We start from the raw sequence: 57,552 nt of genomic DNA, 5'->3' as shown, positions 1-57,552 counted from the left end.
GCCGAAGCGCAGGGGCTCGCGTCTGGCGGTTTGATGACCTATCTCAGCGCCGCCGGCGGCCAAGCCGCAGCGATGGCGTTCCGCGCCGAGACGGAGGTTGCCGTCGAGCATCAGGGATTGGCGGTGCAAGTTGTGTCGTCAGTTGGAACGCCGACCTCTGGCAGACCCGCGCCGACAGCGCCGCCGCCGCGCCCCGGCGGCACCCATACTCGCAACAGGTCGATCCCGATTAACGGGTGGTATCGAGCCCACCCTCATACAGCGCACATGACCGCTGCGATCTCTTCACGGCCTGCTTGGCAGTTCAGAGCCGTCTGTTACCGTAGATGTAGCCCAAGCCGACAGAACGAACGGATAGCGTCCGGAACACCAGAAGAAGGTACCCTTCGACCGTGGAGCTGAACACGCCTCGCCCTTCGGAGATGCTGGCGAGGAGGATCGCGAAAGCAAACATCGCGCATATGGCAGATTCCGTTGTGCGATGCCGGAACGGAGCGACGAATGCCATGTATGCGAGGGCTGACACGTAAGCGGTCAATCCGAGAATACCCCCCTCGCCGAATGCCAGGATATAGGCGTTGTGAGGCTGCCGGATCGTACCCAACTCTTCCAGCATGTAGAAAAGGGTCATGACGGTGCGAGACTCGCCTGAAAAGGACCCGGGCCCCAGCCCTATGAACCAGTTCTTGTAGGCTTCCTTGAGATAGGCCGACCAGATCACGGTTCGCCCAGTCAAGGTTGGATCCCGTCCCAAGGACTGTGTGATGTCGGTCCAGTAGATCAGGACGAACGCGACAAGAGCCGCCACGCTGACGATAATGAGCGTCGACGCGATCGGCGTCGTGACGCGCGCGCGCAGGATTGCCATGATCAAAGCCATGTAGGAGATCGCGCCAATCGCGATGGAGAGCGCCCCCATCGATCCGGACATGACGAGGCAGAGAGCCGAACCAATTCCCAAAAGCGCTGTGCGCATCCTTCCGATCGTCGGATGGAACGCATAGGCGCAAAGGAAGCCGCACATGGCCAGATAGCCGAACGTGTTCTTCTGCGTGAAAACGCCAACCCAAACCATCTCGCCACCATAGGCAGAGACGCCAACGGCTGGATTGAGAATGGACATCGCGATGGACGCGAGCACCAGCAGCAGCAGCGTGTAGGTGAGAACGAATGCGATTGTTCTGGGTTTCAGCATGGCAGCCGAAACGAAGGCGCTGAAGAACATCAACAACCAGAAGGTGATCGATCTGACCGAGATCAGGAGATTTTCACCCAAGAGCCCGGATACGGTCCCCACCGCCAGAAACGGAATAAAGGGTAGAAGCGCCCGCAGCGGAATCCGGTACGAATCACGCAGCAAGAAGACGAAAGAAGCCAGGGATATACTTCCCCAGAGCAGATATCGGAACGGCGTTCCGAACATCTGCTGACCTTCCAGCGAAGCCGAGGCAGCATTGAATCCGCCCCAGTACCAAGCGCCGCTGAACTGGATGATCGACAGGACGATCAGCAGCTTGAAGATGCCCTGCTCCAAGAAGGCGTTGGCAGCGCCATCAAGGCCAGTGCCGGCTGTGGGCTGGCGAACGCTCACCATGACGGACCGACCATCAGCACAGAGCACGGGGCGCCCAATTCAAACCTCAAACCGGATGCCAAGGGGTCTTTGATGGTCATAACGCGCCTGCGGTCTCGGTCGCTGCCTGAAATCATCTAATCCATATATACCAAAGGACGGTATTGCCGAATTTCGCTGTCGGGGTCCGCCGCGCGCTATTGACGATCGCACTTTGTCCCATGCGGTTTCGCTTGATACGAGGTCGCTATTCCCAACACCCGGTTCCCGACATTCGGTTCCCAAGCTACCTCGGACGCCTTTGAATGAGACCCTGGCCGGCTCTCGACCCCCGGCGATTCCGGTCTGGCTGGCGCTGACGACAAATCGGGGCGGACGATCCATTCGGAGGATTTGCGACCTCTCCATACGGTCGCAAAACGATCCTCCCTACCAGAATCTTCGATATCTGCTATCGACGGGCGCAAGGAATGGCCCTGGCGCGGCTCACGCCTGACAATGGATCGGTGCTGGAATGAACAAGACCATCTACGAGCTTCAGATCCTTCGATTCATAGCGTCGATGATGGTGTTGATCAGCCACGTCCAGCACGAAGCTTCGGAGCAGCGCTTTCTCAATCTATCGGGCTTCGCTCCGATCACCCCCGTTTACTGGGGGGCGGGCGTCGACGTGTTTTTCGTGATCAGTGGGTTCATCATGTACCACCTGTGTCGCGATCGGTTCGGCGTGAATGGGGCTCCGGGGAATTTCATCGTACGCCGCCTCATTCGCATTGTGCCTCCCTATTGGGGGGCCACTGTCTGTATGCTTCTGGCCATCTGGTTGTTTGCGGGACATATCAGCCATGCGGCCATCGACCCCTGGCATGTCTTGGGATCCTTCCTCTTCTTCCCGGTCGAAAACCCCTATGGGCAATTCTACCCCGTGATGATTCTGGGCTGGACGCTGCAGTTCGAGGTCCTGTTTTACGTTGTGTTCTGCATCGGGCTGTTTTTCAGCAGGAAGGTCGGGCTGTCGATCATCCTAGGCGCGGTGACGCTTCTGGGACTTTCTCCTCTGATCGTTCATTTCCAATCTGGGCCAATGGCATTCTGGTCGAACTCGATCGTCCTCGAATTCGTCTATGGCATTGGCTTGGCGGAACTGCGTGCGCGTGGGGTCCGCTTGTCGGCTGCAAAAGGATGGGCGGTTTTCGCCGGTGGCTGCGCGCTTCTAGCATTGATGCAATTTGCCGGTCTCGCCTTCCAATATGGATTGAGAGCCATCTGGATCGGCCTTCCCGCGCTTGTGATGTGCGCTGGCCCTGCGCTGATAGCCCAGAAGAACCAAGCTGCCCCAAGCCTTCTCAAACGCGTCCTGGTGTTCGGCGGAGACGCCTCCTTCGCTTTGTATCTCTCGCATCCCTTCTCCATCAATCTGGTGGCGCTCGCGGCCGCTCGACTGGGGATCCAGAACCCTTGGACATACATGGCACTGGCCACGGCAGCGTCTCTCGTCGGCGCGGCATTGGTGTACGTGATGTTGGAGCGCCCCCTGACAACACGATTGAGCGAGGCGCTGCATATGCGAAGGCCACGCATTCTCGCGAGTTGACAGGGTCCGACTGGCGGCTTCGCGGATAGCTCGACCGTGTCGATCCCAGCGTGGGTCTGACCGCGGTATCGTTCAAGTCTGTCGAACACTGCTTCGCCAGGGATGAACATTATCTCCACGTGTCCGGCAACGTATGTTGGAGTTCGAACCGGTCGGGTCGAGACGGGAACGGATGCCCATTCGGGGCGGAACCTCCTGAAGCGGCGCTTCCCATGCCCGATCCAACGAGATGAGGAATTTCCCATGAAGAAGCTCGGCTTCCTGTCCTTCGGCCACTGGTCGCCCTCCCCGCATTCGGGCACCCGCTCGGCCGCCGACACGCTGCTGCAGTCCATCGATCTCGCGGTCGCAGCCGAGGAACTGGGCGCGGACGGCGCGTATTTTCGAGTCCATCATTTCGCGCGTCAGCTCGCCTCACCCTTCCCGCTCCTGGCGGCCGTCGGCGCGAAGACGAGCCGCATCGAGATTGGTACCGGCGTCATCGATATGCGCTACGAGAACCCGTTCTACATGGCGGAGGATGCGGGCTCGGCCGATCTGATCGCGGGCGGGCGCCTGCAGCTTGGCCTCAGCCGGGGCTCGCCCGAGCAGGTCGTGGACGGCTGGCGTCATTTCGGCTTCCAGCCAGCGCCCGGCGAAAGCGACGCCGATATGGGCCGTCGCCATGCTGAAGTGTTGCTCGAGCTGTTGAAGGGCGAAGGCTTCGCCCAGCCGAACCCGCGCCCGATGTTTCCCAATCCGCCCGGTCTTCTGCGGCTCGAGCCCTATTCGGAGGGCTTGCGCGAGCGCATCTGGTGGGGCTCGGCCTCGGACGCGACGGCCATCTGGGCCGCTCAACAGGGCATGAACCTGCAAAGCTCGACCCTCAAGGCCGATGAGACCGGCGAGCCCTTCCATGTCCAGCAGGCGCGGCAGATCCGGGCCTATCGCGAGGCCTGGAAGGAAGCCGGCCATGCGAGGACGCCGCGCGTCTCGGTGTCGCGCTCGATCTTCGCCTTGGTGAACGATCAGGATCGGGCGTATTTCGGTCGCGGCGACGGGGCCGATCAGGTCGGCGTGATCGACAATATGCGCGCCGTGTTCGGGCGCTCCTATGCGGCGGAGCCGGATCGACTGGTCGAGCAGCTGCGAGCCGACGAGGCGATCGCCGAGGCCGACACGCTGCTTCTGACCGTGCCGAACCAGCTGGGCGTCGCCTATAATGCTCACGTCATCGAGAGCATCCTGAAACATGTCGCTCCCGCTCTGGGCTGGCGCGGTGGCCCGGCCGCCGGCCCCGAGGCGAAAGCCGCCTGATACATCCGTTCGAAAGACGCCGGGTCCGCTCGGCGTCTTTCGCTTTCACCCCGAGTCCCATGCTGGCGTGATAGCCGGGATCGCGGGCCAATCGCTCACCTCAGGCTGATCGTCATCAAGCCTTCGTGTTGCACGCCGCGAAGTCCCAGTGCATGGCGTTGGGACGACTTGCTTCCCCGTCGAATTCTGATTTACGTAACTCACGGCTGCATCGCAGCTTGTCGGGTGGTTATGGGAGTGGCCGCTCGCGCCGGGGAGGAACGGTGAATGTCAAGGCTTCGGGAGGGGAGCGGCGGCGCTGCGCGCGGTCGCGGAAGCACGCATGTGCTGCTTGGCGGAGCGCGGTTCTGTTGAGCGCGCTCGCTGCGTCCCGGTCAGGTTCGCCCACCCCAGCCATTGCGGTCGAAGGCCTGGCGAAATCCTTCGGCCCGGTGGAGGTGCTGAAGGACATCAGCTTCGATCTCCGCCCCGGCGAAGTTCAGGCCATTATCGGCGAGAACGGCGCGGGCAAATCCACGCTCATGAAAGTCCTCGCCGGCCATCTCCAGCCAAGCGCCGGGCGTGTTCTGATCGAAGGCGCGCCAGTGCGCCTTGGTAGCCCGGCGGAAGCCGAAGCGCGCGGCATCGTTCTCGTTCATCAGGAAATCCTGCTCGCGCCCGATCTCACCGTTGCGCAGAACATCCATCTCGGACGGGAAGTCCGAAAGGGACTGGTGCTGGACGACCGAGCGATGAACGCCTCCGCCGCCGAGGCACTGGCCGGGCTCGGCGCGGCGATCGACCCGCGTGTCAGTGTCCGTTCGCTCTCCATCGCGCAGCGGCAGCTGGTGCAGATTGCCCGCGCGCTCAATGTCCCCCATCGCGTTGTGATCTTCGACGAGCCGACCGCCTCGCTGACGCCGCATGAGACCGAAGCCCTGCTGGCGGTCATCGAACAGATTCGCAGGCGCGGTGTCGGCGTTCTCTATATTTCGCACCGACTGCCCGAGGTGAAGCGGATCGCCGATCGCGTGACGGTGCTGCGCGATGGGCGGCTCGTCGGCACGCAGGATGCCGCCATGCTGGAGCCGGCCGACATGGCCCGGCTGATGGTCGGGCGCGACGTATCGAAGCTATATCCCGACCGCATCGCGCCGGCCGCAGGCGCGCCGGTTCTCCAGGCCCAGAATATCCGTGTGCCGGGCTATGTCCGCTCGGCGAGCTTTACGCTGCAGAGGGGCGAAATCCTCGGATTTGCTGGGCTTGTGGGCGCTGGACGCACGGAGCTTCTGGAGGGATTGCTCGGTCTTCGTCCGTCTGAAGGGTCCGTCACATTGGACGGGCGTCCCGTTCGATTTCGCGATGCGCGCGCCAGCATGGATGCCGGCATCGTCTATCTCAGCGAGGATCGAAAGGGCAAAGGGCTCCTCCTTCAGCAGTCGCTGCGCACCAACCTGACGCTGGCGGCGCTGGATCGCTTCACGCGCGGCCCACTTCTCAGCGCGGCTCAGGAGGAAGACGCGCTGAGCGAGGCCTTCCGCGAGTTCGATATTCGCGCGCGAAGGCGTGATCTCCTGGCCGGGCAATTGTCCGGCGGCAATCAGCAGAAACTTCTTCTGGCGAAGATGATGCTGCTGGCCCCCCGCATCGTCGTCATCGACGAGCCGACACGTGGCATCGATATCGGCACCAAGGAACAGATCTATCGGTTCATCGCGCGGCTGGCCGAAGAAGGAAAATCGGTCATCGTCATCTCCTCCGAGATGCCCGAGTTGATCGGCCTGTGCGACCGTATCCTCGTGATGCGCGAGGGCGTGATCGCGGGTGAGGTTTCGGGCGCGTCCATGACCGAGCGTGACATCGTGATGCTGGCGACCGGCGCCGGCGAGGAAGAGGCTGCGCTCGCGGCCGAGGGAACGAGCCTATGAGCGACGCCGCCACCACGCCGGCACAGACCCAAGCGCCGCGCCGCGAGATCGATTTGCGCGCGGTTGCGCCCTTCGTCGCGCTGGCCGCGCTGCTCATCTTCGGCGCGTTGCTGAACCCGAACTTTCTCGGGATCGACAATCTCACCAATGTCATCACGCGCTCGGCCTTCATCGCGATCGTGGCAATCGGCGCGACCTTCGTCATCTCGGCGGGCGGGCTTGACCTGTCGGTCGGCTCCATGGCGGCCTTCGTTGCCGGCACGATGATCCTTTTCCTCAACGCCGCGCCCGTGGAGGGCGCGGCGGGGATGATCGCGCTCGCCATGGCCATGGCGCTCGGGGTCGGGGCGCTGTGCGGGCTGGCGAACGGGCTGATCGTCACGCTCGGGCGCATCGAGCCCTTCATCGTGACGCTCGGAACGATGGGCATTTTCCGCGCCTTGACGATCTGGCTGGCCGAGGGTGGCTCCATCGCCATGGCCTCGCGCGACCTGCGCGCCGCCTATCGCCCGATCTATTTCGGCAATCTCTTCGGCGTGCCGATCCCTGTCGTCGTCATCCTCGTTGTCGCCGCGCTGGGCGCCTTCGTGCTCTATCGCACGCGCTTTGGCCGCCATGTGATGGCGGTGGGCTCCAGCGAGGACGTGGCGCGCTATTCCGGCATCAAGGTCGATCGCGTCCGCACGATCACCTACATCATCCAGGGCCTGTGCGTCGCCATTGCGGTACTCGTCTACGTGCCGCGCCTGGGCGCGGCCACCGCCACGACGGGCCTTCTCTGGGAGCTTCAGGCCATCACGGCCGTCGTCATCGGAGGCACGGCGCTGCGCGGCGGCGTCGGCCGGATCTGGGGCACGGTCTGCGGCGCGCTCATTCTGGAGCTCGTGGGTAATATCATGGTCCTGTCGAGCCTCGTCAGCGAATACCTCATCGGCGCGGTCCAAGGCGCGATCATCATCGTAGCGATGCTGATCCAGCGCTCGCTCGCCCGTCGCTGAGGCGGGGATATCGGCGCGCGGCCAAACCGGGGCCGGCCACGCGCAACGGAAAAGAAGGCCCAGGAATCGGGAGGAGACCCACAATGAAACGTATCGTCGCGAGCCTTGCCGCGCTCGCTGCCCTGTCCGCCGCGACCATCGCGCTGGCGCAGGAGAAGAAGGTCATGGCCGTCTCGATCCCGGCCGCCGATCACGGCTGGACCGGCGGCGTGGTCTACCATGCCGAGCGTGAAGCCAAGATACTGAAGGAGCGCTATCCGGGCCTTGAGATCATTTTGAAGACCTCGCCGGACGGCGCGGCGCAGGCCAACGCGCTGGAAGACCTGACGGCCCAAGGCATCGACGCGCTGGTGACGCTGCCGCACAATTCCGATGAGCTGACCGATCCGATCCGTCAGGTCAAGGACGGCGGCGTGTTCGTCACCGTCGTGGACCGCGCCCTCTCCGACCCTGCGATTCAGGATCTCTATGTCGCCGGCAACAATCTGGAGCTGGGCAAGGTCGCAGGCGAATATATCAAGGACCGGATGAAGGATGGCGGCGACGTCGTGGTCATTCGCGGTCTGCCCATCGTGATCGACGAAGAGCGGCAGAAGGGCTTCGACGAGGGCATCGCGGGTTCAAAGATCAAGGTGCTCGACCGCCAGTTCGGCAACTGGTCGCGCGACGACGCCTTCAAGGTGATGCAGGACTATCTCGCCAAATACCCCAAGATCGACGCGGTCTGGGCGCAGGACGACGACATGGTGGTCGGCATTCTCGAGGCGATCGAGCAGTCCGGCCGCAAGGACATCCAGTTCGTGGTCGGCGGCGCGGGCATGAAGGACATGATCAAGCGTGTGGCGGACGGCGACAAGATGGTGCCGGTGGACGTGCTCTATCCCCCCGCCATGATCGCGACCGCCATGGACCTGACCGCCGCCGGCCTTTTCGACCAGAACCCGGTGCGCGGGAAATACATTCTCGACGCCACGCTCGTGACGAAGGACAACGCCCAGGAATTCTACTACCCGGATTCTCCTTTCTAAGCAGTCGAACAATCTGACAGGACAAGCGAAGGGGCTTCAATGCGGCTCCTTCGCCGCCTCTAGGCCATCCAACGCCCATGCGGTCCACGCCTCGTTGACGATCCGTCTCCTTCGGCCTAGCTGCGCGGCTCGTGGCCTCGTGCCATGAAGCCGTAGCGATCCCCATCGGAGACTGATCGGATGAAGCTCTATTACAAGCCAGGCGCCTGCTCGCTCGCGCCCCATATCGTCGCCTGCGAGGCGGGTCTGCCGGTCGATCTGATCTCGGTCGATCTGATCCAGAAGAAGCTGGACGATGGCGCGGACTATTTCGCCGTCAATCCGAACGGCTATGTCCCCGCGCTCGACATCGGAGAAGGCCCCGTCCTCACAGAGGCGTCGGTGATCGTTCAGTATCTGGCGGACCATAAGCCGGAAGCGCGCTTGATGCCGCAGGCGGGCACGGTCGAGCGCTACCGCGCGCAGCAATGGCTCGCCTTCATCGCGACCGAGCTTCACAAGCAGTTCAGCCCGCTTTTCAAGCCCAATACGCCCGATGCCACCAAGGAGATTCAGAAGGAGCTTCTGGCCAAGCGTTTCGGCTTCTTGGACGAAGCGCTCGCCGGCAAAACCTATCTGATGGGCGAAAGCTTCACCGCCCCCGACGCCTATGCCTTCACGGTGCTGAGCTGGGCCGACCGGCTGAAGCTCGACATGTCGGCTTTCGAAAACATCGCCCGCTTCAAGGCAGCCGTTTCGGCACGTGCCGGTGTGCAGCAGGCGCTGCGCGAAGAAGGGCTGGCCTGACACCGATCCCGGCGGTTCGCGCGATGCGGACCGCCGGGAATGCTTCGCGATGGCAAGACACTTGGCCGTTGCGCCCACCTTCGGAAGCGGGATAGTTGCGGCTCACGATCTCAACCCGACCGGATGCGCCATGCCCGCCAAGACGCTGTTCATCGTCCAGCAGTTCGAACGGCAGGGCAAACGCCTCGTGGCCGGCCGACAGATGGACTTCAAGACCGCTCAGGAAGCCATCAGCCGGGCAGAGCGCGACGCCGCCCGCGTGTCGGGTGTGGTGGCCATTCAGCAGACCATCGATACGGACACGGGCGAAGTGCTGGAAGAGCCGATCCTGCTGGGGCGCCATGGCGACCTGCCGGCTGAGTTCAACGACAACTGATCGCGCTCGGGCGGTATGCCTCGCCTTCTAAGAACAGTTGCGAAAGCCTCCGCGCCTCTCCATCTGACATCACCGTGAGCAGGCGCGGACGCTTCCCATCGGCAGAGCCGCATCCTGGGTTCGCAGGAGTGTCGTTTGCGTTTCCCCAAGCTTGCCAGCCGCCGTATCACCATCGCTCTGTCATTGGCGCTTCTGGGCGCGCTGCTTCTGATCGCCATTCCCGGCGCCGGCCTCGTCGTGTCGTCCAGTTTGCCGGATGTCCGACAGCTCGACGCCATGTTGGACGCCTGTCAGGTCACGACGGTTTTCGAAGCCGAGCCCCGGCCCGGCGAAACGGGCGGCAAAACGGATCGTCTTCTCTGCCCGGACGCGGTCGGGCCGACGGGATTTTCCGAGGCGCTTCTGTCGGCGGTCGTCGCCAGCGAGGACGAGCGCTTTCTCGGCCATCGCGGCGTCGATGATCTCGCCGTCCTGCGCTCGCTTCTGCCGGGTTTTCCGGGCGGCGGCAGCACGATCACCCAGCAGGTCGCGCGCACGCTGTTCCTGAACGACGAACGGCTGCTTGGTTACGCTGCGCCCGGCAAGCTCCTGCGCAAATTGCGCGAATGGCATGTCGCGCTGGCGATCGAAGCCCTGCGCGACAAGCGCCAAATTCTGACGATCTATCTGAACATCGCCCCGCTTGGGAACGGCATTATCGGCTTCGATCCGGCCGCGCGCTATTATTTCGGCAAGCCCGCGCGTGATCTCGACGCGATGGAAGCGGCGACGCTTGTCGGCATGTTGCCGCAACCGATGAACCGCCAGCCGTTCAAGGAAGACATGGCCGAGGCTGCGAGCGCAGCCAACGCCGCCGACCGCGTGCTCGCCAAGATGCTGGCGCTCGGGCTGGTGACGCCGGCCGAAGCAACGGCAGCGCAGGCCAAGGTGACGCGCGTCCTGCGCAAGGGCACCCTGTCGCGCCCGCCGCATGAGACGCTGCTTGCGACCCTGAGGCCGATCGAATACCGCCGCGTGCGCGATTTCGCGGCGGTTCAACTCGCCGAACGTGGGCTCACCGGCGAGGCCACGCGGATCTTCCTGACACTCGATCCCGAATTGCAGGCACTGGCCGATCAGGCCACAGCCAAGCCGCCCAAGGATGCCGAGATGGCGGGCGTCGTGCTGGGGCCGCAGGCGCAGGTTCTGGCGATCTCGGGCGGCACCTATTCCACGTCGAGCTGGAACCCCGCCTGGCGCGCCAACCGATCGATCGGCTCTATCGCCAAGCCCCTGCTTTATTCCTTGGCTCTCGAACACGCGGGCGACATGCCCAAGACTTGGTCCACCGCGCCTTTGAAAGGCTACAACCCAGCCGAGCCCAACGGCGCCTGCCGCAGCGGGCTGACGCTGGAGACCTACCTGAAATACTCTTGCAACCGGCCGTTCGTGTCCATCGCGGCGCGCGAGCCCGCTTTGGCAACGCAACGCGTCACGGCCTTCGGCTGGCACGCGCCCGATAATCCTCTCCTGATCGCGACCGGCGGCGTTCATTCCAATCCGATGGACGTCGCCCTCGGCTATACGGCCTTTCGCAATGGCGGCCGTCTCCTGCGACCGCAGGTGATCGTGGCCGCGACGGGCACGGGCGGGCGCTTGCTGACCTTCGAGGAGCCGGACGAAGGGCGTCGGGTGCTTGCGCCCGACACGGCCAATGCCGTGCGCGCCGCGCTGTTTCAGCCGACATCGGCAGGCGGCAGCGCGGCGGCAGCGCGCGGGCGCAAGCACGCGGCTGCCGTCTGGGGCAAGACCGGCACCAGCGACGATGATCGCGATGCCTGGTTCGTCGGCTCCACCGTCGGCTGGACGGCCGCGATCCTGGCATGGCGGGAAGCGCCGGGTGTCGGCCAGATGAGCGGCGGCGGATTGTCGGCGGTTCGGTTCGGCCGCATGGTGGACGCGTACTGGCCCGATCGCAACTGGACGGGAATGCGGGACGGCCGCCTGCGGGATGGTGGTGCGGCCGTTTATGGCTGGTGGGCGCACCCGCAGCGCCTATGGAACTGGCTGGCCGCCAAGGCGACGATGGTGCTCGCCATCGCGTTGCTGGCGATGGCGTTGGGCTTGCTGACGGGTCACAGGTCCAAGGCCCCGACCCCACCGGCAGAAGACCCTGACCCGGACAGCGTCCGCGAGGTCTAGGTCAGGAGGCGATCTCGCGCCTCGCGCCGGTGATCATGCGCCGAGCGATCTCCCTCACGGCCTCGTCATCCTTGGTGTCGTCGCGGGCGGGGTCGCCGAGATGGCTGAGGCTGCCTTCGATATGGTCGAGAAGCCCCGGCTGACGCATCTCGACATATTCGATCAGCTTAAAGAGCACATGCTCGGCGGCAATTTCGCGGCGGCGGGCTTGGATGGCGATGTCGTTCGTCATGGTTTCCTCCTATGGGTTTTGCGCAACGCGAAAATCCCGGAAAGCACCTTGCGACCTGACGTCGCTGCCACCGCGACGGCGATCAGGGTTTGCCGTCGCCCAGCGCCTTCCGGCGTGCCGCCGCCTTTCGATTGGCCCATTCGATCCGGGCGTCCTTGTTCTGCTCCGCCTGCAGACGAGCGGCCTTCAGGCGCTCGGACTTCTGCTTCACGGTCTCTTCCTGACCCCCGCGAGGTGGTTCGCTCTTGTTCGTCATCCCGGCATCCTTCCTAGTGGGAAGCTTTCCACTCTGTAAGCGTCCTACATGACAGCGCCCACAAGCCGAAGCGCGATGGGAACAGGGTGCCCGTTCGTTCTGGCACCGCACCATTCGCATCTGCTAATGCAGGCCGGGAATGATCCGGTGACCTGTCATCGACCGCCCGCCGCCTGATGGACCTCCCGATGCAGCCAGTTTCCAACTATCCGATCTCGATGTTGCCCGGCCTGACCGGACATTCGCTCGTGCGATGCCTCGAAATCGTCGGCGCGGGGCTCGTGCGCACGCTCGAGGTGCCCTTCGGCGACGGATCGAAGGACGACAGCGGCAAGCGCAAGGCGAGGCTGGTGCCGGCCGGGCGCGTCAAGGCGATGACGCAGATCCCCGAAGGCGCAATCGCACCGGACCCGGACGAGGACGATGCCGACCGCATCAGCCGGATCGCCTCGGCGCGCGCCGAGGAGGTTGTGCGGGTGCGCCGGATGCGCGACGGCTCCTTCGGCGGGTTCGAAGTCGAAGTGCCCGTGCTCGCCGCGATCTTTCCGACCGAGCGTCCAACACTGCTCATGGCCTTCGTGCGCCTGCGCGCGCCCAAGGGCGTTCACCAGCGCCTCGCGGACGATGAGCTCCTGCGCGATGGCGAGATCGAGCCGAGCGTCGCCTTCGTGGCCGAACGGGCCAGCGAAGCGGCGGCCAAGGCACGGGCTGGTCTCACCGCCCTCGCGGAGCGCTATTCGACCCAGTTCCAGAAGGCCACGGCCGACCTCGGCGACCCCTCCGCTTTCCTGCGCGCCGCCACGCAGGCCGATCTGGAGCGTTTCGTCTTCGCCGCGCAAGGTCCGGACGAGGACGAGTTGCAGCCGCCGTTGAACAAGTGGTTCGACAAGCTGCTTAGCTCCATGCGCGCGCTGCGCCTGCAAAGCCGACGCCGCGCGAGCTTTGCAGAGGCGTCCGGCTATGATCGATATCCCAACCTCTTCCCTCTGGCCCGTTCGATCGAGCGCAAACTCCTGTTTCTGGCGGGGCCGACCAATTCCGGCAAGACCTACGAGGCCATGCGCTTTGCCATCGAGGCGGCCACCGCCGAGGTTCTCTCGCCGCTTCGACTGCTCGCGCACGAACACCGCGAGGCGCTGACGCAGGGCGGCGCGCGCGCCGGTCTCATCACCGGCGAAGAGCGCGACGAAAGCGAGGACTTCACCCATTACGCCCGCACGATCGAAACGATCGATGTGGGGCGGCGCGTCGATGTCTGCGTGATCGACGAAATTCAGATGCTGGCCGACGAACAGCGCGGCTGGGCCTGGACGCAGGCGCTTTTCGGTGCGCCGGCCGATCTCGTCGTGATGACCGGCTCGCCCGACGCCATTCCCATGGTCGAGCGGCTGGCCAAGGTCTTGGGCGAGCCGCTGGAAGTGCGCCGGCTCGAACGCAAGAACGAGTTGGACGCGTGGCCCGAGCCGATCACCCTGCGCGATCTCCGGCGCGGCGATGCCGTGGTCGCCTTTTCGCGCGCGGCCGTTCATGATCTGCGCGAGGCCATCGTGCCGCTCGGCCTCTCGGTCGCCACCGTCTACGGCGCGCTCAGCCCCGAAGTGCGCCGGGCCGAGGCGGCCCGCTTTCGGCGCGGCGAGGCGGATGTGGTGGTGGCCACGGACGCGATCGGCATGGGGCTCAATCTGCCGGTGTCGCGTGTGTTTCTGGCAGCGATCGAGAAGTTCGACGGCACGCGGCGCCGCAATCTCTTTCATTCGGAAATCCGACAGATCGGCGGGCGTGCCGGCCGCTACGGCATGTTCGAGAAGGGCTGGGTCGGCGTCATCGGTGGCGGGGGATACGGTGTCGAGAAGATTCGCGCGGCGATCACGACACCGCCGAAAGAGCTTGTGGGGCGGGCCTTCGTGCGGCCGAACCGGGAAAGCGTCGCGCTGGCCGCCGAGTTTCTGGAAACCGACGATCTCGCGCAGATCCTAACCTTCCTGCGCTCGCGCATCGTCATGGACCATGCCGACCTGAAGATCGGCGACATGGACGAGGAAATCGAGAAGGCGCGCCGGCTGGCCCCGGTGAGGCTGCCGCTGCTCGATCGTCTCGCCTACGCGATCGTTCCCGTCTCGCTGCGCCATCCCTGGTTCATGGACACGGTGCTGACCTGGGCCCGCGCTCATGCGGCGGGCAAGCCCGCGCCCAAGCCGCCGCTGCGCTCGGGCGACCTGCAGCGACTGGAGGACGGCGTCAATCTCGCCACCGCTTGGCTCTGGCTCGCCCAGCGCTTTCCCACCGTCTATACGGATGCCGAAGAGGTACGCGACGGCGTCGCCGCTTTGAATGAGGCCATTGAGAAGAACCTCGTCAAGCTGTCCGCCATCAAACCGCTCGCCTCGCCGGCCAAGGCGCGTCCGCGCAATAGCAGGCGCGAGCGGGATCGGGTCAAGGGCTCGGACAGCGCCGGAAAGCATCCAACAGCCAACCACGATTGAATCTTCCGCCAATTGCTCGACTTTCCGGGGAAGCGCCCGAATTGGACCCCCATATTCCCTGTCGCCCGCATTCCGGCACATGGCAGGGCTTTTCATGTAGTTCCTTTCGGAGATGGTCCGATGACACAACAAAGCTCGATCGCCTTCCATGACGGTCGGTCGGTCCCTCAGGTCGGTCTCGGCGTCTGGCAGGTGCCGGACGACGTGGCGACCAACGCGGTTCAGGAAGCCTTGAAGGTCGGCTATCGCCATGTCGATACGGCCGCCATCTACGAAAACGAAAGAGGTACGGGCGCGGGCCTGCGCGGCGCCGATGTTCCACGCGACCAGCTGTTCGTGACGACCAAGCTCTGGAACGAGAACCAGGGCTTCGACCAGACCTTGCGAGCGTTCGACGAAAGCCTGTCTCGCCTCGGTCTCGATTTCGTCGATCTCTATCTTATCCATTGGCCTTCGCCGCGTCGCGGTCTGTTCGTGGACACGTGGAAGGCCTTCATCCGTCTTCGGGAAGAAGGGCGAGCGCGCTCCATCGGCGTGTCGAACTTCACGGTGGAGCATCTCGACCAGCTGATTTCCGAGACCGGCGTCGCTCCGGTCCTCAATCAGATCGAGCTTCATCCGCGCTTTCAGCAACGCGACCTGCGGCACGCTCACGCCGAACGAGGTATCGCGACCCAATCCTGGAGCCCGCTCGGGCAGGGCCAGCTTCTGAGCGACCCCGTGATCACGCGCATCGCGCAGAAGCACGGCAAGAGCCCGGCGCAGATCATCATCCGCTGGCATATCGACAGCGGCCTGATCGTCATTCCGAAATCCGTGACGCCGAGCCGCATCGCGGAGAATATCGACGTGTTCGGCTTTCAGCTGGGAGCAGACGACATGGAAGCGATCGCGCAGCTCGACGCGGCGGACGGGCGCATCGGCCCCGATCCGATGACCGCGACCTTCTGAGACACATCATAGCGTGGAGGATCGTCTGTAGCCGGACGATCCTCCATCGTACGTGCCTCTGTTTCGACTGCGCTGCGACGTCAGCGCAAAAGCCCCTCGGCTTGAAAGACCTCCCATCCTTCAAGTGTAGGCCGGCTTGCGGTCGCTTTCTTTGTCGCTTTCAAGGATGGGCTGCTCTTCTCCGTGCCTTTGGCGGAGCGTTTCAAAGCAGCCTTAGCCGCTGCGCGTCGTCTGGCTTCTGCGGCGGCTTCTCGATCCTCCTCGCGCCAAAGGCTCGGCAGGTCACGATCCAGAATATCCTCGATCCGCCGTGGGTCGAAGACGTGGAAGGTGACGGCTTTCGCACGTCCTCGCAATTTCACGGTCCATGTACCTGCGCTGGGGAGACGTCCATCCTTGGTCCAACGAAGACGCTCTCGGGGCAGAATGGTCAGGATGTCGTCCACCTCTCGCGGCAGCACCGGCAGCGTGTCGATCCCATCCAGTACCGTCTGCACCGCCTCACGGGCGCGCTCGAACGCCTCATCCTCGTCCGCATCGAAGGCCAGTCGGATCGCGCCGCTCTCGACGCTCAGACGATCGCGCAAAATCCAGGGCAGCTTGGCGGTCAGTTCGCGCTCGATCCCCTTGGCCCGCACGGCCGAGCCCATCGCCGCCGAGACCGGAAACGGCCATTCGGCGACCAATGCATTCCTTTCCACCGGGTTCTTCGTCTTGACCATGGTGTCTTAACGAATGCCGTGGGTAATCTTTCCAGGGCGACACGGCAGGCTGCGATCTTTCACAGGTTTGAGAAACGATGCCCGTCGGGATCGGCTTGGAGCGCTGACGCGAATGTCAGGCCGGACAGGATCAGTTCCGTCGCGAAGGGCGAGCCTTCGACTGCCGGAGCCGAAATTGCGGGTGGATCGACATAGGCGAGAAGCTCCAGATGCGGTGCTCCGCCCTGCCCCGTTTCGAGCGTCACGACGTCCACCGTCGCCGGACGCGAGAACCCGTCCAGTCGCCCTTGCTCCACGCCCGTGTTGCGCTGGCGCGCCTTCAGCCGATAACCAAGGCTCTCATAGAAGCGGATGGAGGCGTCCGCGTCGCTGACGGTGATGGCGCTATGATCGATCCCGAGAAAAGGCTCGCTCGTCTTGGCGATTGCCGGTCGCTGCTTCCAGCCACCGGGAAATTCCAAAAACTCCAGTGGATGGCCTTCGGGATCGCGGAACTTGAAAGCCGTGACACCGCCGGACGCTGCCGGCAGGCGCTCGGGCCCATCCGTCGAAATGGGTATCCACCCCTCCATGCGTTCGAGCCGGGCCATGGCCGCCTCCATGTCGGAAACGGGTATGGCAAAATGCTGGAACCCGGTTTCATTCGACAAGGGCGGATGCCCGGATGGAGCGGATGCCCGCCCGAGTTCGAAGCGCTGTGCTCCGAGGCGCAGCGCACAGACAAGCGAATCGCGCTCGATCTCCTCGCAACCGAACGTATCGACATAGAAGCGCGCGGTGGCCGCTGTGTCGCGGCAGAGCAGCCGAATGGCTTCGATACAGAGGCCGCTCATGGCCAGCGCGCTCCGCGCCGGTTGAGGAACACGGCGTAAAGCGTGTGGCTCGCGCCGATGAACAGGCGGTTCAAATGCGGCGATCCGCCGAAGCAGAGATTGGAGACCGTGGCGGGAAGGCGGATTCGCCCGAGAAGCTCGCCTTCGGGCGACAGGCAATGCACGCCGTCGCCCGCGCTGGACCAGATATTGCCATCTTCATCGATCGCCATCCCGTCCGTATAGCCGGGGGAAACCTTGGCGAAGTCGCGCAGCCCGCTCAGCGTATGGCCGTCCTCCACGACGTCGAAGACTCGCAGCACCTGCGTGGGCGATGCCTGCGTCTGATCTCCCGTCTCGGCCACATAGAGGCGTTGCTCATCGGGCGAAAAGGCGATGCCATTGGGCCCGGAGAAATCGAGGGACACGAGATCGAGGCGGCCGCTTTCGGGCTCCAGACGGTAGACGCCCGGCGCGGTTTCCGAGGGCTGCCGCGTGCCCTCGTAATCGTTGGAAATGCCGTAGACGGGATCGGTGAACCAGATCGAGCCATCGCTTTTGACCACGATGTCATTGGGCGAGTTGAGTCGCCGCCCTTCGAACCGATCGGCCAGAACATTGACCCGGCCGTCATGCTCCACGCGGGCGACGGCGCGCAAGCGGTTGGAGCAGAAGATGACGCGCCCTTCGCGATCCCTCGCCTGCCCGTTGGCTTGGTCGGACGGAAAGCGCCAGACGGAGAGGCCTGACGCCTCGCTCCACATCATGGTGCGATCTCGCGGCAGATCCTGGAATAGAAGACAGTTCCAGTCTCCCATCCAGACGAGCCCTTCGATCCAGCGGAAACCCTCCGCCAGCTTCTCCACCGGCGCGTTGACGAGGCGGTAGCGATCAAAGCGCGGATCGACCGTCTCGAATCCGATCTCGCTCATGCGCCCTCCTTCAGCCAAAGCGGCACGGCGTCGTTTCCTCGCGAGCCGTGTCGAACTGCACGACCATAAGCACGGCGGGCTCGTCTCCGACCGTGCCGGACATATGCCCCTTGCGGCCATCCCGTTCGCGAGTGCCCTGATCCTCGCCGAAGGAAATCTCGCCCGGCCCCATTTCCACGCGCGTTCCGTCCATGCTCTCGACATACCAGCGGCCGGACAGCGGGATGATCCATTGCGGCGCGGGGTTCTCGTGCCACGTTCCTTCCCAGCCAACCGGTTGAACCGTGACCATGACCGTCATCCCGTCATGGTGCTTCTCGCCCTGCCATTGCGGCGCGGCAGGCGGCTGCATGCTCTTCAGCTCGAACCGGGTGAGCGCGCAACGCTTCTGGCGGCTGATGCCCTCGTCGTCGGTATAGAGGTGCCAATAGTGAACGTTGGGCTTGTCGTCGCTCAAAACTCAGCTCCTTGCGAAGAGGAATGGGTGATCGAGTAAGGATGGGTGGAAGACAGGGGGTCCGCGAAAAAGCTCCGCGCCCCGCCCGCCTGAAGCCCGAAGGCGATCAGGAGGAAGCCGCCGGCAACCGCGAAATTCTTGAGGAAGTCCCACATGGTCTCGCGCCCCTTGGAGGGACCGCGCAGGCGGAAGTCGGGCGCCTTCCAGAACTGTTTGAACAGGATGGCCGTCACCGCGCAGTAGCCGGCGAGAATGAAGGCCGCGAGCCGATCCGCAATCCCGGTGAGTACGCCGAGCGACATGAGGAGCTCGACGCTGAAACCCACAAGGATCAACGCCTTCGCCAGGTTTCGGTTGGCGGTCGCCTGCCCCGCCTGATCGACGGCAGCGGAAAAGTTCAGGACCTTATCCAGCGCGCTGAAAGGCAAAAACAGGAGGATCAGCGAAAGCCGCGTTGCGAAGACGAAAAGCATGTCGATCGGCATGGCGCGGCGTCTTGTCTCAATCGTTGTGTCCACTGGCTCAAATGCGCCGCGCGACGCCGTCGTTCCCGCCGGCTTTCGTGAAAAAACCTTCATGGAAAAACGCGGGAACGCCGAACGCCTTTCGGTCTTTAGCCGGCACAGGACCCGCAGAAGGAGTGCCTCATGATCGAAGATCGCTATGATGTCATCATCATTGGCTCGGGCCCCGGCGGCGGGACGATGGCCTGGAAACTCGCCCAGACCGGCAAGCGTATCCTTCTCATCGAGCGCGGCGACTATCTGAAACGCGAGCGCGAGAACTGGAGCACGGAAGAGGTTTTTGCCAAAGGGCGCTACCAGGCGGACGAGACTTGGACATCCTCTAGCGGCGAGAGTTTCAAGCCGGGCCTGCATTATTTCGTCGGCGGCAATTCCAAGGTGTACGGCGCGGTGCTCCTGCGGCTGCGCGTCGAGGATTTCGATGCCGTTCGTCACCCCGATGGCATCGCGCCGGAATGGCCGGTGAAATACGATGTTTTCGAGCCCTATTATCAGGCGGCCGAGGAGTTGTTCGAGGTGCGCGGCGCGCGCGGCGAAGATCCGACCGAGCCACCCAGCCCTAAGCCCTACAAGCACGGGGCCATCCGCCACGAGCCCCGCATCCAGGCCTTGTCGGATGCTTGGGCGCAGGAAGGACTGCATCCCTTCCATCTGCCCATGGGCGCGCTTCTGGATCAGGACGAGACGGGCGCGGCGACGCCTCATTCCCCGCTTCTGCGCTGCGACCCGTTCGACGGCTATCCCAGCCTCACCAACGGAAAATCGGACGCGCAGGTCATCTGCGTCGATCCCGCTTTGAAGGCCCATCCCAACCTGACGCTTCTGAAGAACGCCTATGTCGAGCGACTGCTGACCAACCCGGCCGGCACGTCGATCACAGGTGTGGAGACTATCATCGAAGGCCAGCGGCATATCATCCGGAGTGATCTCGTGGTGGCCGCCTGCGGCGCGCTCTCCTCGGCGCTTCTGTTCCTGCGCTCGGCCAGCGACCGGCATCACGATGGCCTCGCCAACCGCTCGGGCCAGGTCGGTCGCAACTATATGCGCCACAACAACGCGACGGTGCTCGCGATCTCGCGCACGCCCAATCCGACCGAGTTCCAGAAAACGCTGGGGCTGAACGATTTCTACCATGCCCATGACAGGTCGCCGCTGAACCCATTCGAATATCCGCTCGGCCATATCCAGATGGTCGGGAAATCCGACGGGATGCAGATCGAAGCCGAGGGATTGCCGGGCTTCCTCCAATGGCTGCCCGAAAAGCCGTTCGACTGGATTGCGCACCATTCGATCGATTTCTGGCTCACCTCGGAAGACCTGCCGCGCCCGGAGAACCGCATCTTCTATCGCAACGGCCAAGTTCATCTCGACCTGACGCAGACCAACATGGAGGGCCATCGCGCGCTTCGTGAGATGCTGCGCACGATCTGCAACAAGGGCGACATTCATCCCCATCTGATGGATCGCAAGCTCTATCTCGGCAAGAACACGCCCATCGGCGGTACGGCCCATCAGGCCGGCACGCTGCGCTTCGGCGAAGACCCGGAGACGGCCGTTCTCGATCTCGACTGCCGAGCCCATGGGATCGACAATCTCTACGTCACCGATGCCAGCTTCTTTCCCTCGATCGGCGCGGTGAATCCAACGCTGACCATCATCGCCAACGCGCTTCGCGTCGCCGATCACATCGCCGCGCGCCTGCGCTAGAAGCGACACTCTGCCCCGGTGGAGTCCGTTTCAGCGGGAAAGCCGTTTCGATCCCCAGCCGACCGTGCTACCACAAGCACACGGTTTGGCGGGGATGCCGGTTTTGGCGCAGAAGACCAGAGGCTCGGGACGGTGGATGGGGCGCGTGATCGCGTTCCTTTTCCTTGTTCACGCAGCCCTGTTCGGCTTCTCGGCCCCCGCTGCCGCCGAATTGATGCCCCGCGATCAGTTCGGCAATGTGCTTTGCCTTTCCGGCGAGATCGCGGACGCCCATAAGGGCCCGGGGCGCGACCACGGTCATGTCCCGCTCAAGTCCTGCTGCTCCGCCAGCTGCGCCATGCACGGCGGCCCACTTCCGCCGTCTACCCTCCTTTCGCGCCTCGTTCGCCAGCCGCTCGTGCTCAGCGTGCCCTTCGTGCTTTACGAGGATGTCGGCTCCGGCGCGGTCGAGACGCCGCGCAAGACACGCGGGCCGCCCCGCCTCGCCTGAGTGATCGGATCGGCCAGCGCTTCGCCAGCCTGCCAGATAGCGTGTTCGCCTGATCACGGCGTCACGTCGGCTCTGGTCTGTCAGCGAGATCGCCGATCGTGCGTCAGGATGCGAGCAGGCTGAAACTTCGCCTATGGAGCGAAGGGGTTCGGCCAACCTCCAGCGGGCACCGTACGGGGTTCGAGCGTGTCGGATCGGGTTAGCGCATAACGGCTCCCGATCGACCGAGACCCGTAAGAGCCCGGCATTCCACGCAATCGTGTCGACTCAAGCGTTCTCAGCCCGGCGTCCGACCCGCAGCGCCACCGCATCCGATCGCCCCATAGTGGCCGCCGGTTTCGGCCGTTGCGCCACCCACCTCGTCCTGTTTTCTCCGTTTCGGAGCCGTCCGAATGTCCGATTTCACAGCCGAAAGTGCGAACGCTCTTCCGCGCACCGGCACCATCACCGATCTCTACCGCGCCGTCTGGCGATGGCATTTCTATGCCGGCCTGTTCGTCCTGCCATTTCTGATCACGCTCTCGATCACGGGCGGGCTTTATCTCTTCCGCAACGAGATCGACGGGATCGTCCATGCCGATCTGAAGCATGTCGAAATGCCGTTGGGAGCCTCTCCCACCGAGCCGAGCCGCATGGTCGATGCGGCGCTCGCCGCCTATCCCGGCACGGCCGTCAAATATACCGATCCCGTCACGCCGGACGCCTCCGCCGAAGTGACGATCAAGACGCCCGATGGCGGCAAGACCGCCGTTTATGTCGATCCCTATCGGGGAGAGGTTCTGGGCGCCCTGGCTGATCGCGGCACGGTCATGTGGACGGTGCGCTATCTCCACAGCCTGCGCTATTTCGGGCCTGTGGCGCGCGGGCTGATCGAGATCGCCGCCGGTTGGGCGATCGTGTTGGTGGCGACCGGCCTGTTTCTCTGGTGGCCTCGCGGCCAGAAGGGCGGCGTCGTCTCCATCCGCGCGACGCCGGCGAAACGCGTCTTCTGGCGCGACCTTCACGCGGTGACCGGGCTCGTCGTCGGCGGGTTCATCGTCTTCCTCGCCATCACCGGAATGCCGTGGTCGCAGGTCTGGGGCGGCAAGGTCAACCAATGGGCCAACGGCTCGAACTTCGGTTATCCTTCCGGCGTGCGGGTGGACGTGCCCATGTCCGGGCGGAAGCTCGCGCAGGAAGGCCCGACGAGCTGGTCGCTCGAACAGGCTGAAATCCCCACGTCGATGAATGCCGCCAACGACGCGCCGATTGGCCTCGACCGGGCCGTCTCCACCTTTGGGCAGCTGGGCCTGCATCGCGGCTTTGCGGTCAATATCCCGACGAGCGTGACGGGCGTCTACACCGGCTCGGTTTATCCCGCCGATCTCTCGCAGCAGCGCGTCGTCCATCTGGATCAATATAGCGGCCAGCCACTCGTCGACATGAGCTATGCCGATTACGGCCCGCTCGGCCGCTGGCTGGAATGGGGCATCAATGTCCATCTCGGGCAGGAATTCGGGCTCGCCAACCAGCTGTTCCTGCTGGCCGTGTGCGTCGGCAATGTGGTGCTCGCGGTTTCGGCGGGGATCATGTGGTGGAAGCGCCGGCCGAGCCGCTCGTTCGGCGTGCCGCCGCTGCCAAGGGACCGGCGCGTCTTTCGCGGGCTGATCGCGCTTTTGGTCGTGGGCGGTGTCCTGTTTCCCCTCGTCGGCGCCTCGCTGGTCGTGATGCTGGCGATGGACTGGATGTTCACACGCCATCGCCCAAGCCGAGCCGCCTAAGCTCTTTCCACGCTGCCGGGGCAGCCTTGCCGCCAGCCCCATCTATCTCCAGGAGCCTGTCGAAGCTCCGCATTCGAAAGACGGACCTCATGTCGATGACTTCATTCGGTCGCCGGATTGCCGGCGTGGTGCTGGGCCTCGCCCTTTTCAGCCTGTCACCGCTGGCGGCCTCGGTGCCGGCGGCGGCCCATGGCTTCAAGGTCGGCGCGATCGAGGTCGAGCACCCTTGGAGCCGCGCGACGCCTCCTGGCGCCAAGACGGGCGCTGGATATTTCGTGATGGTGAACTCCGGCGCAGAGCCCGACCGCCTCGTTTCGGCCAGTTCACCAGCGGCGGAAAAAACCGAGATTCATGAAATGTCGATCCAGAACGGCGTCATGAACATGCGCAAGGTCGAGGGCGGCGTCGCCATCCCGGCCAAGGGTTCGGCCGCGCTTTCGCCGGGCGGCTTCCACCTCATGCTCATGGGCCTGAAGGCGCCCTTCAAGGAGGGGCAGATGATCCCGTTGACGCTCACGTTCGAAAAGGCCGGCTCGGTCGAGGTCGAATTGCAGGTCGACAAGATGGGCGCGACGAGCCCGTCCCATGGTGCGAGCGCCGGTGAAGGCGAAGCGCATCAGCATTGATCCCCCGATGCGGCCGGTGCCCCCGGCCGCATCCTCCAGCAGGAACTCCTCATGCGAGATTTCAGACTTGGCGATGCGTTGCAGAGCCTGATCCTCGCCGTGTTTCTGGTGGGGAGCATGGTTCTCGCGGTCTCGTCCGCCGCCTTCGCTCATGCAGGGCTTATGTCGGCCGAGCCGGAAGACGGCGCGCTTCTTCAAAGCGCGCCGAGCGAATTGTCGCTGAGCTTCAGCGAGCCGGTCGCGGCTCTGCGACTGACGCTGGTTCGGCCCAACGGCACGAGCGTCGATCTCCCTTCCAGCATGAAAACAGGCTCACACATCAGGGCACCACTCGACGAGAGGCTCGGCCGGGGCACCCACGCGCTTGTCTGGCGCGTCGTTTCCGCAGACGGGCACCCTGTGACAGGCTCTCTGTCGTTTTCCGTAGAATCAGCCAGCCCGACGCCCGACCTGCCACCGGCGCGCGATATCCTCGTGCTGATGCTCGTCTGGGGCGCCCGCGTTCTTGTCTACATCGCTCTCATTTTCGGTGTCGGCGGCGCGGCGGGGTCCTATCTCGTGGGTACGACATGGGCTGGCAGCCACCGGTTCCTTCCCCTCAGCTTGCTGGTCGGGCTGCTGGCGCTCCCCCTCGCAGTCTTGGCGCAGGGGCTCGATGCGCTGGGCGCGACCCTTTCCGCCGCCTTGAACCTTGCCGTCTGGCAGGCCGGTCTAGGCACCGGCTTCGGGGTCGCAGCGCTGGCCTTCGCCCTGTCCTTCGCCCTGGCGCTCGCGTCCACCCTTCGCCTTCCGCATCGCGTCAGCACATTCCTGAGCGGGCTTGCGCTCATGGCGGGCGGCGTCGCGCTGGCGTCCACCGGCCATGCGGCCGCAGCAGCCCCCCAGGTTCTGACACGTCCAGCCGTCGCGCTTCATGCGTTATCGGCGGCGCTCTGGCTCGGCGCATTGTTTCCGCTCGCCTTGTCCCTGCGTCAGCCGGAAGCGGCGCGGCGGATTGCCTTGTCGCGATTCTCGCGGCGGATCGCTCCGCTTCTGGCCGTTCTGCTGACGTCCGGTGTGTTTCTGGCGGCCGTGCAGGTTGGAACGCTCTCCGCCCTTTGGCAGACCGATTACGGCCGCGTGCTTCTCATCAAGCTGGCCCTGGTCCTGATCCTCTTTTTGATTGCGGCTGATAATCGCTGGCGGCTGACGCAGCCGGCCCTCAAGGGCGACGCGCCAGCGCTCCGTACTCTCTCCCGCCGGCTCGGCTTCGAAATCGCCCTGGGCGTTCTCGTTCTTTGCACCGTTGCCGTCTGGCGCTTCACACCGCCGCCACGCGTCGAGCAGGCAATGGCGGCCGAGCCGATCCCGCTTCATGCCACGGGGGGCATGATCATGGCCGACATCGCCGTTGCGCCCGGTCGCCAAGGGCCTGTGCGGGTGAGCGCGCTTTTGATGACGATCGACTATGGGCCGGTGGATCCGCAGGGCGTCACGTTTCGCTTCTCGCGCGCGCAAGGCGATGCCGAGCCGATCGAAGCGGAGGCCATGCCGCCAGGCGATGGGAGCTGGAGCGCATCCGCCGCCCTCCCCGCATCCGGCCTTTGGCATCTTCAGATCATCGTCCATTCGCGCGATGGAACGCGCGACCGCATCGAAACCGAATTTCGCCTCAAACCCTGATATGACGCCTGATCGGCGTATGCCGCGCCAAGAGCTGCGGGAAAGGACAAAACCATGACCTCGTCCAACGCGAACCGGACCCTTGCCCTTGGCGGCGCCGGTGCCCTCGTGGTCGTGCTTCTCGGGCTGATCGGCTGGATGCTCAGTCAACAGCCGGCGCGGGGCGCGCCCGACGAGCCCTTCACCTTGAGTGACACGCGCGGGGCCAAGGTCGATCAGACGATCTTCAAAGGCCGGCCGTCGATCGTCTATTTCGGCTACACGAACTGCCCCGATGTCTGTCCGACGACGCTGATCGAACTGGCGGATTGGCTGCGCGATCTCGGGCCGGCGGGTCAGTCGATCCAGGCTTTGTTCTTCACGGTGGACCCCGAGCGCGACACGCTCGACGTTCTCGGACCCTATGTCGCCTCGATCTCGGATCGGATCATCGGTATCACCGGCAGCGCGGCCGAGATGGAAAAGGCCTCAAAGGCCTGGATGGTCTACGCGCGCAAGACCGGCGAGGAAGACGGCGACTATCACATGCGCCACTCGACATCGCTGCTGCTCATCGGCGCCAACGGACGGCTCCAGGGCATGATCCCCTACGGCACGCCGAAGGACGAAGCCCTGCGCAAGATTCGCGACGTGCTCCTCCCGCCCTCGACGCGAACGGCCGCGCTCCGCTCTTGAAACCCCTCATCTCCTGCCGCTGCGAATGGCGGTGTCAGATCGGTGCGGAGAGCGTCCGCCGCAACCAGTCCAGAACGGCCGGCGGCATCTGCGTGACATTGAAGCGCATCAGGTCGGGCGCGCCCAAAGACGGGCTGAAGACATTGCCGGGCGCGAGCACGATGCCGTCGCGCAGCGCCGCCTTGGCGAGATCCGTGGCGTCACGCCCGTCCGGCAGGCGGCACCAGAGCGAGAAACCGCCGCGCGGCTGCGTCCAGGGCCGAACGTCCATGGCGTCCAGTTGCGCGCCGACCTCCTTGCGCCGCTTGGCCAGCCGGCCCCGCAGCGCCAGCACATGCTTGTGGTAGCTTCCATCAGCCAGAACGCCCTGCACGATATCGGTCACCAAGGGACTGGGGCCGCCGAAATTCGTCGCGACCTGGAGATCGATCAGCGCCTCGATCCAGTCGGCCCGCGCGGCGATATAGCCGCAGCGGGCTGATGCCGACAGGGTCTTGGAGAAGCTGCCGACCCGGATGACCCGTTCGAGACCGTCCAGCGCGGCCAGACGCGGCGTCGGCTCGGGTTCGAAATCGGCGAAAATATCATCCTCGACGATTGTCACGTCATAGGCCGCGGCGGCCAGCAGCAGGCGATGGAGAACCGCCGGGGATGGCGTCGCCCCGGTCGGATTGTGGATCGCCGAGTTGGTCAGATAGAGCTTCGGCGCATGCTCGCGCGCCAGTTCGGCGAAGCGCTCGGGGTCCGGCCCGCTCGGCGTATAGGGCACGCTCACGACCTTGACCCGATGCGCGCGCATCAAGGCCTGAAAATTGAAGTAGCAGGGATCATCCAGAAGCACCGTATCGCCGGGTTGCAGCAGAAAGCGGCAGACGAGATCGACCGCCTGCGTGCCCGAGACGGCGAGGAGGATTCGATCGGGCTCGATATCCAGCCCCTCCTGGGAGAATTGGCGAGCGAGACTACGGCGCAGCGCGGCTGAACCCCGCGTCATCGCGTAGTCAACGAGGCCGTCCAGCCCACCTTTGGCGACACGGCGCAGCGAGCGCCGAAGCGCCTCGTCCGGCATCCAGTCGGCCGGCAGCCATCCGCAGCCCGGTCGCGCCGTGGCAGCATCCGCATCCAGCGATTGCCGGGATACCCAGAGCGGATCGACCGCACGTTCGAGATCCGGCCTCGGCTCCTGAAGCGCAAAGGGTGTGGACGCGCCCGCGACATAGAAGCCAGACCCCGGCCGCGAGCGGATCGCGCCCTCCGCCACCAGACGATCATAGGCCTCGACCACCGTGGACGGCGACACACCCATCGCGATGGCATGACGGCGGACCGACGGCAGTCTCTCGCCGGCCATCAATTGGCCCGAGGCAATACGGCGCCTGACATCGTCCACCAGCTCGTCAGTCCGCGTCATGCCACACCCCGTCCATCGTACGCTCAGAGGAGCCATACAGTTTGATGCGGTTAGAGAAAATCGTATCTCCCACGAAACTTCCTTTTTGATCATACGAATTCTTCAAGTGGAGGTCGTATGAAACAGTTCGGTTCGGGTTGGGGCAGCGGTCTGCTTGGCGTCATCATCTTCAGCGGTTCGCTGCCGGCGACTCGCGTGGCCGTGGGCGGCTTCTCGCCGCTCTTCCTCACTTCGTCCCGCGCGGTGATCGCCGGATGTCTCGCGGCCTTGGTGCTTTTCATCTCTCGTCAGCGACGTCCGACACAGGCTGAGATCGCCCGCCTCGCGATCGTCGCGGGCGGTGTCGTCCTGGGTTTCCCCCTCCTGACGGCGCTTGCGCTTCGTCAGATGACGTCGGCCCATTCGATCGTCTTCATCGGGCTTCTCCCGCTGGCGACGGCTCTATTTGGAGTCCTGCGGGGCGGAGAGCGGCCGCGCGCGCCGTTCTGGATATTCTCGATTGTCGGCGCTCTATCGGTCGCGGGGTTCGCCTTGCTGCAACCGGGCGAAGGCTCGGGCTTCGGGGATGCTCTGATGTTGGCCGCGATCCTGCTGTGCAGCCTCGGCTATGCCGAAGGCGCGGTGCTGACGCGACAAATGGGCGGCTGGCAGGTCATTTCCTGGGCCTTGCTCGTGGCCCTGCCCGCCATGGCGCTTCTGAGCTTGGCAACGCTGCCGAAGACATTCGACGACGTTCCGGCCGTTGCCTGGGCCGGGCTCTTCTATGTCTCCGTGTTCAGCATGCTGATCGGCTTCGTCTTCTGGTATCGTGGCTTGGCGCTGGGCGGTATCGCAGGGGTGGGCCAGTTGCAGCTTCTGCAACCCTTTTTCGGCCTTGCGCTGGCGGGTCTCCTGTTGGGCGAGCCCGTCGCTTGGAGCATGATCGCGTCCACAGCTCTGGTCGTCGCCTGCGTGGCCGGCGCGCGGCGCTACGCCTGAGATCCCACAAGTTCCTCCTTTGTTCCAGACACGAAACGCGCTACGTCTGACGAGAGGCGCGTTGAGTCGGACCCATCCGTCACGCGTTGCCTCGCGAACGAAGGCGGTCGAGTTGCACGTGGCGCAGGCAGAGGACAAGCACGAAGGCATGCGAGGCGACGCCGTTGCGCTCGCGTCCGGTCCTGTCGCCGGCAGGGACGCGCTGGAACCCTCGCCCTATGCGCGCAAGATCATCCATATCGACATGGACGCCTTCTACGCCTCGGTGGAGCAGCGCGACGACCCTTCGCTGCGCGGCCGGCCGGTGGCGGTGGGCGGCTCGCGTGAGCGCGGCGTGGTGGCAGCCGCCAGTTACGAGGCGCGCACTTTTGGTGTGCGCTCGGCCATGCCCTCCGTCACGGCTCGGCGCAAATGCCCCGACCTCGTTTTCGTGAAGCCGCGTTTCGACGTCTACAAAGCGGTCTCGAGCCAGATTCGCGCGATCTTCGCCGAACACACGCCGGTCATCGAGCCTCTTTCATTGGACGAGGCCTATCTCGACGTCACCGAAAACTTGCAGGGCATCCGATCGGCAACCATGATCGCCGAGTTGATCCGGGTGCGGATCCGAGAGGTGACGGGGCTGACGGCCTCCGCCGGCGTGTCCTACAACAAGTTCCTCGCCAAGCTCGCCTCCGACCACCGCAAGCCGGACGGGCTCTTTGTCATCACGCCCGCTACTGGCGCGGAATTCGTCGAGGCGCTGCCGGTCGGTCGCTTTCACGGCGTCGGTCCCGCGACCGCAGCCAAAATGGAGCGGCTCGGCATTCGCACCGGAGCCGACCTTCGCGATTGTCCACTCGCCTTCCTTCAGGAGCATTTCGGCAAAAGCGGCCCTTATTATTTCGGCATCTCGCGGGGCATCGATCAGCGTCCGGTACGGGCCGACCGCATCAGAAAGTCGGTCGGCGCCGAAAACACCTTCGCGGCCGATCTCTTCCAGACGGACGAGATGCGGGCCGCTCTGGAGCCGATCCTCGATAAGGTCTGGCGCGCATGCGAAAGCTCCGGTTTTCGCGGGCGAACCGTCACGCTCAAGATCAAATATGCCGACTTCCGGCAGATCACCCGCAGCCAGTCCGTCCTGCTGCCGGTGGCCAGCAGGTCCGAAATGGAGGGTATCGCCTTTCGGCTGCTTCATGACCGCCCGCTGGATTCGCGCGGCGTGCGCCTACTCGGCGTTTCCTTGTCCGCGCTGACGGGCAGCGACGCACCCGGCGAAGCCGGTGCGGCGCAATTCGCGCTCCCGTTCTGACAGTCGTCGTTTGACCGCAAAGTCGCGTCAAAGCTTGGCGTTCGAACAACTATCCGAATGACGCCCTCTCGCTCGTTGCACGCAACGAGGCACGGGGGCAGTAGAAGGCGGACACCCAGTCAATTGAACCAAATTCTTCCTATGTTGCGGGTCTTTTCGACACGACATATTCGCCGATGTTAGTGATGAAACGCGTTTTTGGGCTGGCGTGGTGCTCGGCCTCTTGGAATTGTGTTAAGGGCGGACAAAACCTACGATAAGGAAGCACCCTTGGTTCTTCCGCCATCCGGCATTCGGCGAGGCTGGACTCGCGTGATTCGACGAAAGATGAGAATGGCCCGTTCCGGTCTCCTGAAGATTGCCTCCTTGACGCTCGCGCTCGGGCTCGCCTCCACATCGCTCGGCGCAGCGCGGGCGGCGGATTTCAACGCGCTCGATACGGTCTCGATCAAGGTGACGGAATGGCTGCCCGCACGAGGCGAATATCGCGAGTGGTCGGCGCTCAGCGGCAATTACGCCGTCAGCGCCAATCTGACGATCTCTATCCCTTTTCTGGGCGAAGTGTCGCTGGCCGATCTCGATCGTGACACGCTCTCGGCGCGCATTTCTGCCAAGTTGCAGGAGCGCATGAGCCTGCCGGAGGCGCCTGATGTGCAGGTTCAGATCACGCAACGCGCGCCGATCTATATTCTGGGCGCCGTCGCGACGCCGGGCTCGGTTCCCTACGTGCCGGGCATGACCGTTCGTCAGGCGATCGCGCTGGCCGGCGGCCTGTTCCGAGGCGCGGGCGTCGAAATGCGGCTGGAGCGGGACGCGATCACCACAGCCGGAACACTGGACGACGCGCGCGATCGCGCCAACCGTCTGCGCGCCAAGATCCATCGTCTCGAACAGGAGATCGGCGCGGAAGGCGTGACGTCCGAGAAGACGGAATCCGTCGAGGGTATTCCAGCCGATCTTCTAAGCGAGGAAGAGTCGATCCGTGAGACGCGCGCGCAGGTGCGCCAGTCCCGCATCAAGAGCTTCCAGGATCGGCGCGATCTGGCGCGGGACCAGATCAAGACCTTTGCCGATATGAAGACCAATCTCGACCGGCAGATCGAGCTGACGCGCAACGAGTTGAAGGACGTGAACAAGCTTGTGGATAGAGGTCTGGCCGTCGCCGGACGCTCGACTGGGCTGGAGCGGACGCTGACCGATCTCGAAAGCCGTCGGCTCGATCTCGACCTCGGCACGTTGAACGCCAACCTCGCGGTCAACGAAAGCGAGCGCGGCATTCTGGATGTCGATACGTCCTTCCGCATCGATACGTCCAACGAGTTGCAGACGACGCGCGCCGAACTGGATAAGGCCCAGCGCGATATTCGCGTCGCGGGCGATCTGCTGCGCGAGGCGACGCTGATCGCCCCCAGCAACGCGATCGAGCGCAATGGCGATCTGGCGGTCAATCTCGAGGTCTACCGCACGCCCTGGGGCGGGCAGCCCGTCCGGATCGATCTCGACGCACCGCTCGCCAGCCGCGACACGATCGAAATTCGTTTGGACACCAACCGGGGGCGCACATCCTCGGTTCGCGCCGAAGCGCAGACCGCCACCCCTTGAACGCGGGCGGAAGCATTCGCGGAACGGGCGAGGCCTGAGCCTCTCCCGCCAATCGGCGCGCCTGCTCGAGGCTGCGCGGCAAGGGTATGACACGCTATGATCGACATCGCTCTCAACGGACGCTTCCTGACGCGCCAGCCGACCGGCGTCGATCGCGTGGCGGAGGAAATCATCCTGGCGCTCGACGAACTTCTGGAGCGTAAAGGGAGCGACCATCCGCCCTTTCGTGCCGAGCTTCTCGTCCCTCCCTCGCAGGAGCGAAGCCTGCCGCTGAAGCACATCGGGACGCGCATCGTCGGCAAGCGAGGCGGCCACGCATGGGAACAGACCGAACTCTCTTCGGCTGCTGGCCGGCGCTGGCTCGTCAACCTCTGTAACACTGCGCCGGCCCTTCGTCGGCGCAACATGGTGCTGATCCACGACGCGCAGGTTTATCAGACGCCAGAATCCTATTCACGCAGCTTCCGTCTGGTCTATCGCGTGCTGCTTCCTCTGGCCGCTCGGCGTTCTGCCGTGGTCGGCACGGTTTCCGAGTTCTCCAAGGAGATGCTGGAACATTACGGCGTCGCGCCCAAGGGCAAGATCACGGTCTTGCCCAATGGCTGCGATCACATGAACCGCGTCGAGCCGGACGAAACGGCCGTGGAACGCTGGCAGCTTCGCGAGAAGCCGTATTTCATGATGCTGGGCAGCCTCAGCGCTCATAAGAACATTCGCACCGCCCTCGAAGCGGCGGCGGCCGCGGGCATCGAGCGGCTGATCGTGGCAGGTGGCGGCAATCCCCGCGTCTTCGCCCAGTCCTCCCTACCCCAGACGCCCAATTCCGAATTCCTCGGCCGCGTCACCGACGCCGAGTTGAAGACGCTTTACGCCCATGCGCGGGCGCTTCTGTTCCCCTCCTTCTTTGAAGGATTCGGCCTGCCGCCACTGGAAGCCATGAGCTGCGGCTGCCCGGTGATCGCCTCCACCGCGGCCGCCGTTCGCGAGACCTGCGGCGAGGCGGCGCTTTATGCTGACCCACACAAGGTCTCGGATTGGACAGCAGCGATTCGCCGGCTGGATCAGGACGGCGACGAGCGCGCTCGGCTCGCAAACCTCGGCCCGGCGCGCGCGCGCGCGTTCACCTGGGAGGCCGATGCACGCAAGCTTCTGTCCGCGCTGGCGGAGGCCGAAGCTCGCTGAAACGACGGGCTGTCAGCATTCTGCGGCAGCCTGACGAGTGAACGACATCTGAACATGCCCTTCAGGGAGGGTTCCGGCGAGAAGGCGCAGAAAGGGGGCGTGAACAAACGGTTCGCCCTCTTCTGGAGACGCCTCCCATGATCGCCAAGTCCCTTGCCTCCCTCGCCCTCGCTTCGCTGGTCGGCCTCCTCAGTGCCCTGCCCGCTTCGGCCAATGATGTGCGCATCGAGCAATATGGCTGGTCCAACTCGGCCGGCGGCGCGCAGGCCGGCACGCGCAATCGCATCCGGGTCTATCAGCACGGCGGCGCTAACCGCGTGACCGGCCAGCAATATGGCCATGAGAACCTTTCGGCATCGGGACAGGAGGGCTATGGTCATTCGAGCTCGACCTATCAGCGCGGCGAGCGCAACGTGGCGGGTGTCGGTCAGTTCGGCTCCAATCACACCTCGATCCTGACGCAGGACGGCAACGGCAATATCGCCGCTGGCGTGCAGGTCGGTCGCGGTTGCTCGGCCAATGTGGCACAGGGCGGCGGTGGCAATGTCGCGGCCTTCGTGCAGACCTGCGACTAAGCCCTCATTTCCTCCCATCCACCAGCGCGCCCGGCCCAGCCGGGCGCCGGCCTCACGTCCGTTTTTCAGGCTGCAGGTGCTTTCCGGCATCGCGCCATCCAACCGCTAGGGATCGACCGATGCTTCGTTTTTCCTCTCCGTCGCGCCGGACTCTTCTGGCGCTGGGTCTCGTTCTCGCCCCGGCCGCGGCCTGGGCTGCCATGTCCGGCTCGGCCACCCCGAGCGGCGCGCCCGTTCGCTGCGAAATCCGGGCGACGCCTCAAGGGGGGCTTCTGGCGTTGGAAGCGCTTGTCGAAACCGACAAGAGCGTGAGCGGCCGCTATTCCCTAGAGATCGAAGGCTCGGGCAGCGGCGGGGGCACGCAACTGACGCAGGGCGGCCCGTTCGAGACCAAGGCCGGCAAGACGGCGACGCTCGGCTCCGTGACGCTCTCCAGCAAAGGCGCGCTTTATGACGTGTCGCTGGACGTCACGGTCGCGGGAAAGACGATCTCCTGCAATGAGCGTGTGAGCGGCCGGATCTGATTGACCCAAGCCAAGATGTCATGGGACGAAGGCGCCGATTCCGGCGCCTTTTTGCGTTTCGCCCTTCGGTCTGATCGTTCGCCTTCAAAAGGAATGAATGCAATTTGAACGGCGGATTCCGATCCGGTTCAGCGGCCGGATGCGAATCTCTTCTCATCGGCCGGAAGAGCCGGATGGTGGAGATCGACATGAAAACCAGCTCGTTCAAACCCCTCGTGATCGCCCTCGCCTTTGCGGGCCTCGGCCAGGGCCTTTCGACCCTTCCCGCCCAAGCCGGCGGTCAGGTTTCCTGGTCGCTCGCCCCGTCCGATCGGGGAGCCGCAGAGGCGCTTTCGACGGGAATGCGGCTCTACTCCATCGCCCGCGACCTTCGCGGCGGCAATATCGACCAGCGCGGATACGGCAATGCGGCCGGTCTGGCGCAGCGCGGACGGGGCAATATCGGCTTGATCCAGCAGCGCGGCAACGGTCATTCCGGTACGCTTCAGCAAAACGGCAACGACAATGCCTATGCGCTATTTCAGTACGGCAGGAACGCGCGGGACGCGGTTGTTCAGAATGGCAATGGCCAGAGCGGAGCGACCTTCAGTTATGGCTGGTAATGTCGGGATGTCCTGGGCCGGCATGTCCATCGGGGCCGGTAGCCGGGGCGAGCCATTCGGCGGTCGCCCGGGCCAGCTCTCGCGTATTCGTGTGGTTTCACCCCGCCGGCTCACGGACAGATCATGATCGCAGATCAAGGCTGGACGGGTGCTTCGCGTCGGTGAGCCCCAAGCGACTGGCTCGGCTGACCTGACGTATCGATATGCTGACCAAGCTTTCCGATCTGCTTCCAGTCCGCTATGTGCAAAGGCAGATTTGAATGGAAGCCCATCCGTGCCAGCCTTCCCCATCCCGGCCGAACTGAACGAGTATTTCGAGCGCGCGACGATCGCGCTCGCTTTGGCCTCCGCCAGCGGCGACAATCCGCTGGTTCTGGTCAATCGGGCCTTTTCCCAACTCACGGGTTACGATGCAAGCGAGGTGGTCGGGCGCAATTGTCGCTTCCTGCAGCATGAGGCCGAAAACGAGGACGCAAAGGCGCGCATTCATGCGTTTCTGCGCCATCCTCAGCACGACACGGTGCGCTCCTCCATCGTGAACTTCCGCAAGGACGGGCAGCCCTTCATCAATCTTCTCTATATGTCCAAGCTGCGGGAACGTTCGGGCAAGGTGCGCTTCATCTTCGCCTCGCAATATGACGTCAGCCGCTCCCACCCCGACAGGCTCGCCCAATATGACGAGCATCTCAGCGCGGCCTTGAGCCGTCTGAGCCCTGCCCTTGCCGAAAGTGGCCTCGCCCTCGATGGCTCATTGATGGTGATCGCCAACACCGCCTCCACGATTGCGCAAGCCAAATTGACGCTGGCCGATCTTCAGACCGTCGATGGCCTTTGATCGGTCCGAGGCGAATTCGATGAGCAACGACCGCGCGCAGGACCGACGAACCGAGCCCCTCCTCCCGATCGTCGGCATCGGCGCGTCTGCCGGCGGGCTCGAAGCGCTACGCGAGATGCTCTCGGCCGCCCATGCGCCGACCGGCATGACCTTTGTCGTCGTCCAGCATCTCGACCCCAACCATGAAAGCATGTTGGCGCAGCTTCTGGATCGGCACACGGATCTGGAAGTCCTGCAATGCGAGGGCGGCGAGCGGCTTCAAGCCGATAAGGTCTATATCATTCCGCCCGGCCGAGGCCTTGCGATCAGCGAAGGCGTGCTGGAGCTGACCAGCTTCGCGCAGCCGCGCGGCCTGCGCCGGCCGATCGACGACTTCTTCATCTCGCTCGCCAGCGACCAGCAAGGGAACGCGGCCTGCGTGATCCTGTCCGGCACCGGGGCGGACGGGACGACGGGCCTGCGCGCCATCAAGGAGCATGGCGGCGTCTGCGTGGTGCAGGATCCTCAGTCGGCCCGCTACGATGGAATGCCGGTGTCGGCCGTCGGAACGGGCCTCGTGGATTTCGTAAAGCGACCGGGCGAAATCCTGGCTTGCCTGTCGGCCTTCTTCAACCGACGCGGCTTAGACGGCTCCGATGACGAAGCCGAACTCGTCGCCGATCACGTCGATGATCTCTGCCGGGTGCTGCGCACCACGGTCGGACACGACTTCACGGGCTACAAGCGCACGACCTTCGTGCGCCGGGTCGAGCGGCGGATGCATGTTCTCGGCATCAGTTCCGGGCGCGCCTATCTCGCGCGCATTCGCAGCGACGGCGCCGAATGCGAGGCTCTGTTTCGCGATCTCCTGATCAACGTCACGCGCTTTTTCCGCGACCCGGACTTCTTCGAGACGCTGCGCGTGCAGGCGATCGAGCCCTTGATGCGCTCGCGCGACAGCGACGAGGATTTGCGCGTCTGGGTTCCCGGGTGCTCCAGCGGCGAGGAAGCCTACAGTATCGCCATGCTTTTCGCGGAAGCGGCGCGCGTCCTCGGCGTTCCGCTGGCCGTCCAGATCTTCGCGACCGATATCGACGAGCAGATGCTCCAGATCGCACGCGAGGCGTCCTATCCGGCCTCCGCCCTCGCCGATATTCCGATCTCGCTGCGTGAACGCTACACCATGCTTCATGCGGAGCGGTTCACGATCACGGCTGAGATCCGCGATCTCATCCGTTTCTCCAGCCATAGTCTGGTGAAAGACCCGCCCTTCTCGCGGATCGATCTCCTATCCTGCCGCAATCTCCTGATCTACTTCGACGAGCGGCTCCAGCAGTCCGTCCTGCCGCTGTTTCATTATGCCGTGCGGCCGGGTGGGTTTCTGTTCCTGGGACCCTCCGAAAGCGTCGGCCGGTTCGACCAGCTTTTTCCGACGATCGATCATCAGGCACGGATTTTCACGCGCTCGCCGGGTTCCCCAAAATATCCGATCGACCTGCCGAGCGGCTCACGCCGACACGAAACCCGGCGCGGCGACCGAGACGAGCGTCCGGCCGGGCTGACCGTTGCCGACGAGACGATCGCCGTGCGCCGGGTCGTGGATCGCTACGCGCCGCCCAGCATGGTGCTCGATCATGACGGCGGCATCATCGCCGCCTATGGCCGCCTCAGCCGCTATTTCGACTTTCCCGTAACCCGCTCGGGCGGCATCAGCGCCATCACGCTGGCGCGCTCCGGCCTGCGCGAGGTGATCGGGCCGCTGATCCGCCAAGTGCGCGATACGAGAAAGCGTCTCGTGGCGCGTGACATCGACGTCGCCTCCGAATACGGCGTCCAGCCCGTCGAGGTGATCTGCGATCCCCTGCCCGATGCCACACTGCTTCTGGTGGTGCGCGACGCCGGCAGTTTCCGCCCGACCAGCGATCCCGACCTCGTTGAGATGAATGTCGGCGACGATCATATCGAAGTTCTGGAGGACGAGCTCCGGCTGACGCGGCATCGCCTGCGCTCGGCCGTCGAAGAGCTGGAAACGGCGAACGAGGAGTTGAAAAGCTCCAATGAAGAAATGATGTCGATGAACGAGGAGCTCCAATCGACCAACGAAGAGCTTTCGACCGTCAATGACGAGCTGAAGGTCAAGGTCGATCAGCTGACCCTCGCCAATTCCGACCTGCGCAATTTCTACGATTCCACCGAGCTTTCCGTCGTCGTTCTCGACCATCAAATGCGCGTTCGCAGCTTCACCCGCGCCGCGACCTCGATTTTTCCACTTCAGCCGAGCGATCGCGGTCGTCCTCTGGCGGATGTTGCCAGCCAGATCGCCGGCAATGCCTATCTGACGGATGCAAGGCAGGTGGCCGATGGCGGGCCGGTGGTCCAGCGGCGCGTCTCCACGCGCGATGGCCAACGCACCCTGTCGCTACGTGTCATGCCCTATCGCACGCAGACCGGCGCGATCGACGGCGCATCGCTGGTTCTCACCGACATCACCGAGGCCTTGTCGCTGGAGCGTCAGCTCGCGGCCGAGCGGGACCGGCTGGATCTGGCCTTGAAGGCGGGCGGCATCGGCATCTGGGAGTTCACGCCCGCCCTCGACACGTTGAAGCTCGATACGGCAGCCCGAACCATGCTCAGCATGAGCGAGGCCGAATCCCATCGCCTGTCGGATTTGCGCGCGCAGATCGCCATAGACGACTGGCCCATGGTCGCCGAGCGGCTGAATCTGGCGGCGGACGACCTGCAGGATTTCGAGGCGCGGTTTCGCATTCGCGGCGAAGCGGAGCAGTATCGCTGGGTCCGCAGCATCGGGCGCACCGTCACGACACAGGGCGAGCGGCGGATCGTCGGCGTCTCGATCGACGTGACGCCCGAATTCGCCTTGGCGGAAACGCGCGAGCTGATGCTGCGCGAGATGAACCACCGCGTGAAGAACCTCTTCGCCATTATCGGCGGAATGATCTCGGCGGGTGCGCGCACGCACCAGGACACACGCTCCTTCGCGGCCGACATGCGAGAGCGCATCATGGCGCTGGGGCGCGCCCATTCGCTGGCCTCGCCCACCGGCTCCGCCGCCGTTAGCGAGCTGTCCGCCCTCGTCGCGGCAACGCTCTCACCCTACCGGGACCATATCCCGGTGCAGTTCGAAGGGCCTGCTGTCCCGATCAGTTGGCGGCATGTCTCGCCATTGGCGCTCATTCTTCACGAGTGGGCGACGAATTCCGTGAAATACGGCGCGCTGGGCCGTGACAAAGCGTCGCTCTCCGTTAGATGGCAAAGAAGCGAAAACGGCGTCGTGCTCGAGTGGAAAGAATGCATGGACTACGAAAGCGAGCCGTCACAAGGCAATGGCTTCGGTACGCTTCTGATGGAGACGTCCGCCAAGCAGCTGGACGCGGTTCTGGAGCGCCAGTTCGACAGGTCGAGCTTCTGCCTGACGCTGCGCCTGCCCCAGTCGGTGCTGGCCGATGACTAATTCGGTGATGATCGTCGAAGACGAACTCTTCGTCGCGATGGACCTTCAAGACATCATCGAGGATATCGGCCATCATGTGGACGGTCCCTATATGACGGTTCGCGAGGCCTTGGCCGCCATCGATTGCCAATTGCCGACCTGCGCGATTCTGGACGTTCAGCTTCTGGATGGCGAGGTCTATCCGGCGGCGGATCGCCTGAAGGAAGCCAGCATCCCGATCATCTTCCATTCCGGACATGCGGACGAGAAGAAGCTTCTCGCGCGCTATCCCGCCGCCATGGTCTGCGCCAAGCCCTCTTCGCCCGTCTTCCTCAGAGCGGCGATCGAGCGCCTGCTGCAACGCGGCTGACGGCGTCGCCGCACGCCATCTCTTCCTGCCGACGTGCCATGCCGCCGTCAGGTGATCGGCTCGCTCGCCTTCGTGACAGCAGCGAGCCAGTCCCGAAAAGCCTTGAGCGGCGGGAATGGATCACGCTCCTTCGGCCAGACGAGATGATAGGCTTCCGCAGAGCGCATCGGCCGATCGAAGAGCGGTACGAGTTCGCCGCGCTCGATCTCCTTGGCGATGAGAAAGCTGGGAAGGAGTGCAACGCCCAATCCCACCATCGCCGCTTGTGCGATGGTCGCGAACTGGTCGAACAACATGCCCGTGACGCCATCGGTCGCGACATCATGGGCCGCGAACCATTGCTCCCAAGCCGCCGGGCGCGACGTGATATGGAGGAGCGGAAGCTGTCGAAGCGCGGCCGGATCGCCATTCGCCGGATGCCGCGCGGCAAAGTCCGGGCTGGCGACCGGCACCACCTCCTCCGCCATCAGTTCGAGATGATGCGTACCGGGCCAGTTGGGCACGCCGAAATGAATGGCCGCGTCCATCGTGTCGAGCCGGAAATCGAACTCCACGAGACGCGTCGCGAGATTCATCGTGATCCCCGGGTTCGACGCCAGAAAATCGGGTAGCCTCGGCGCGAGCCACCGCGTTCCGAAGGTCGGCAGGATCGCGAGATTGAGCGTGCCGCCGAACGGGTTGGCCCGAATATTGAGCGACGCCGTCGATATGCGCCGCAACGCATCCCTGATATCGCGGGAATAGGCCTCGCCCGCCGGCGTCAGCCGAACCGTCTGGCGCTCGCGCAGGAACAGCTGGACGTTGAGCTGGTCTTCCAACGCCTTAATCTGCCGGCTCACGGCGCTCTGCGTCAGGCTCAGCTCGTAGGCGGCTGCCGTGAAACTGCCGGTTCGAGCGGCCGCTTCGAAGGCGCTGAGCAAGCTGATGGAAGGAAGAAAGCGGCGCGGTGTCTGCATGGCCCATTCCAGAACGGAATGAGGTGGGACGCAAGATCGCTTCTTTCGACGATACGCTGGGAAACGGAACGGCAGGCGGCGTCTGGAGCCGCCTGCATCGTCTACAACAAACCGACTCAGGCTCACGCCGAGCCACCGTCCACATCGAACTTGACTCCCTGCGCCAGCGGCAGCGAATGGCCGTAATTGATGGCGTTGGTCTGGCGGCGCATATAGGCCTTCCAGGCATCGGAGCCGCTTTCGCGCCCACCGCCCGTTTCCTTCTCGCCGCCGAAAGCGCCGCCGATCTCTGCGCCCGACGTGCCCATATTGACATTGGCGATGCCGCAATCCGAGCCGGACGCCGACAGATAGCGCTCGATCTCGCGCATGTCGGTGCCGAAAATGGACGAGGACAGGCCTTGCGGAACGCCGTTTTGAAGCGCGATGGCCTCGTCGAGATCGCGATATTTGAGGACATAGAGGATGGGCGCGAAGGTTTCTTCCACCACAGGCCCGGTCTGCGCAGGCATCTCCACCAGCGCCGGGCGCACGTAGAAGGAAGCGTCGCCATTGACATCGACGCGCTCGCCGCCCGTCACCGTGCCGCCGACGGCGGTTGCTGATTGAAGCGCTGTCTGCATCGCCTCGAAGGCCGCGCCGTCGATCAACGGCCCGACCAGCGCGTCCGAGGTCAGCGGATCGCCGACCGAGATCGAGCCATAGACGCGCTTCAAGCGTGGCACGAGCGTGTCGTAGATGCTTTCATGCACGATCAGCCGGCGCATCGTGGTGCAGCGCTGGCCCGCCGTGCCCATGGCACCGAAGGCGACGGCCCGCAGCGCGAGGTCAAGATCGGCCGAAGGCGTGACGATCGACGCGTTGTTGCCGCCGAGCTCCAGAATGGCACGTGCGAAGCGGCGCGCGAGCCGCTCTCCCACCGCCCGGCCCATGCGGGTCGAGCCCGTGGCCGAGACCACCGGCACGCGCGCATCGTCCACCAAGGCTTCGCCCACCGCGCGCTCGCCCAAAAGAAGCGTGGAGAGACCGGCCGGCGCGTCCCCGAACCGGGCGGCCGCCTTTTCGAAGATGGCCTGTGTGGCGAGCGCGGTGAGCGGCGCTTTCTCGGACGGCTTCCACACCACGGCATCGCCGCAGACGAGGGCAAGGGCCGCGTTCCAAGACCAGACCGCCACCGGGAAATTGAAGGCGGAGATGACTCCGACGACGCCCACCGGATGCCATTGCTCGGTCAACTTGTGATCGGCCCGCTCGGACGGGATGACGAGACCGTAGAGCTGGCGCGACAGGCCGACCGCGAAGTCGCAGATGTCGATCATCTCCTGAACTTCCCCGAGCCCTTCAGAGGGCGCCTTGCCCACCTCCAGCGATACGAGACGGCCCAGCGCATTCTTATGCGCGCGCAGTTCTTCGCCGAGCAGGCGAACCAGTTCGCCGCGCCGGGGCGCGGGCACGCGGCGCCAGCTCAGATAGGCTTCGTGCGCCCGGCCGATCGCCTCGCCCACCGCTCCGGCCTCCATCATCGGCACGGAGGCCAGAACCGAACCGTCCACCGGCGAGACGACCTGACGCGCGCCCGATGTAAACGCTGCCTCCGGCACGCCGAGTTCGGACAGGAGGCTCTGCGCCTCGGCGCGAAGGGAAGCGTGCGTATCGGTCATAGTCGGATCGATCCTGTCAATTATAGGAGAGTTCAAGGTCACAGGCGCGCGCCCGCGAAATGGGCGACCTGCGCGCCGACGTCGTAATAGGCCTCGCGAAGCGCGCGATGGCGCACGTCTTCGGCTGGCGTCACCGGCAACGGAAGATCGGCTTCACCGATGCGGTCAAGCATGAGATCGGCTAAGCAGCGGCCGAACACGGTTCCGGGCGCGATGCCCCGTCCGTTATAGCCGCTGAAGGAGATGACGTCCCGCCCGAGCTTATGAAAGCGCGGCAGGCTGTTCTCGGTCATGCCGATCTGGCCGTACCAAAGATATTCGAAACCGATCCCGCGCAACTGCGGAAAGAGCTTGGCGAGCGCCCGCTGTCCCCAGTCGCGGTGGATCGCGTGGCCCGGCCCGCGCAGCGCGCCGACCGAGCCGAAAACGAGCCGCCCTTGCCGATCGAAGCGGAAAGAGCTCAAGATCTCTCTGGTGTCCCATGCGCCCTGCCGCTCTGGCAGGATCGAGCGCCGGAGCGCTTCATCCAGCGGAGGCGTCGCCATGTTGAAATAGGGCAGATGCACCTGCTCGCGGCGCACCTCCGGCCAGATGCCCTTGGCGTAGGCATCCGTCGCAACCACCACGCGCCGCGCACGCACGACGCCGTTCGGCGTGTGCAGCCGCCATTCCCGGCCCTCGTCGGCGGCCGAGACGACAGGGCTCGACGTGAACATCCGTGCCCCCACCGTGATGGCGGCTTGGGCCAAGCCGCGCACATAGGCGAGCGGCTGGATCGTGCCGGCGCGCTCATCCCACAGCGCCCCGGCATAGGCGGATGTGCCGACCTTGGCAGCCGTTTCTCTTGCATCGAGCAGACGCACCGGCGCGCCCCGCGCGCGCCACTGACGCTCGCGCTCCCGGAGTTCGGCCAGCCCCTTGGTGCCGACGGCGCAATGCAGCGTTCCCTGCCGCTCCACCTCGCAAGCGATGCCGTGCCGCTCGACCAGTTCGAACACCGTGCGAGGCGCATCGCCCAAAAGGCGAAGCAGGCGCTCGCCATGCGTCTGGCCCAGCGCGGCCGGCAGATCATCGGGCATCACCCACATGCCCGCGTTGACGAGCCCGACATTGCGCCCCGAGCCGCCGAAGCCGATCTCCTCGGCTTCAAGAACGGCGACAACGGCTCCGCCCTCCGCCAGATGCAGCGCCGCCGAGCAGCCGGTGAAGCCTCCGCCGATAACCGCCACATCGACGGACAGTTCTCCCGTGAGTGCGCTCGTGTGCGGCGGCGGAGGCGCCGACGCCTCCCAGAGCCCATGGCTGCGCGGGTCGTTTTTCACGGCAATCGACCTTTCGGCATCCTGAAAATCACGTTGCGCGAATGGGCAGGGCGGAATCCTGTACCTGCAACGAACGCGACGTTTTCGAAAGCGACAGGTGCGAGAAACGCCTCGTGCGCCGGAATGAGCCGACTACCCATCCGCCTTACGCCGCGCTGTCGTGCATGTTGCGGCGAAGCGCGGCCCGCACCTCGGCGATCGCCCGCGCCTCCGCCTCCTCATAGACCGCGAACTCATCGGCAACCGGCGCGCCGAGCGCCTGAACAAAGGCCTCCTTGCTGGCATGGCCGGCATAGCTGCGCTGCTCTTCGCCGCCGAGATTGGATTGGAAGATGCCAGCGGCCGAAACAGGCAGAAAATCCTCGTAGACGATCGGATAGGCTTCGACGTAACCCGCCACCTCCAGCGCCTCCATCGACAGGGAGTCCAATCCTGCGGACGCGGTGCTCCGGCCCTTGTCAGTCAGGACGAAGCGGAAATAGCCGAGGCCCTCGCGGCGAAGCGTCTCATAATCGTCCGGGAAGGCGGCGAACGCCTCGGCCAGACGCGTGGCGTAGTCGGCCCCCGCATTGCCCTGCCCGCCGGCATCGCGCACCTGCGCCAGAAGCCGATCGTAAAGGGCGCGGCCCTTTCGCGTCAGCGCCAAGCCGCGCTGCTCGATTTCACCGAAACGGGCCGTGTGCGTGCCCGCCTGGCCCTCTCCTTCGCCTCGAAAGACGACAGGTTCTTCCAGCGCCTTGAAGCTCGTCTGGCGCAGAAGGATGGGGCAGCGCCGTGTCGGCGGCCCCTCGATCACGTCCTTCGCCGCGATCCCGCGCGCCGGCATCTCGGCCTGCACGGCGTCGATGTCGAGCGTGCGCGGCGTCAGATGGTTGATATGCGGGCCCTTGAAGCACACGACGTCGGCGATCAGGCGATGGACCTTGGAGAGGCGGTGGTACGTGTCCGCATCGACGGTGGCTTCGCGGTGCCAGCGGAAGGTCTCCACCGCCTCGCGCACAAAATCGTCGGCCTCTTCGGATGTCAGCCCGCCCGATGCTTCGAACCGTTCGATCAGGGCCAGCGCCCCAGGCGTGAAGATGCGCCGGCGCGACAGGATCGCGGCGGCCTCGCTCCGCAGCTTTTCTTTCTCGATCAGATCGAGGCGCAGCAGCGAGGTGAAGACGCGAAACGGATTGCGGGCGAGATTTTCCTCGCGCACCGGACGGAAGGCAGTGGAATGCACGGGCACGCCGGCTACCGACAGATCGTAATAGCCGACCGGCTCCATGCCCATCACGGCAAAGAGCCGGCGCATGGTGAAGAGTTCCTCCGCCGTGCCGAGGCGGATGGCGCCATGGCGCTCCAGATCGATCCGCTCCAGATCGTCGGTCCGCTCGAGATCGGCTTTCAGCGCGGGATCAGCGGCCAGCGTCGCCGCGTTCACGTCCGCGACGAGCGCCATCAGCGTGCCATACTGGGGCACCTCCGAACGGTACATATCCGACATGGTGCGCGAGAACCGCGTTCGAATGTCGTCCGCCGTGGCGAAATGCGCGTCGCTCAACAGATCATCCTTTCAAGGCCGACGAAGAGGGTTCGAGCCGGTTCAGACGGGGCAGGTCGGGCGCCATCTTGGCCGAGCCAGCCCGCTTCTCAAACGATGTTAGCACATGAGGTCATGCCGCCAGCGAATGATACAGGACATTCGTGAAGCCGCTCCGCACCTCGAAATGACCGATCTTCGGAATCGATCGTACCCTCATCACGCCGGCATAGATCTTCCGTGAACGGAGCGGGACAAGGGACAACTCGATTGCGGATCGGCGCCTCCGTGATAAGTCGGACTGATCAACGACTGAAGGGAGCCCCATGCTCCGATCCCTCTACGACTGGACCATGCGTTTGTCGGCAACGCCCAGGGCCGCCTATGCGCTCGGTGCGGTTTCCTTTGCCGAGAGTTCGTTCTTTCCGATCCCGCCCGACGCCCTTTTGATTCCGATGGTGATCGCAGAGCGGCGGCGGGCCTGGTCGCTTGCCTTCATCTGCACGGCGACATCCGTTCTCGGCGCCGTTCTGGGATATATCATCGGCGCCTTACTTTTCGAAGAGATCGCCGAGCCGCTTCTCGCCTTCTACGGCTATGGGGGTAAGTTTGCCGACTTCGCGCAGACCTACAACGAATGGAGTGCCTGGATCGTGCTCATGGCGGGTCTGACGCCGTTTCCCTTCAAGGTCGTCACGGTGGCGAGCGGCGCGACCGGGCTCGATCCCTTCGTTTTCATCCTGTCGAGCATCGTGGCGCGGGGCATCCGCTTCTACGCCGTGGCCGCCCTGCTCTATCGCTTCGGGCCGCCCGTCCGATCGTTCGTCGAAAAGCGCCTCGCCATGGTCTTCACGCTCGGCATTATCGCGGTTCTGGGTGGCTTCGCCGCGCTTCGACTGGTGATATGACCCGGCGGCCGCCGAACTTTTTCGGATATCCGACTGAAACCGCCCGCTAGGAAGACGTTCGCCTATGAACGCACTCGATCAAACCTTGTTTGCCGCGATCAATGCCGGATCGCCGAGCTGGGACAAAACGGCATGGGTGGCCTATGTCGCGGCTCGCTACGTCGTTCTGCTCATCCCCCTCCACCTTGCGATCCTATGGTTGGCTGGCACGCACCACGTTCGGCGACAGGCGCTGACGTTGGCCAGCGCCCTTTTGATCGCGATCGCCATCAGTTTCGCGATCGGCGCGCTCTTTCCGACCCCGCGTCCGTTCCTGATTCCGCTCGGCCATCAGTTGATCGCGCATCGGGAAAGCCCATCCTTCCCTAGCAACCATGGGCTCGTGATGTTCACCTATGCCGCTGCGATGCTGGCGCTGCGGCACTGGCGCCACGCCATATGCATCGGTATCGCCGGCCTGATCGTCGCTTGGTCCCGCATCTATCTCGGTATCCACTTCCCGCTCGATATGGTCGGCGCTCTTATCCTCGCCATCGGCGCAACATGGATGGCTCACTCGATCGATCGACGCTTCGGCCGGTCAGCGACACTGTTGCTCGAACGCGGATTCGAGCAGGCGATCGTCCGGACCACCCTTTGGGTCATCAGGGGGCGAGGCTAGAAACCCATGGCGGGCGTTTGCAGGCAGCCCAACCGCCGCTGCTCCATCGACGTCGCATCAGGTGGAGTCGGCCGCGACCGCTTCGTTTCGAACAACCAAGCCGGAGATAACGTCGGATGGATGTGGGTTGCGGAGCGGCGTGGCACGTCCCACGTTCCGTCTCTAGCGTCCTTGAGGAAGGGGGCGCGTTAAGCAACTGCGAGAGAAGCGGCCACTTGATCCCGAGGCTTCCGGTTGGTCTTATTGAAGTGCGGAGAGGTCCAGGCGGGGCAAGCCGGGGACCCTTCTTGGTTCCAGCCGGCAGCCTGCCGTGCGCTGCTCCTTCCGATACGGAGGGGAATCGCAATGGAATGGCTGCTCGCGATCGGGAGCGCAGTTGTGGGCTTCCTCGTCGGGCGCACGATATCGAAAGGCGGCGAGGCTCAGATGCGAGCCGCGTTCGAGAAGACCGAGCGGGACCGGATCGAGGCCGAGGTCAGATATCTCTATGAAATCCGTCGCGGTCTGGCGCAGGCGCTGTTCGCAGACGATCCGCAGGCGCTGCTTGACGCGCACGCGACCGTCGCCGATTTCCAGCGCCTCGTCCGGGACGGACCGAAGGAGCGCATCGAGGCGGAGCGCACGGCCTTGGCGCTGAAATACCCGCGGTTCGAGGAGTTCGATCTCTTCGGTCTTCGTCACTTCGTCCCGACCGATCCGCAGCAGTACGAACGACGGGAGATCGTCGAGCGGTACGTCGATGTCGGGAAATTCGGCACGATCATGGAGGGCGACCGGTACATGGCGGCCGCGTGGAAAGAGGAGCACCTGGCACGGGACAGGCAGGTGCTGGAGCGAGCGATCGAGCGGGCATTCGATCACAACACCATCTCGGCGACGAAGGAGGCGATGGGGCGCTACTACGCTTGGCGCCGGCCGGACGATGTGCTCGACGCCGTCTACGAGGACCGGGACTATCGTGTCGAGCGACTCTTTCGCCAGTACACGCCGGAGAACGAGTACGGTGTGACGCAGAAGGCGAACGGGATACGGACCATCTACTCCGTATACGTCTGGGACGACGGATCGGGGAAGGTGTTGCACAACTACCGGCTGTCCGACGAACGGTTCGGGGACGGACGGCACATGTTCGACCGGTAGCGGAATTTGAGCCCCGGAATCGCTCTCCTCGACTCGCATCCGAGCCCAGGCGCGGGCCGGACCACGGGCTCAAACCTCGACCTGGGTCGGGGTTTCGTTCGGCTTATCATTCTTCTGAAAGGTCAGGCACCGGGAATGCCCATTAAATTTGCAACCAGATCAGTAGGTTGCGTGGTCGGAGTGGCAGGATTTGAACCTGCGACCCCCTCGTCCCGAACGAGGTGCGCTACCAGGCTGCGCTACACTCCGTGGCCGAGTGGGGATATAGCCAACGGCTCCTGAGTCGGCAACATCTTTCTACGTCTCCGCAAGAGATTTCTCGATCGCCTTGGAGAGGGCGATCGAGACGTTTCAAACGCTCATGCCAGTTGCCAGATCGTCCAAGCCCGACTATAGAGGCGTTGCACTGATCTTGGTCCTTTGGGGCGTAGCCAAGCGGTAAGGCAGCGGTTTTTGGTACCGCCATCCCCTGGTTCGAATCCAGGCGCCCCAGCCATCGACGTAAAATCGTTGTTTTTCAATAGGTTACGGCTTCTGCTACTTGGTCATGTGTACCAGTCACATGCGCTAGTGAGGCTGCCTCCGCATTGCAGGAATCACTTGATGCGTGTGATGTAACGACGCAATTCAACCACTGTGGGTACAATGCGTCGCTTCACCCTTCTTGCAGCTTTGGCTGCCGCACCTCTCACCCTCTCCGGCTGCCAGACTGCCGAGTTCAATCAAACTGCAATGGATCGCCAACGGCCAGCCACCGAGGCTGAAGTGAATGGTGTCCTCAAAGGCATGAGAGATAGCCTACGCGATCCCTACTCAGTACGAGACGCGGAAATTTCCAATGTGTTCGAACTGAAATCGGTTGGATCGCAGCCCGACCAGCATGTCTGCGTTAAAGGAAACACACGCAACGGGTTCGGTGCATACACAGGCCGTCAAACCTATCTTGTCTACTTACGAAATGGGGTCGCCTTCGGCGTGAATCAGGATATTTTCGCTCAGTCGCTCTGCAATCGGGTCGGTGGCTATCGGCCGTTTACCGAAGTACGTCGCTTGAGCGAGCTTTAATCTGCGTGGGAAGTTAGTCATACGCCCGATTGGGACGACTTACCCGCCTTCGAACCGCGTGAACGGAACGCACGTCGAACAATTATCCCCAACTGCGTCGAAATATTTCAAAAGGGCAGAAATTTCCGTGAACGCCTTTTCGCTCTAAGGCTACAAAAACTTATCCACAGGTTTTTCCACAGGCTATCCACAGGGTTTCAACCGATTCGAGGCTCTGATCTGTGGATACTGCGTTTCCTGAGTTTCCGTCCTGTATTTGGCTGTGCTAGATCGGAAGGGTCGATAGGGTGGGCAGCCTGCCAGCTCACTCCCACCCCACAGTCGACTAACATGTGGACCCCTTCCAAAAGGGTCACGGGCGCACCTAGCCCTTCCAAAAGGCTGGCTCTGCCAGGGCGGTACGGTCTCCACAACCGTGCCGCCTTTTCCGATTCCCTATCAGGGAAATCGGATTTCGGAAAGTCGGAATCATCCGACGTGATCCAAGCCGTCGATAATTTCATCAAGCGTGTAGCCGGCGAGTTCACTCAGCTCTTGCTTAGATAGCGCCGTTACACTCCCAACGTCAGTTCTGATCGCCAGCGCCCTCTCAGAACGCTGTGCATCGGCTAGGAAACTTGCGAGCGGCAACACGGCAGCGGCTGGGACGATCTGCGGCGACGGCATCATATTGACGAAAGTTACGTGGTGGCCCTCGCGGGCTTCCTGCTCTCCCCCGCCTTCGAAGCTCGACGCCGGGAAGACACCCCAATTCGCAAGAACGAGATTTGCAGCTTGAGCGTCGAATGACTGCGCGAGCCCAAGGGCCGTCGCAGCGCTTGCAAGCTTGCGACCTAATGCGAAAAAGGCGTCGTCGGGAATGCTGATAACTTCCGGGGAATTCACGGTCACAAGCTCCTGCGTGGTTTTCAGAAGCTTTATGATTCAACCCAGCTTGAGGTTCAACAGTTTTTGTTCCGAAATTTAAAGAATTATTTACCGGATAAGTCAGCGCTGATTTATCTTTTACTTCGGTTCCTGCTTTTGAATTACGACAGGAACCCTGTAGGTTCTCCACACGCCATAATTCGAAGAGAGCTTTAGCTTGGCCTCGAAGGTTCTCGGTTCCAGTGACAAGCCGGCCGGGAACAACGGACGCCGTATGACGAGCGGTCTTGAGACCATAAGAGTGAAGCCAAAAATCATCAGGACGGCGAAAGTCGGAGAAGTCCACTTGTCGCTCGCCGCGTCGTTTCGGCTTCCAGTCCTTTCCGCCGGCCGCTGCAAGGGCTTCTCCGACGATAGGTGCCTCTACCCGTTTGAACGCGAGTTCGCCGTGAATGTGAGGTCGGTCGGCCTTGCTGGTCTTGGCTTCCACAACGAACACGAAATCACGAGGTTCGCCGGGAAGGCGCTTTCGAAGTTCAAGGGCGACGCGCGCGGCGACGTAGCGGGCGAACTTACCGGAGGCTATCGCCTTCGCACGGATCCGATCGGAGAATTCCAGCGAGAAGGCGTAAACCTCGCGTTCCAGATCAGCAACGAGCGCCCGGTGATAGGCTAGTGCAACGCCACGCTCGTCTAGGTCTCGCCAGCGCGGAAGTGAACGCCGGGTGATTGCAACGAGCGAGTTCGGCGACGTGTAAGTCTGGCCGTGGGTGAACGTCAGGCTCGGCGTAGGAATATCTACGTCTGCAAGTAGATCGTCGGAAGGATCGGCCGGGAGTGGTGCTGCTTCGCGGTTCTTCGTAGCGTTGACCGCTGCGAGGATAGTTTGAACCGACGAGGGAGCCCGTGCTGGCGTCTGCGCGTGAACGATCGGCGCGGGCTCAACGAGGTCTTGCGAAGCGAGCGCGGCGTCAAGCTCTTCGATGTTGAGAACGTAGGGGTCAGAAAGGTCTATACCCTTTAATACAGGCAAGACACCCGACGAGGGGTTAGCGAACGTACCGGGAGAGTCCTCAACGCCCTGCCCTACAAGGGTTTCGCACGGGCTAGCTGCGCTTGCCTGTGCAATGCCAGAATTTAGCGATTTGCCAACTTCGGCTGCGAACTCATCGAACGTCGGATCGGCCGTAATCGCGTCCAGTTCATCGAAGAGCGAGGCCAGCTCTTCGGGCGTAGGTTCGTCGTCGCCCTCTTCCTCGTCGCCGAGAAGCTGACGACGGAGACGATCGGCAATTTGTTGAGGCGTCAGCGGAGACACGCTCGGCATAGGCGAGACGGGACTGTCATCGATTGGGTAAGCGAGTTCGTCCAGTTCGGACAACAGGGCTTCAAGCTCGGCGCGCTGTAGGTTTTCCAATTCAACGTCATGTTCGCTTTCATAAGCATCAATACGAATGATGCGAAAACGAACGTCGGCGGAAGCTAAGGACGGCACGGCAAACTCACGAATGATGGTTGCAAACGAAACCGGCGCGACCTTTCAGCCGCGCCGGGCACCATTCGTAGGAGTTGGCATCGTGCCCCGACGCCGTTTGAACGAGATTAGAATCTCACACCCTGCGGCCCCAAGGCAATATATATTTTCGATACGCTTCGTTGTCGTTCGTATTTTCTTCACGTCTCGGCGCACAAAGCGAAATGAAACTGCAACGTAAGTGCAATGCTTAGTGCAACGGCTCGGTTCATCTTCCGCCACGCATGACACCACCCGGTCGCATTGCAGTTCGAAGCTCTTGGGCTACGGTCGCCCGGATTTGAGCGTCAACGGCTTGGGCGATGGTCTTCGCTTGCTTCTCGTCGGCTTCCCTACCCTGCGACCCACCCTCGACGTTCACGGTGATCGCTGGCGCAAGGGTGATGTTGGACGTTGAAGAGCCGCCCATCGGGCTAATACGCGGCATAGGTGGCGCTGATAGAGTAACCGGGATCGATCGCCCATCAGGAAGCGGAACGGCTGCCTCAGGCCCCGCCTCGCCGAAGATTGCGGCACTATGAGAGACACCGCCCTTCGCGAATTTCGGCAACGGCTGCGGTCGGCCGTTTGCAGCAATTCCACCGTCTGCGAAGCCGAAGAGCTTCCCTAGAATGCCTGCGCCCTGCCCTCCGAAGAGCCCGCCGAGCGGCCCTTTGCCGAAGAGCGCGGCTTCGATGGTAGCTTCGGCCAGCATGGATAGCATACGCTGTAACGCCTCTTCGGCTGTGGCGCTGCCGGTGATGATGGAAGAGAAGAACCCGGATACGCCGCTGGCGAGGAAGTCCTGTGCGGCTTTGAGTTCTTCCTGTTTGTGCGCGGCCTTCTCGGCTGCGGTCTCGACTTCTGCCATGCCGGCCGCAAGCTGGCTTAGTTGTGCGCGCTGTTCGGGCGTAAGTGCGATGTGGCGCGCGCTGGCTTGGTTGAGCAAGTCTTGCTCGATGCGCAAGCGGGTCGCGGCGCTCGCCGTCATGCCGTAGGTTTGAATCTCGACATTGCCGTTCGCGATCATCTCGACGGCACCGTTGATAATCTCCCGGTAGCTCGTCGCGAGTTCCCTGTTCTTATCGATTTTGGCTTGAACGCCTTCATCGCGCCCCGGCATGGTTTGCGTCGTGGCACCTAGCGCCGTGCTGATCGCGCCATCAGGGACGCGGCGAAGACCTTCCCACTCGTTGCGCAGGCCACCAAGGTCGTTGCCACGTCGCCGGAGAAGCTGTTCGGCCATTCGGTCTTGCATTGCAGCGTCGAAGAATTCTTCGCCGGTCAGGCCCATCTCACCCATAAGACCGCGCATGGTTTTGGAAACGATCTGGTAGCGCCCCACGGCCGACGAATTGAATTTGTTATCCGGGTGCGCCAGCATCTTCTTTTGAAGTGCCAAAACCTCGTTCAAGGTCATCTGCGTGAGGTTCACGTCGCCGCCCGTGAACTTCCCGAAAGCCAAGGTCTCGTTGTATTTGCGCCCCTTGTCGGTGCCTTCCGCGTACCCGATCAGGTCGAGCATACCCTTCTTAGCAATGGTACGGGCTTCGGCATCGTTGAAGCGGCTAAGCGCGGCCATGCTCGCGGTTTCAGCTTGGCGCGCAGAGGTCACGGGCGGGGTGATTCCAGCAAGCTTGTTCGCTGCGGATTCGGCCGCGGCCCCGAGCCGGTTGATTCCGTTCGCCGCGGTATCGCCACGCGCCGCAAGCGCCTTATCGATCCGCTCGATTTCCGCGTTCGAAGCTTCAACCTGTCTGCGGAGAGGCGTCAGGAAGACTTCCGGTAAAGAGCTTTCATCGATCCGCCGTTGGGCGTTATCGCGGTTTTTTACCGCGAGCGCGCGTGAGGCGAGAAGCGTCTCGGATTGTTGGTTCTGGTAATCCCGGAAGCGATCAAGGAAGATGCCGAGCGCGTCGGTCGCCTCGATAATCGCGCCTTTGAGCCCGGTTCCGATCCGCTTGGACAGTAGGTTGAACTTTCGATCAACCTCGTCAGCCTTATCAATGAAGGCGTCATCCATCACGAGGCCGAAGGAATTCGCTTCGGCAATCATGGTTCGAATGCCGGCCGGCCCAACGCGCAGAAGCTCGTTGAATTGTTCGCCGGCTTCCCCACCGAACATTTCTTCCATCATGCGGATGCGGGCTTGTTTCGGGAAGCGTTGCAGCTTCCCAACAATCTCAGTCAAAAGAGCGGAAGGGTCTTCGATCTTCTTTTTTAGTTGGTCCGCGCTGTATCCAAGCCGCCGAAACGACTCAGCGCCTGTGCCAGCGCCGGTTTCCGCGAACTCATCAACATTGATGTTGAGTTCCTTCATACCGTCAACGAGCGCATCAACGGGCATTCGGAGTTGCGTAGCGACGTGCTGTAGCTCTTGGAATGCCTTGGTCGAGAGACCGGCGCGCCGAGCCTCATTGCCTATGTTGGCAACGCTGGTCACGACTTCGCGGTATTGCGAAACAAGCTGCTCCACGCCGCCGATTGCTAACGCGCCGACAAGCCCCTTCCCGATCGTCCCAAGCGATTGATTGATCCGCGAGGCTGACGATGCCATGCGGTCTTCCATCTCCTTTGCCGAGCGGTCGGCCGAACGCTGCATGTTCTGGAACTGACGAGCGACGAGCTTATCCGCCCGGTCCATCTGCTTTTGCAGACGATCCATCTTCGCTTCAATTTGAACGGATAGGTCGAACTCCGGCGCGCGCGCCATTGATTATAGTCCTTATGAAAAATCAGCCGCCGCGTCGTAGTTCGGGTCAGCCATGGGATTGAGAGGCAGGCGGTTGAAAGCGGCGCGGGAGACGGCCATCCACGCGGCAAAGGCCCCGTCGATGCGAGCGCGCGACTTACCCTTGTGCATGGTGCGAAGGCCGGACGATCCTTCGTAGATCGATACGTTCTCGACATTCCAACGGAGGATTGGGTTCCCACCGTGTCGGAACTTCCGTGCCATAATCGCCCGTTCTAGAACCGCAACGCCTGCGGCCTGCGTCCTGTTGTCGAGCGGCATCGCTGTGGCGACGATACCAAGCTCTTGCAGGCCCAACGCGATTGCCAAGGCGTAGGCGCGATCATAGACGGTCTCAGCGACGTAGAAGCGGTCATGGAGACCGGCTATGTGTTCGACAACTGCTCTGTAGTCGATAACGTCGCCGGGTGTCGGCGTTAGGAACCCTTGTTCGGCCCAAGCGACGTATGGCGCTCTATCCACGTCGCTTTTCTTCCGAAGCTCATTTTCAGGGCAGAAAAAGTGCGGAAGGACGATGAATCCTTCCGGGTCGTCGGGATCGCGCCAAGCCGCGACAACGGCTGTTAGATCGGTCGAGATAGAAGCGTCTAAGGCGACGTAGCAATCTTCGTTGCGGAGGCGCTCGAACACGTCCACGCCAAGCGGTGCCGCGCCCTTGTCATAGGTCGCCATATCCACGAACGGCGATAGGCTCTGATCCTGCCAGATGTTGAGGTTGAGTTGCAGGAATGAAGCCCGTTCGCTCGGTCGGTTCGCGATCTCTCGGGCGTACTGGCGCAGGCCCGCAAGGTCGGGATACCCACATGACAGACCGGGATTGACGCGATGCCAAATTGCTTCATCAGTCCAATCGCAGTCTTTCGGCGCTTCGAAGAGGATTGGGAGGGTCGCGGGGTCATCGATCTCGCCGAGCGCAACGGCGCGGGCGTATTCATATTGCTCCCATGCAATTGAGTTCTGCCCTCGCCCTGCGGTGGTGGTGATGACGTTGAGCGAGCCCGGAGTCTTGATAAGGCCGGTCTTGAGTGCTTCCCATAGGTCGCGTTTCGGCCACGCATGAATTTCGTCCATGAGCGTAAATGTTGGGGTTCGGCCGTGCTGGGTCTTGGCGTCGGCGCTGATAGCCTCAACAATCGAACCGGATCGAAGGTCGCGGAAGCGGTTCCGGTAGTCCGCAATATCGGTGATCGGGATAAGACGCCGGTCGGCGCGGATCATTTCGACAGCCTCTTCAAACGCGATGCGCGCTTGCTTCTGATCCGCTGCCGCGCAAACGATCTGCCCGCGCGCCGTCTTCTCCGGGCCGATGGAATGGAGAAGCGTCAACGCAGCGCCAAGCGTGGTCTTTCGGTTTCCGCGCGGGATCATCGCAAAAACAGTCTTCACGATGCGCGTTCCGTCAGGATGGCGCGGCCCGTAGATGCGGCGAACGATCCGTTCAACCCATGGATCAAGCTGAAAGCGTCGGCCCGGTAGGGTCGATTTGGGATGCCTGAGTTCAAGCAGAAATCGGACGGCGCGTTCCCCGCATCCAAACGGATCAGGAATCGGCGAACCGTCCTCAATCCAGAAAGGAAAGGTCGTCGTCATTTGCTACCTTGAAGGTCGATCGCGCCCGAGAAACCGGCGTCAGGCCGAGTTCACTGCAAAGCTGTTTGTGCCGGATCGCAGCTTCATTCTTGATGCCGGTCGCCGGGTTTCGCTTGAGTTCGCCGCGCGCGTTCGGGATCGTCGCGCCTTCGGCTTCGATCTTCCGGGCCATCGCGACCATGGTTCCGAAAGCATCGCAGCAATTTGCCAAAATGGAGAGGTCAGCGTCTTCAAGGTGGCCGCGCTCGACAAGGATCGGCGCAACGCGCTTCCATTCTCGTTTCGCATCCGTCGAAAGCCAAGCCGGAGGGCGCGGGACGGTGACGATCGGAGACGAGCCGGCCGCGATCTCATTCGGCTTTCGGCCCCTCATGCGCGCGCCTCGCATGTGATTTCGATACCGCGCCGGTCTTCAGTCGGGACGAAAGACACGATCGCGAACGTCTGGCCCGCCATAGTCAGACGATCGGACAGAGACAGGCCGGGAAGACTACGGATGCGCAGGACGACGTTGGACGCATCAATCTCGCTCTTGTCGTCATTCTCGCGCTGGCGACGTTCCTCGACAATCTCAGCGCGGACGGAAGCGAACGGCGTCCATGTTTCGACAATAGCGCCATAACGATCAGTCGTTTGCGTGGCGCGTTCGATCGTAATTCGATGTGCGAGCTTCGAAGCCGTGAGGGTCATTGACGCCACCTTGCGACAGCCTCGACGCTGACGACGGCGTGGCCGTGCTGGCTAGAAGGATCGCGAAAGACGCGAGTGCCTTGATAACGAAAGTCCGCAAAGCTGATTTCCGATGATGTGAGAGGGGTTGAGAAGAGCGCAGAGCGGACGATTCCGGCGAGCTTGGATGCCTCGACGGATGCCTCTTCCTGGGTCCAGATATGAAGGTCGAGCGCGATCGTCGCATGATGACGCGCAAGAGTTAGGTCGTGCGCTATCGTTTGCGGGGTGCCGAACGTGATGGAAGGAAACACGTTCGGATGACGCGGGCCGTCCACGATCGCCGTGGGAGCGAAGATCGCGGCCAGCGTCGGCGACGAAAGAAGGCGCTCACGAATTGCGGCTTGGAGAGCAAGCGCGGGGTCGGCAGGAAGCACGGCATAAGCGGCTTCGATCGCTCCCCGGAGTGTCGAAAGCGTCATAGGCCCCACGCCTTTCGGATCGCTTTACCGCTGGCATTCGCCAACCGCCGCTGAAACTTGTCTCGAAGGAGTCGATAGGCCGGGAAGAGGAACGCTTGCGCGGGTTGGTCCACGGTCCCGAACTCAACCCATCGGGCGTAGAAAGCATCGGCGTTCCCGGCGACGATCTTGCGCGCGAGGTCGTGTTCCCCCTTTACGAAATGAATCGAAGCCTTGAGGTCGCCGGAGTCGGCCGGCGCGAGTGTCACAGCCATGGCGACGAGTTCGCGGGCGCAACGATCCAGCTCCACGTCTAGGGCAGCTTTCACACTCGCGGGGACTGCTTCGAAGCGTTTGCGAAGGCGCGCAAGCTGTTGTTCGGTGCGCGCCATTAGATAGGCCATTCATAGTAAGCCGCAACGAGCCGACGAGCGGTTGCGGGAATGTCCACGACTTCGGAGCCGTCGCCCCGATGCGTGTAGAGATGCGCTGCCGTTAGAAGGATTGCCTCGCGGTAGGCGCTCGCCGCATGTTGGCCTTGAGGAACCTCGTCACGGCCCGTGTAGTCGAGCATATAGACGGTCGCAGCCGCGATCTTACCGGCAAGAAGCGCGTCGTCTTCGTCGTGCTCGATCGTCAATTGCGCTTTCAATTCGGCAACGGAAGGTGCCATTTGGAAAAAATCCCAATTTCAGACAATCACGCGCGGAGGGAACCGCGCCGGTCCTTAGATTTACTTCCAAAATTGTAACACACCCCCGGTTTCGATTGTTAGCCTTTACTTACTGGCCTTCCCCTCAACCTACCCTTCTTTCTTGCGTCTACAGCCTCTTGAATTGCGACCTTAAATGCCTTCCCAGAATTCATCCTGTTGGCTATCGAATAGGGAGGCACATTCACCCTCTTCGCCCATCCGCCGATTGAGTCTTCAATACCATCCATGACATGGATAGCGCCGACACGGCCGCGCCGATCGCGACGGACTGCATTGTCTTTGCGGGTTTGGCTCGCGCATCGATCTTTTAGGCTGGTGAACTTCCCTTCGTCTTGTGCGCGGATGGCATCATCCATGGATCGCTTGACGTGAACAGGGTCGAGTTCCGCCATTTCGCAGACTTCCCGGAAGTCGCGGCTACCGCTATCGAACCATGCACGGGCGGTCGCCCGATCATAAACGGCCTTATAGTCGTCCGCTGTTGAAAGAGCGTCACGAATGGCTTGGCCGACGACGGAGCGCCAAAGGTAGCGCGGATCGAACTCGTCGTCGTCCATTACGATGCCAGCCCGAAATCTTGGCGGAAGACAGCATCGACGGAAGCAAGGCCAGCCCGTAGGCGCGTGACGGTCCAGTCTGCGCAGGTCCAGCGGGTCGGTGTATCCTCGCGGGGTACACGATACAGAAAGGAACGATCGCCGCCGCAATCTTTCAAGAATGCTTCGATTTCGTCAGCATGCTGGCCTTCCATGATTTCCCAACGGAGGGTCGCCACGCGGCGTTGATGGTTGAGGCCGTCGCGAGTCGCTTGGCTGTATCCGTCGCCGAAATTCGTCTTGATGATACGGAGTTCGGGCTTGTCAGCGAGTGTGGAAGGCGCAAAGGCCGGCTTAAAGGTCGGGAGCATCAAGAGCCC

The 57,552-nt window shown here is 63.3% G+C and carries 53 protein-coding genes and 2 tRNA genes; 31 read left to right on the top strand and 24 right to left on the bottom strand.

What is annotated here, in order from left to right:
- Positions 1–304: 304 nt before the first annotated feature.
- Positions 305–1,594, bottom strand: coding sequence for an O-antigen ligase family protein (locus AUL36_RS21345; RefSeq protein WP_062224055.1), 1,290 nt, complete (start codon positions 1,592–1,594; stop codon positions 305–307).
- A gap of 493 nt (positions 1,595–2,087) precedes the next feature.
- On the opposite strand from AUL36_RS21345, the gene AUL36_RS21340 reads away from it, so the two are divergent.
- From AUL36_RS21340 to AUL36_RS21305, 8 genes are all read left to right on the top strand, one after another.
- Positions 2,088–3,167, top strand: coding sequence for an acyltransferase family protein (locus tag AUL36_RS21340; RefSeq protein ID WP_062224053.1), 1,080 nt, complete (start codon positions 2,088–2,090; stop codon positions 3,165–3,167).
- 243 nt (positions 3,168–3,410) lie between these two features.
- Positions 3,411–4,463, top strand: coding sequence for an LLM class flavin-dependent oxidoreductase (locus AUL36_RS21335; protein WP_062224051.1), 1,053 nt, complete (start codon positions 3,411–3,413; stop codon positions 4,461–4,463).
- A 350-nt stretch (positions 4,464–4,813) separates the two neighbouring features.
- Positions 4,814–6,370, top strand: a complete 1,557-nt coding sequence (locus AUL36_RS21330; protein ID WP_062224048.1) for a sugar ABC transporter ATP-binding protein — start codon at positions 4,814–4,816, stop codon at positions 6,368–6,370.
- Complete coding sequence (locus AUL36_RS21325) at positions 6,367–7,368, top strand: ABC transporter permease (RefSeq protein ID WP_062224047.1); 1,002 nt, start codon at positions 6,367–6,369, stop codon at positions 7,366–7,368. The genes AUL36_RS21330 and AUL36_RS21325 overlap by 4 nt, the downstream gene beginning before the upstream one ends.
- A gap of 83 nt (positions 7,369–7,451) precedes the next feature.
- The gene (locus AUL36_RS21320) at positions 7,452–8,396 is read left to right on the top strand and encodes a substrate-binding domain-containing protein (protein ID WP_062224045.1); all 945 of its coding nucleotides are present in this window, start codon (positions 7,452–7,454) and stop codon (positions 8,394–8,396) included.
- A gap of 180 nt (positions 8,397–8,576) precedes the next feature.
- Entirely contained in the window at positions 8,577–9,182 is a 606-nt protein-coding gene (gene gstA, locus AUL36_RS21315) for a glutathione transferase GstA (RefSeq protein WP_062224044.1), read from the top strand.
- Between the two features lie 130 nt (positions 9,183–9,312).
- Positions 9,313–9,558: a hypothetical protein gene (locus AUL36_RS21310; RefSeq protein ID WP_058601055.1), complete on the top strand. Its 246-nt coding sequence runs from the start codon at positions 9,313–9,315 to the stop codon at positions 9,556–9,558.
- 135 nt (positions 9,559–9,693) lie between these two features.
- Complete coding sequence (locus AUL36_RS21305; protein ID WP_062224042.1) at positions 9,694–11,739, top strand: transglycosylase domain-containing protein; 2,046 nt, start codon at positions 9,694–9,696, stop codon at positions 11,737–11,739.
- Between the two features lies 1 nt (position 11,740).
- Here AUL36_RS21305 and AUL36_RS21300 read toward each other — a convergent pair whose 3' ends face one another.
- Complete coding sequence (locus AUL36_RS21300; RefSeq protein ID WP_058601057.1) at positions 11,741–11,971, bottom strand: hypothetical protein; 231 nt, start codon at positions 11,969–11,971, stop codon at positions 11,741–11,743.
- Positions 11,972–12,053: 82 nt separating this feature from the next.
- The gene (locus AUL36_RS24345; protein WP_192843885.1) at positions 12,054–12,227 is read right to left on the bottom strand and encodes a hypothetical protein; all 174 of its coding nucleotides are present in this window, start codon (positions 12,225–12,227) and stop codon (positions 12,054–12,056) included.
- Positions 12,228–12,415: 188 nt separating this feature from the next.
- On the opposite strand from AUL36_RS24345, the gene AUL36_RS21295 reads away from it, so the two are divergent.
- Positions 12,416–14,710 (top strand): helicase-related protein, encoded by a 2,295-nt coding sequence (locus AUL36_RS21295; RefSeq protein WP_192843884.1) that lies wholly within the window; start codon positions 12,416–12,418, stop codon positions 14,708–14,710.
- 120 nt (positions 14,711–14,830) lie between these two features.
- The gene (locus AUL36_RS21290; protein WP_062224037.1) at positions 14,831–15,661 is read left to right on the top strand and encodes an aldo/keto reductase; all 831 of its coding nucleotides are present in this window, start codon (positions 14,831–14,833) and stop codon (positions 15,659–15,661) included.
- Positions 15,662–15,741: 80 nt separating this feature from the next.
- On the opposite strand, the gene AUL36_RS21285 is transcribed toward AUL36_RS21290, so the two are convergent.
- The 5 genes from AUL36_RS21285 to AUL36_RS21265 are packed head-to-tail and all read right to left on the bottom strand — an operon-like array spanning position 15,742 to position 19,069.
- The gene (locus AUL36_RS21285) at positions 15,742–16,383 is read right to left on the bottom strand and encodes a hypothetical protein (RefSeq protein ID WP_062224035.1); all 642 of its coding nucleotides are present in this window, start codon (positions 16,381–16,383) and stop codon (positions 15,742–15,744) included.
- Positions 16,384–16,442: 59 nt separating this feature from the next.
- On the bottom strand, positions 16,443–17,216 hold the full coding sequence (locus AUL36_RS21280; RefSeq protein ID WP_062224033.1) for a VOC family protein: 774 nt from the start codon (positions 17,214–17,216) through the stop codon (positions 16,443–16,445).
- Positions 17,213–18,127 (bottom strand): SMP-30/gluconolactonase/LRE family protein, encoded by a 915-nt coding sequence (locus AUL36_RS21275; protein WP_062224031.1) that lies wholly within the window; start codon positions 18,125–18,127, stop codon positions 17,213–17,215. Before AUL36_RS21275 ends, AUL36_RS21280 begins: the two co-directional genes overlap by 4 nt.
- 10 nt (positions 18,128–18,137) lie before the next feature.
- A complete protein-coding gene (locus tag AUL36_RS21270; RefSeq protein ID WP_062224029.1) occupies positions 18,138–18,584 on the bottom strand; it encodes a cupin domain-containing protein in 447 nt (148 codons plus the stop codon).
- Entirely contained in the window at positions 18,581–19,069 is a 489-nt protein-coding gene (locus AUL36_RS21265) for a DoxX family membrane protein (protein ID WP_062224027.1), read from the bottom strand. Before AUL36_RS21265 ends, AUL36_RS21270 begins: the two co-directional genes overlap by 4 nt.
- Positions 19,070–19,231: 162 nt before the next feature.
- Between AUL36_RS21265 and AUL36_RS21260 the strand changes: the two genes are divergently transcribed.
- The 6 genes from AUL36_RS21260 (at position 19,232) to AUL36_RS21235 (ending at position 26,028) form a co-directional block, all read left to right on the top strand.
- A complete protein-coding gene (locus AUL36_RS21260; protein WP_062224025.1) occupies positions 19,232–20,815 on the top strand; it encodes a GMC oxidoreductase in 1,584 nt (527 codons plus the stop codon).
- A 145-nt stretch (positions 20,816–20,960) separates the two neighbouring features.
- The gene (locus AUL36_RS21255; RefSeq protein ID WP_156418518.1) at positions 20,961–21,305 is read left to right on the top strand and encodes a hypothetical protein; all 345 of its coding nucleotides are present in this window, start codon (positions 20,961–20,963) and stop codon (positions 21,303–21,305) included.
- Positions 21,306–21,697: 392 nt separating this feature from the next.
- A complete protein-coding gene (locus AUL36_RS21250) occupies positions 21,698–23,065 on the top strand; it encodes a PepSY-associated TM helix domain-containing protein (protein ID WP_062224021.1) in 1,368 nt (455 codons plus the stop codon).
- A gap of 89 nt (positions 23,066–23,154) precedes the next feature.
- Entirely contained in the window at positions 23,155–23,691 is a 537-nt protein-coding gene (locus tag AUL36_RS21245; RefSeq protein WP_244493589.1) for a copper chaperone PCu(A)C, read from the top strand.
- 51 nt (positions 23,692–23,742) lie between these two features.
- Entirely contained in the window at positions 23,743–25,353 is a 1,611-nt protein-coding gene (locus AUL36_RS21240; protein ID WP_062224019.1) for a copper resistance CopC/CopD family protein, read from the top strand.
- Between the two features lie 54 nt (positions 25,354–25,407).
- Positions 25,408–26,028, top strand: coding sequence for an SCO family protein (locus AUL36_RS21235; RefSeq protein ID WP_062224017.1), 621 nt, complete (start codon positions 25,408–25,410; stop codon positions 26,026–26,028).
- A gap of 34 nt (positions 26,029–26,062) precedes the next feature.
- On the opposite strand, the gene AUL36_RS21230 is transcribed toward AUL36_RS21235, so the two are convergent.
- Entirely contained in the window at positions 26,063–27,439 is a 1,377-nt protein-coding gene (locus AUL36_RS21230) for an aminotransferase-like domain-containing protein (RefSeq protein ID WP_062224015.1), read from the bottom strand.
- Between the two features lie 117 nt (positions 27,440–27,556).
- Between AUL36_RS21230 and AUL36_RS21225 the strand changes: the two genes are divergently transcribed.
- From AUL36_RS21225 to AUL36_RS21180, 10 genes are all read left to right on the top strand, one after another.
- A complete protein-coding gene (locus AUL36_RS21225; RefSeq protein WP_062224013.1) occupies positions 27,557–28,417 on the top strand; it encodes a DMT family transporter in 861 nt (286 codons plus the stop codon).
- Between the two features lie 148 nt (positions 28,418–28,565).
- The gene (dinB, locus tag AUL36_RS21220) at positions 28,566–29,711 is read left to right on the top strand and encodes a DNA polymerase IV (RefSeq protein WP_082655998.1); all 1,146 of its coding nucleotides are present in this window, start codon (positions 28,566–28,568) and stop codon (positions 29,709–29,711) included.
- A gap of 333 nt (positions 29,712–30,044) precedes the next feature.
- Positions 30,045–31,313 carry a polysaccharide biosynthesis/export family protein gene (locus AUL36_RS21215; protein WP_062224011.1) on the top strand — a complete coding sequence of 423 codons (1,269 nt, stop codon included), beginning with the start codon at positions 30,045–30,047 and terminating at the stop codon, positions 31,311–31,313.
- Between the two features lie 96 nt (positions 31,314–31,409).
- Positions 31,410–32,495 (top strand): glycosyltransferase family 4 protein, encoded by a 1,086-nt coding sequence (locus tag AUL36_RS21210; protein WP_062224009.1) that lies wholly within the window; start codon positions 31,410–31,412, stop codon positions 32,493–32,495.
- A 137-nt stretch (positions 32,496–32,632) separates the two neighbouring features.
- Positions 32,633–33,070 (top strand): curlin, encoded by a 438-nt coding sequence (locus AUL36_RS21205; protein ID WP_062224007.1) that lies wholly within the window; start codon positions 32,633–32,635, stop codon positions 33,068–33,070.
- Between the two features lie 119 nt (positions 33,071–33,189).
- Positions 33,190–33,594 (top strand): curli-like amyloid fiber formation chaperone CsgH, encoded by a 405-nt coding sequence (gene csgH / locus AUL36_RS21200; RefSeq protein ID WP_058633441.1) that lies wholly within the window; start codon positions 33,190–33,192, stop codon positions 33,592–33,594.
- A gap of 188 nt (positions 33,595–33,782) precedes the next feature.
- Positions 33,783–34,196 (top strand): hypothetical protein, encoded by a 414-nt coding sequence (locus tag AUL36_RS21195; protein WP_062224072.1) that lies wholly within the window; start codon positions 33,783–33,785, stop codon positions 34,194–34,196.
- A 274-nt stretch (positions 34,197–34,470) separates the two neighbouring features.
- Complete coding sequence (locus AUL36_RS21190; protein WP_062224005.1) at positions 34,471–35,031, top strand: PAS domain-containing protein; 561 nt, start codon at positions 34,471–34,473, stop codon at positions 35,029–35,031.
- A gap of 19 nt (positions 35,032–35,050) precedes the next feature.
- Positions 35,051–38,482, top strand: coding sequence for a chemotaxis protein CheB (locus AUL36_RS21185; protein WP_062224070.1), 3,432 nt, complete (start codon positions 35,051–35,053; stop codon positions 38,480–38,482).
- A complete protein-coding gene (locus AUL36_RS21180; protein ID WP_062224003.1) occupies positions 38,475–38,831 on the top strand; it encodes a response regulator in 357 nt (118 codons plus the stop codon). The genes AUL36_RS21185 and AUL36_RS21180 overlap by 8 nt, the downstream gene beginning before the upstream one ends.
- Before the next feature lie 47 nt (positions 38,832–38,878).
- Here the strand turns inward: AUL36_RS21180 and AUL36_RS21175 are convergent, their stop codons facing one another.
- From AUL36_RS21175 to hglS, 4 genes are all read right to left on the bottom strand, one after another.
- The gene (locus AUL36_RS21175) at positions 38,879–39,787 is read right to left on the bottom strand and encodes a LysR family transcriptional regulator (protein ID WP_062224001.1); all 909 of its coding nucleotides are present in this window, start codon (positions 39,785–39,787) and stop codon (positions 38,879–38,881) included.
- A gap of 122 nt (positions 39,788–39,909) precedes the next feature.
- Positions 39,910–41,448, bottom strand: a complete 1,539-nt coding sequence (amaB, locus tag AUL36_RS21170; protein ID WP_062223999.1) for an L-piperidine-6-carboxylate dehydrogenase — start codon at positions 41,446–41,448, stop codon at positions 39,910–39,912.
- 38 nt (positions 41,449–41,486) lie between these two features.
- Positions 41,487–42,770 (bottom strand): NAD(P)/FAD-dependent oxidoreductase, encoded by a 1,284-nt coding sequence (locus AUL36_RS21165; RefSeq protein WP_062223997.1) that lies wholly within the window; start codon positions 42,768–42,770, stop codon positions 41,487–41,489.
- Positions 42,771–42,915: 145 nt separating this feature from the next.
- Positions 42,916–44,316 carry a 2-oxoadipate dioxygenase/decarboxylase HglS gene (hglS, locus tag AUL36_RS21160; RefSeq protein WP_062223995.1) on the bottom strand — a complete coding sequence of 467 codons (1,401 nt, stop codon included), beginning with the start codon at positions 44,314–44,316 and terminating at the stop codon, positions 42,916–42,918.
- Between the two features lie 305 nt (positions 44,317–44,621).
- Between hglS and AUL36_RS21155 the strand changes: the two genes are divergently transcribed.
- From AUL36_RS21155 to AUL36_RS21145, 3 genes are all read left to right on the top strand, one after another.
- Positions 44,622–45,203, top strand: coding sequence for a YqaA family protein (locus AUL36_RS21155; protein ID WP_062223993.1), 582 nt, complete (start codon positions 44,622–44,624; stop codon positions 45,201–45,203).
- A 64-nt stretch (positions 45,204–45,267) separates the two neighbouring features.
- Entirely contained in the window at positions 45,268–45,864 is a 597-nt protein-coding gene (locus AUL36_RS21150; RefSeq protein ID WP_062223991.1) for a phosphatase PAP2 family protein, read from the top strand.
- Between the two features lie 345 nt (positions 45,865–46,209).
- Positions 46,210–47,004 (top strand): hypothetical protein, encoded by a 795-nt coding sequence (locus AUL36_RS21145; protein ID WP_062223989.1) that lies wholly within the window; start codon positions 46,210–46,212, stop codon positions 47,002–47,004.
- A 172-nt stretch (positions 47,005–47,176) separates the two neighbouring features.
- Here AUL36_RS21145 and AUL36_RS21140 read toward each other — a convergent pair.
- A tRNA-Pro gene (locus AUL36_RS21140) sits at positions 47,177–47,253 on the bottom strand.
- Positions 47,254–47,425: 172 nt separating this feature from the next.
- Between AUL36_RS21140 and AUL36_RS21135 the strand changes: the two genes are divergently transcribed.
- Positions 47,426–47,500, top strand: a tRNA-Gln gene (locus AUL36_RS21135).
- Positions 47,501–47,649: 149 nt separating this feature from the next.
- The gene (locus tag AUL36_RS24020; protein ID WP_156418517.1) at positions 47,650–48,069 is read left to right on the top strand and encodes a hypothetical protein; all 420 of its coding nucleotides are present in this window, start codon (positions 47,650–47,652) and stop codon (positions 48,067–48,069) included.
- Positions 48,070–48,658: 589 nt separating this feature from the next.
- Here the strand turns inward: AUL36_RS24020 and AUL36_RS24015 are convergent.
- The 10 genes from AUL36_RS24015 to AUL36_RS21080 all read right to left on the bottom strand — a co-directional run.
- A complete protein-coding gene (locus tag AUL36_RS24015; protein WP_156418516.1) occupies positions 48,659–50,431 on the bottom strand; it encodes a hypothetical protein in 1,773 nt (590 codons plus the stop codon).
- 247 nt (positions 50,432–50,678) lie between these two features.
- Positions 50,679–53,162 (bottom strand): hypothetical protein, encoded by a 2,484-nt coding sequence (locus AUL36_RS21120; RefSeq protein WP_062223982.1) that lies wholly within the window; start codon positions 53,160–53,162, stop codon positions 50,679–50,681.
- A 12-nt stretch (positions 53,163–53,174) separates the two neighbouring features.
- A complete protein-coding gene (locus AUL36_RS21115; protein WP_082655995.1) occupies positions 53,175–54,791 on the bottom strand; it encodes a terminase large subunit in 1,617 nt (538 codons plus the stop codon).
- Positions 54,763–55,164, bottom strand: a complete 402-nt coding sequence (locus tag AUL36_RS21110; RefSeq protein ID WP_192843883.1) for a phage terminase small subunit P27 family — start codon at positions 55,162–55,164, stop codon at positions 54,763–54,765. Before AUL36_RS21110 ends, AUL36_RS21115 begins: the two co-directional genes overlap by 29 nt.
- Entirely contained in the window at positions 55,161–55,481 is a 321-nt protein-coding gene (locus AUL36_RS21105) for a phage head closure protein (protein ID WP_062223975.1), read from the bottom strand. Before AUL36_RS21105 ends, AUL36_RS21110 begins: the two co-directional genes overlap by 4 nt.
- Entirely contained in the window at positions 55,478–55,942 is a 465-nt protein-coding gene (locus AUL36_RS21100) for a DUF3168 domain-containing protein (RefSeq protein WP_062223973.1), read from the bottom strand. Before AUL36_RS21100 ends, AUL36_RS21105 begins: the two co-directional genes overlap by 4 nt.
- Positions 55,939–56,313, bottom strand: coding sequence for an HK97-gp10 family putative phage morphogenesis protein (locus AUL36_RS21095; RefSeq protein ID WP_062223971.1), 375 nt, complete (start codon positions 56,311–56,313; stop codon positions 55,939–55,941). Before AUL36_RS21095 ends, AUL36_RS21100 begins: the two co-directional genes overlap by 4 nt.
- A complete protein-coding gene (locus AUL36_RS21090; RefSeq protein WP_082655993.1) occupies positions 56,313–56,594 on the bottom strand; it encodes a head-tail connector protein in 282 nt (93 codons plus the stop codon). The genes AUL36_RS21095 and AUL36_RS21090 overlap by 1 nt, the downstream gene beginning before the upstream one ends.
- A gap of 98 nt (positions 56,595–56,692) precedes the next feature.
- Positions 56,693–57,193, bottom strand: coding sequence for a hypothetical protein (locus AUL36_RS21085; protein WP_062223967.1), 501 nt, complete (start codon positions 57,191–57,193; stop codon positions 56,693–56,695).
- The coding region (locus AUL36_RS21080) for a phage tail protein (protein ID WP_062223965.1) at positions 57,193–57,552 on the bottom strand (360 nt) is incomplete at its 5' end. The genes AUL36_RS21080 and AUL36_RS21085, both read right to left, overlap by 1 nt.

Source organism: Aureimonas sp. D3 (assembly GCF_001463805.1).
GTDB classification, from domain to species: domain Bacteria; phylum Pseudomonadota; class Alphaproteobacteria; order Rhizobiales; family Rhizobiaceae; genus Aureimonas; species Aureimonas ureilytica_A.
This window is presented reverse-complemented; position numbering and strand designations above follow the sequence as displayed.

Bases quoted from the DNA above. Each gene is read 5' to 3' on its own strand.
- AUL36_RS21345 (WP_062224055.1), bottom strand. From the start codon at position 1,594: ATGGTGAGCGTTCGCCAGCCCACAGCCGGCACTGGCCTTGATGGCGCT.
- AUL36_RS21340 (WP_062224053.1), top strand. From the start codon at position 2,088: ATGAACAAGACCATCTACGAGCTTCAGATCCTTCGATTCATAGCGTCG.
- AUL36_RS21335 (WP_062224051.1), top strand. From the start codon at position 3,411: ATGAAGAAGCTCGGCTTCCTGTCCTTCGGCCACTGGTCGCCCTCCCCG.
- AUL36_RS21325 (WP_062224047.1), top strand. From the start codon at position 6,367: ATGAGCGACGCCGCCACCACGCCGGCACAGACCCAAGCGCCGCGCCGC.
- AUL36_RS21320 (WP_062224045.1), top strand. From the start codon at position 7,452: ATGAAACGTATCGTCGCGAGCCTTGCCGCGCTCGCTGCCCTGTCCGCC.
- gstA (WP_062224044.1), top strand. From the start codon at position 8,577: ATGAAGCTCTATTACAAGCCAGGCGCCTGCTCGCTCGCGCCCCATATC.
- AUL36_RS21310 (WP_058601055.1), top strand. From the start codon at position 9,313: ATGCCCGCCAAGACGCTGTTCATCGTCCAGCAGTTCGAACGGCAGGGC.
- AUL36_RS21300 (WP_058601057.1), bottom strand. From the start codon at position 11,971: ATGACGAACGACATCGCCATCCAAGCCCGCCGCCGCGAAATTGCCGCC.
- AUL36_RS24345 (WP_192843885.1), bottom strand. From the start codon at position 12,227: ATGACGAACAAGAGCGAACCACCTCGCGGGGGTCAGGAAGAGACCGTG.
- AUL36_RS21295 (WP_192843884.1), top strand. From the start codon at position 12,416: ATGCAGCCAGTTTCCAACTATCCGATCTCGATGTTGCCCGGCCTGACC.
- AUL36_RS21290 (WP_062224037.1), top strand. From the start codon at position 14,831: ATGACACAACAAAGCTCGATCGCCTTCCATGACGGTCGGTCGGTCCCT.
- AUL36_RS21285 (WP_062224035.1), bottom strand. From the start codon at position 16,383: ATGGTCAAGACGAAGAACCCGGTGGAAAGGAATGCATTGGTCGCCGAA.
- AUL36_RS21280 (WP_062224033.1), bottom strand. From the start codon at position 17,216: ATGAGCGGCCTCTGTATCGAAGCCATTCGGCTGCTCTGCCGCGACACA.
- AUL36_RS21275 (WP_062224031.1), bottom strand. From the start codon at position 18,127: ATGAGCGAGATCGGATTCGAGACGGTCGATCCGCGCTTTGATCGCTAC.
- AUL36_RS21265 (WP_062224027.1), bottom strand. From the start codon at position 19,069: ATGCCGATCGACATGCTTTTCGTCTTCGCAACGCGGCTTTCGCTGATC.
- AUL36_RS21260 (WP_062224025.1), top strand. From the start codon at position 19,232: ATGATCGAAGATCGCTATGATGTCATCATCATTGGCTCGGGCCCCGGC.
- AUL36_RS21250 (WP_062224021.1), top strand. From the start codon at position 21,698: ATGTCCGATTTCACAGCCGAAAGTGCGAACGCTCTTCCGCGCACCGGC.
- AUL36_RS21245 (WP_244493589.1), top strand. From the start codon at position 23,155: ATGTCGATGACTTCATTCGGTCGCCGGATTGCCGGCGTGGTGCTGGGC.
- AUL36_RS21240 (WP_062224019.1), top strand. From the start codon at position 23,743: ATGCGAGATTTCAGACTTGGCGATGCGTTGCAGAGCCTGATCCTCGCC.
- AUL36_RS21235 (WP_062224017.1), top strand. From the start codon at position 25,408: ATGACCTCGTCCAACGCGAACCGGACCCTTGCCCTTGGCGGCGCCGGT.
- AUL36_RS21230 (WP_062224015.1), bottom strand. From the start codon at position 27,439: ATGACGCGGACTGACGAGCTGGTGGACGATGTCAGGCGCCGTATTGCC.
- AUL36_RS21225 (WP_062224013.1), top strand. From the start codon at position 27,557: ATGAAACAGTTCGGTTCGGGTTGGGGCAGCGGTCTGCTTGGCGTCATC.
- dinB (WP_082655998.1), top strand. From the start codon at position 28,566: ATGCGAGGCGACGCCGTTGCGCTCGCGTCCGGTCCTGTCGCCGGCAGG.
- AUL36_RS21215 (WP_062224011.1), top strand. From the start codon at position 30,045: ATGGCCCGTTCCGGTCTCCTGAAGATTGCCTCCTTGACGCTCGCGCTC.
- AUL36_RS21210 (WP_062224009.1), top strand. From the start codon at position 31,410: ATGATCGACATCGCTCTCAACGGACGCTTCCTGACGCGCCAGCCGACC.
- AUL36_RS21205 (WP_062224007.1), top strand. From the start codon at position 32,633: ATGATCGCCAAGTCCCTTGCCTCCCTCGCCCTCGCTTCGCTGGTCGGC.
- csgH (WP_058633441.1), top strand. From the start codon at position 33,190: ATGCTTCGTTTTTCCTCTCCGTCGCGCCGGACTCTTCTGGCGCTGGGT.
- AUL36_RS21195 (WP_062224072.1), top strand. From the start codon at position 33,783: ATGAAAACCAGCTCGTTCAAACCCCTCGTGATCGCCCTCGCCTTTGCG.
- AUL36_RS21185 (WP_062224070.1), top strand. From the start codon at position 35,051: ATGAGCAACGACCGCGCGCAGGACCGACGAACCGAGCCCCTCCTCCCG.
- AUL36_RS21180 (WP_062224003.1), top strand. From the start codon at position 38,475: ATGACTAATTCGGTGATGATCGTCGAAGACGAACTCTTCGTCGCGATG.
- AUL36_RS21175 (WP_062224001.1), bottom strand. From the start codon at position 39,787: ATGCAGACACCGCGCCGCTTTCTTCCTTCCATCAGCTTGCTCAGCGCC.
- amaB (WP_062223999.1), bottom strand. From the start codon at position 41,448: ATGACCGATACGCACGCTTCCCTTCGCGCCGAGGCGCAGAGCCTCCTG.
- AUL36_RS21155 (WP_062223993.1), top strand. From the start codon at position 44,622: ATGCTCCGATCCCTCTACGACTGGACCATGCGTTTGTCGGCAACGCCC.
- AUL36_RS21150 (WP_062223991.1), top strand. From the start codon at position 45,268: ATGAACGCACTCGATCAAACCTTGTTTGCCGCGATCAATGCCGGATCG.
- AUL36_RS21145 (WP_062223989.1), top strand. From the start codon at position 46,210: ATGGAATGGCTGCTCGCGATCGGGAGCGCAGTTGTGGGCTTCCTCGTC.
- AUL36_RS24020 (WP_156418517.1), top strand. From the start codon at position 47,650: ATGCGTCGCTTCACCCTTCTTGCAGCTTTGGCTGCCGCACCTCTCACC.
- AUL36_RS21120 (WP_062223982.1), bottom strand. From the start codon at position 53,162: ATGGCGCGCGCGCCGGAGTTCGACCTATCCGTTCAAATTGAAGCGAAG.
- AUL36_RS21115 (WP_082655995.1), bottom strand. From the start codon at position 54,791: ATGACGACGACCTTTCCTTTCTGGATTGAGGACGGTTCGCCGATTCCT.
- AUL36_RS21110 (WP_192843883.1), bottom strand. From the start codon at position 55,164: ATGAGGGGCCGAAAGCCGAATGAGATCGCGGCCGGCTCGTCTCCGATC.
- AUL36_RS21105 (WP_062223975.1), bottom strand. From the start codon at position 55,481: ATGACCCTCACGGCTTCGAAGCTCGCACATCGAATTACGATCGAACGC.
- AUL36_RS21100 (WP_062223973.1), bottom strand. From the start codon at position 55,942: ATGACGCTTTCGACACTCCGGGGAGCGATCGAAGCCGCTTATGCCGTG.
- AUL36_RS21095 (WP_062223971.1), bottom strand. From the start codon at position 56,313: ATGGCGCGCACCGAACAACAGCTTGCGCGCCTTCGCAAACGCTTCGAA.
- AUL36_RS21090 (WP_082655993.1), bottom strand. From the start codon at position 56,594: ATGGCACCTTCCGTTGCCGAATTGAAAGCGCAATTGACGATCGAGCAC.
- AUL36_RS21085 (WP_062223967.1), bottom strand. From the start codon at position 57,193: ATGGACGACGACGAGTTCGATCCGCGCTACCTTTGGCGCTCCGTCGTC.